This window comes from Microbacterium sp. oral taxon 186 str. F0373 (genome assembly GCF_000411455.1).
GTDB lineage: Bacteria > Actinomycetota > Actinomycetes > Actinomycetales > Microbacteriaceae > Microbacterium.
In genome coordinates, this window is the sequence record NZ_KE150458.1 from 331,384 (window position 1) to 382,255 (window position 50,872).

40 protein-coding genes, 1 tRNA gene and 1 pseudogene (1 of these 42 cut by a window edge) are annotated in these 50,872 nt (G+C 68.9%); 35 read left to right on the plus strand and 7 right to left on the minus strand.

All coding sequences use genetic code 11. From position 1 onward, the window contains the following. The 6 genes in view from HMPREF1529_RS11695 to HMPREF1529_RS11720 are tightly spaced (at most 22 nt apart) and all read left to right on the plus strand, a layout consistent with a single transcriptional unit that may run on beyond the window. Positions 1-770 carry the 3' portion of a branched-chain amino acid ABC transporter permease gene (locus HMPREF1529_RS11695; protein ID WP_005050070.1) on the plus strand. The gene continues 106 nt to the left of window position 1, outside the view, so only the last 770 of its 876 coding nucleotides appear in the window; the start codon falls outside the window, past its left edge; the stop codon is at positions 768-770. Beyond that, on the plus strand, positions 767-1,909 hold the full coding sequence (locus HMPREF1529_RS11700) for a branched-chain amino acid ABC transporter permease (RefSeq protein WP_016464991.1): 1,143 nt from the start codon (positions 767-769) through the stop codon (positions 1,907-1,909). Before HMPREF1529_RS11695 ends, HMPREF1529_RS11700 begins: the two co-directional genes overlap by 4 nt. Positions 1,910-1,931: 22 nt before the next feature. Then, a complete protein-coding gene (locus HMPREF1529_RS11705) occupies positions 1,932-3,494 on the plus strand; it encodes a class I adenylate-forming enzyme family protein (RefSeq protein ID WP_005050074.1) in 1,563 nt (520 codons plus the stop codon). Continuing rightward, the gene (locus tag HMPREF1529_RS11710; RefSeq protein WP_005050076.1) at positions 3,481-4,158 is read left to right on the plus strand and encodes a TetR/AcrR family transcriptional regulator; all 678 of its coding nucleotides are present in this window, start codon (positions 3,481-3,483) and stop codon (positions 4,156-4,158) included. Before HMPREF1529_RS11705 ends, HMPREF1529_RS11710 begins: the two co-directional genes overlap by 14 nt. After that, a complete protein-coding gene (locus tag HMPREF1529_RS11715) occupies positions 4,151-4,903 on the plus strand; it encodes a 3-hydroxybutyrate dehydrogenase (RefSeq protein WP_016464992.1) in 753 nt (250 codons plus the stop codon). Before HMPREF1529_RS11710 ends, HMPREF1529_RS11715 begins: the two co-directional genes overlap by 8 nt. Continuing rightward, the gene (locus HMPREF1529_RS11720) at positions 4,900-5,808 is read left to right on the plus strand and encodes an alpha/beta fold hydrolase (RefSeq protein ID WP_005050080.1); all 909 of its coding nucleotides are present in this window, start codon (positions 4,900-4,902) and stop codon (positions 5,806-5,808) included. The genes HMPREF1529_RS11715 and HMPREF1529_RS11720 overlap by 4 nt, the downstream gene beginning before the upstream one ends. Before the next feature lie 121 nt (positions 5,809-5,929). Here HMPREF1529_RS11720 and HMPREF1529_RS11725 read toward each other — a convergent pair whose 3' ends face one another. Beyond that, the gene (locus tag HMPREF1529_RS11725; RefSeq protein WP_005050082.1) at positions 5,930-6,718 is read right to left on the minus strand and encodes an IclR family transcriptional regulator; all 789 of its coding nucleotides are present in this window, start codon (positions 6,716-6,718) and stop codon (positions 5,930-5,932) included. A 106-nt stretch (positions 6,719-6,824) separates the two neighbouring features. Between HMPREF1529_RS11725 and HMPREF1529_RS11730 the strand changes: the two genes are divergently transcribed. The 4 genes from HMPREF1529_RS11730 to HMPREF1529_RS11745 all read left to right on the plus strand — a co-directional run bounded on the left by HMPREF1529_RS11730 (position 6,825) and on the right by HMPREF1529_RS11745 (position 10,800). Then, entirely contained in the window at positions 6,825-7,625 is an 801-nt protein-coding gene (locus HMPREF1529_RS11730; protein ID WP_016464993.1) for a CoA transferase subunit A, read from the plus strand. Between the two features lies 1 nt (position 7,626). Continuing rightward, a complete protein-coding gene (locus HMPREF1529_RS11735; protein WP_005050087.1) occupies positions 7,627-8,280 on the plus strand; it encodes a 3-oxoacid CoA-transferase subunit B in 654 nt (217 codons plus the stop codon). After that, positions 8,277-9,461: an acetyl-CoA C-acyltransferase gene (locus HMPREF1529_RS11740; RefSeq protein ID WP_016464994.1), complete on the plus strand. Its 1,185-nt coding sequence runs from the start codon at positions 8,277-8,279 to the stop codon at positions 9,459-9,461. The genes HMPREF1529_RS11735 and HMPREF1529_RS11740 overlap by 4 nt, the downstream gene beginning before the upstream one ends. Before the next feature lie 79 nt (positions 9,462-9,540). Beyond that, positions 9,541-10,800, plus strand: coding sequence for an MFS transporter (locus HMPREF1529_RS11745; RefSeq protein ID WP_232212120.1), 1,260 nt, complete (start codon positions 9,541-9,543; stop codon positions 10,798-10,800). Positions 10,801-10,845: 45 nt separating this feature from the next. Here the strand turns inward: HMPREF1529_RS11745 and HMPREF1529_RS11750 are convergent, their stop codons facing one another. Then, positions 10,846-11,472, minus strand: coding sequence for a TetR/AcrR family transcriptional regulator (locus tag HMPREF1529_RS11750; RefSeq protein WP_005050093.1), 627 nt, complete (start codon positions 11,470-11,472; stop codon positions 10,846-10,848). 81 nt (positions 11,473-11,553) lie between these two features. Here HMPREF1529_RS11750 and HMPREF1529_RS11755 point away from each other — a divergent pair, with 81 nt between their 5' ends. Both HMPREF1529_RS11755 and HMPREF1529_RS16190 read left to right on the plus strand, forming a co-directional pair. Next, complete coding sequence (locus tag HMPREF1529_RS11755; RefSeq protein WP_232212121.1) at positions 11,554-13,059, plus strand: MFS transporter; 1,506 nt, start codon at positions 11,554-11,556, stop codon at positions 13,057-13,059. A gap of 85 nt (positions 13,060-13,144) precedes the next feature. Further along, entirely contained in the window at positions 13,145-13,309 is a 165-nt protein-coding gene (locus HMPREF1529_RS16190; RefSeq protein WP_005050097.1) for a hypothetical protein, read from the plus strand. 70 nt (positions 13,310-13,379) lie between these two features. Here the strand turns inward: HMPREF1529_RS16190 and HMPREF1529_RS11760 are convergent, their stop codons facing one another. Further along, on the minus strand, positions 13,380-13,634 hold the full coding sequence (locus tag HMPREF1529_RS11760) for a hypothetical protein (protein ID WP_005050100.1): 255 nt from the start codon (positions 13,632-13,634) through the stop codon (positions 13,380-13,382). A 70-nt stretch (positions 13,635-13,704) separates the two neighbouring features. On the opposite strand from HMPREF1529_RS11760, the gene HMPREF1529_RS11765 reads away from it, so the two are divergent. The 10 genes from HMPREF1529_RS11765 (at position 13,705) to serA (ending at position 24,457) form a co-directional block, all read left to right on the plus strand. Beyond that, entirely contained in the window at positions 13,705-15,099 is a 1,395-nt protein-coding gene (locus HMPREF1529_RS11765) for an alpha,alpha-trehalose-phosphate synthase (UDP-forming) (RefSeq protein ID WP_036283717.1), read from the plus strand. Then, the gene (gene otsB / locus HMPREF1529_RS11770) at positions 15,096-15,872 is read left to right on the plus strand and encodes a trehalose-phosphatase (RefSeq protein WP_005050105.1); all 777 of its coding nucleotides are present in this window, start codon (positions 15,096-15,098) and stop codon (positions 15,870-15,872) included. Before HMPREF1529_RS11765 ends, otsB begins: the two co-directional genes overlap by 4 nt. 9 nt (positions 15,873-15,881) lie before the next feature. After that, a complete protein-coding gene (ilvD, locus tag HMPREF1529_RS11775) occupies positions 15,882-17,588 on the plus strand; it encodes a dihydroxy-acid dehydratase (RefSeq protein WP_005050108.1) in 1,707 nt (568 codons plus the stop codon). 60 nt (positions 17,589-17,648) lie between these two features. Further along, positions 17,649-19,448: an acetolactate synthase large subunit gene (locus HMPREF1529_RS11780; RefSeq protein ID WP_016464997.1), complete on the plus strand. Its 1,800-nt coding sequence runs from the start codon at positions 17,649-17,651 to the stop codon at positions 19,446-19,448. A 1-nt stretch (position 19,449) separates the two neighbouring features. Then, positions 19,450-19,959 (plus strand): acetolactate synthase small subunit, encoded by a 510-nt coding sequence (ilvN, locus tag HMPREF1529_RS11785; protein ID WP_005050112.1) that lies wholly within the window; start codon positions 19,450-19,452, stop codon positions 19,957-19,959. A 71-nt stretch (positions 19,960-20,030) separates the two neighbouring features. Beyond that, on the plus strand, positions 20,031-21,056 hold the full coding sequence (gene ilvC, locus HMPREF1529_RS11790) for a ketol-acid reductoisomerase (RefSeq protein WP_005050115.1): 1,026 nt from the start codon (positions 20,031-20,033) through the stop codon (positions 21,054-21,056). Positions 21,057-21,160: 104 nt separating this feature from the next. After that, positions 21,161-21,886 (plus strand): copper homeostasis protein CutC, encoded by a 726-nt coding sequence (locus tag HMPREF1529_RS11795; RefSeq protein WP_005050117.1) that lies wholly within the window; start codon positions 21,161-21,163, stop codon positions 21,884-21,886. Next, entirely contained in the window at positions 21,883-22,398 is a 516-nt protein-coding gene (locus HMPREF1529_RS11800; protein ID WP_005050120.1) for a hypothetical protein, read from the plus strand. The genes HMPREF1529_RS11795 and HMPREF1529_RS11800 overlap by 4 nt, the downstream gene beginning before the upstream one ends. After that, complete coding sequence (locus tag HMPREF1529_RS11805; protein WP_005050122.1) at positions 22,395-22,748, plus strand: hypothetical protein; 354 nt, start codon at positions 22,395-22,397, stop codon at positions 22,746-22,748. The genes HMPREF1529_RS11800 and HMPREF1529_RS11805 overlap by 4 nt, the downstream gene beginning before the upstream one ends. A gap of 104 nt (positions 22,749-22,852) precedes the next feature. Then, positions 22,853-24,457, plus strand: coding sequence for a phosphoglycerate dehydrogenase (gene serA / locus HMPREF1529_RS11810; protein WP_016464998.1), 1,605 nt, complete (start codon positions 22,853-22,855; stop codon positions 24,455-24,457). Between the two features lie 134 nt (positions 24,458-24,591). On the opposite strand, the gene HMPREF1529_RS11815 is transcribed toward serA, so the two are convergent. Then, entirely contained in the window at positions 24,592-25,134 is a 543-nt protein-coding gene (locus HMPREF1529_RS11815) for a TetR/AcrR family transcriptional regulator (protein ID WP_005050126.1), read from the minus strand. Between the two features lie 64 nt (positions 25,135-25,198). Here HMPREF1529_RS11815 and HMPREF1529_RS11820 point away from each other — a divergent pair, with 64 nt between their 5' ends. The 5 genes from HMPREF1529_RS11820 to HMPREF1529_RS11840 all read left to right on the plus strand — a co-directional run bounded on the left by HMPREF1529_RS11820 (position 25,199) and on the right by HMPREF1529_RS11840 (position 31,046). Beyond that, on the plus strand, positions 25,199-26,749 hold the full coding sequence (locus HMPREF1529_RS11820) for an MFS transporter (RefSeq protein WP_016464999.1): 1,551 nt from the start codon (positions 25,199-25,201) through the stop codon (positions 26,747-26,749). 68 nt (positions 26,750-26,817) lie between these two features. Further along, positions 26,818-27,870 carry a 3-isopropylmalate dehydrogenase gene (locus HMPREF1529_RS11825; protein ID WP_016465000.1) on the plus strand — a complete coding sequence of 351 codons (1,053 nt, stop codon included), beginning with the start codon at positions 26,818-26,820 and terminating at the stop codon, positions 27,868-27,870. 49 nt (positions 27,871-27,919) lie between these two features. After that, complete coding sequence (locus tag HMPREF1529_RS11830) at positions 27,920-29,050, plus strand: branched-chain amino acid aminotransferase (RefSeq protein WP_016465001.1); 1,131 nt, start codon at positions 27,920-27,922, stop codon at positions 29,048-29,050. Then, positions 29,047-29,814, plus strand: a complete 768-nt coding sequence (locus tag HMPREF1529_RS11835; RefSeq protein WP_005050135.1) for a fumarylacetoacetate hydrolase family protein — start codon at positions 29,047-29,049, stop codon at positions 29,812-29,814. The genes HMPREF1529_RS11830 and HMPREF1529_RS11835 overlap by 4 nt, the downstream gene beginning before the upstream one ends. A gap of 17 nt (positions 29,815-29,831) precedes the next feature. After that, on the plus strand, positions 29,832-31,046 hold the full coding sequence (locus tag HMPREF1529_RS11840; protein ID WP_016465002.1) for an MFS transporter: 1,215 nt from the start codon (positions 29,832-29,834) through the stop codon (positions 31,044-31,046). Positions 31,047-31,425: 379 nt separating this feature from the next. On the opposite strand, the gene HMPREF1529_RS11845 is transcribed toward HMPREF1529_RS11840, so the two are convergent. Next, positions 31,426-32,487 (minus strand): aminotransferase class V-fold PLP-dependent enzyme, encoded by a 1,062-nt coding sequence (locus tag HMPREF1529_RS11845; RefSeq protein WP_016465003.1) that lies wholly within the window; start codon positions 32,485-32,487, stop codon positions 31,426-31,428. Positions 32,488-32,535: 48 nt separating this feature from the next. Here HMPREF1529_RS11845 and HMPREF1529_RS11850 point away from each other — a divergent pair, with 48 nt between their 5' ends. After that, entirely contained in the window at positions 32,536-33,498 is a 963-nt protein-coding gene (locus HMPREF1529_RS11850; protein ID WP_016465004.1) for a LysR family transcriptional regulator, read from the plus strand. A 96-nt stretch (positions 33,499-33,594) separates the two neighbouring features. Further along, entirely contained in the window at positions 33,595-35,109 is a 1,515-nt protein-coding gene (gene gltX, locus HMPREF1529_RS11855; protein ID WP_016465005.1) for a glutamate--tRNA ligase, read from the plus strand. Positions 35,110-35,127: 18 nt separating this feature from the next. Here gltX and HMPREF1529_RS16425 read toward each other — a convergent pair whose 3' ends face one another. Continuing rightward, a complete protein-coding gene (locus HMPREF1529_RS16425; protein WP_269634124.1) occupies positions 35,128-37,221 on the minus strand; it encodes an ArnT family glycosyltransferase in 2,094 nt (697 codons plus the stop codon). 134 nt (positions 37,222-37,355) lie between these two features. On the opposite strand from HMPREF1529_RS16425, the gene HMPREF1529_RS11865 reads away from it, so the two are divergent. From HMPREF1529_RS11865 to HMPREF1529_RS11890, 6 genes are all read left to right on the plus strand, one after another. Next, positions 37,356-37,427: transfer RNA gene (locus HMPREF1529_RS11865), tRNA-Gln, on the plus strand. Between the two features lie 192 nt (positions 37,428-37,619). Next, positions 37,620-37,820, plus strand: coding sequence for a helix-turn-helix domain-containing protein (locus HMPREF1529_RS11870; RefSeq protein ID WP_016465007.1), 201 nt, complete (start codon positions 37,620-37,622; stop codon positions 37,818-37,820). After that, entirely contained in the window at positions 37,813-39,018 is a 1,206-nt protein-coding gene (locus HMPREF1529_RS11875) for a tyrosine-type recombinase/integrase (protein ID WP_016465008.1), read from the plus strand. Before HMPREF1529_RS11870 ends, HMPREF1529_RS11875 begins: the two co-directional genes overlap by 8 nt. Before the next feature lie 524 nt (positions 39,019-39,542). After that, the gene (mobF, locus tag HMPREF1529_RS11880) at positions 39,543-42,980 is read left to right on the plus strand and encodes a MobF family relaxase (protein WP_016465009.1); all 3,438 of its coding nucleotides are present in this window, start codon (positions 39,543-39,545) and stop codon (positions 42,978-42,980) included. Between the two features lie 96 nt (positions 42,981-43,076). Continuing rightward, the gene (gene drmD / locus HMPREF1529_RS11885) at positions 43,077-46,226 is read left to right on the plus strand and encodes a DISARM system SNF2-like helicase DrmD (RefSeq protein WP_232212122.1); all 3,150 of its coding nucleotides are present in this window, start codon (positions 43,077-43,079) and stop codon (positions 46,224-46,226) included. Continuing rightward, the gene (locus HMPREF1529_RS11890; protein WP_016465011.1) at positions 46,226-50,311 is read left to right on the plus strand and encodes a DNA methyltransferase; all 4,086 of its coding nucleotides are present in this window, start codon (positions 46,226-46,228) and stop codon (positions 50,309-50,311) included. Before drmD ends, HMPREF1529_RS11890 begins: the two co-directional genes overlap by 1 nt. Before the next feature lie 9 nt (positions 50,312-50,320). On the opposite strand, the pseudogene HMPREF1529_RS16345 reads toward HMPREF1529_RS11890, so the two are convergent. Then, positions 50,321-50,872: pseudogene (locus HMPREF1529_RS16345) on the minus strand (SAM-dependent DNA methyltransferase); the annotation flags it as partial.

The following is a 50,872-nucleotide window of genomic DNA, read 5'->3' on the forward strand; positions in this document are numbered from 1 at the left end:
ACTTCGCGCACGGTGCCTTCCTCACCCTCAGCGCCTTCATCGGATGGCAGGTGGCGCAGGCTCTGGGCACGGCCTCGTGGGGCTCGTTCGTCGTCTCGATCCTCGTCGGTGCCGCCGTCGGCGCGCTGTTCGCGACGCTCACCGAGCTGGTGCTCATCCGCCCGCTCTACGAGCGTCATATCGAGCAGGTGCTCGTGACGGTCGGACTCTCCTTCGCCGCGGTCGCGCTGTTCGAGGGCATCTGGGGGACGGATGCCGTGAACATCGCCGGTCCCGCGTGGTTGAAGGAGACCACCGAGATCCTCGGGGCGCGCATCCCGAACACCTACTGGGTTCTGATGCTGGCCGCAGCCCTCGTGCTCGTCGCCCTCGTGCTGTTCCTGAAGAAGACGCGATACGGGATGATCATCCGGGCCGGCGTCGAGAACCGCGCGATGGTGACCGCCCTCGGCATCGACGTGCGCCGCAGCTTCACCCTCGTGTTCGCGATCGGGGGCGCGGCCGCCGGCATCGGCGGAGTCCTCGCCATGCACTACACGACGTTCGTGTCGGCACACCTGGGCGCGACGCTGCTCATCTTCGCGTTCATCGTGACCGTCATCGGCGGCCTCGGCTCGCTCACGGGCGCCGCGATCGCGTCGGTGCTTGTCGCGGTGCTGCAACAGTTCGCGAACGTCTACCTGAGCGGCACGGGCGACTTCATCGTGGTGGTGCTGCTCGCTGTCGTGCTCCTCGTGCGACCCACCGGACTCATGGGGAGGAAAGCATGACCGTCACCACCGGGGTTCCCACCCTCGTGCCCGGCCGCAAGGGGGCCTACCTGCCGTTCGTCGTCGGTGCCACGCTCGTGGTCGTGATGGCCGTGCTGCCGCTGCTGAACATCTCGATCCCCGGCATCCTGCCGGGAGCGACCTACACGCCGGGCTCGCTCGCCCTCCTCTCGCTGTGCATGGTGTTCGCGGCTCTCGCCCTCTCCTACAACCTGCTTCTGGGGACGTCCGGGATGCTGTCGTTCGGCCATGCGCTGTACTTCGGCGTCGGGGCGTACGGTCTCGGACTCGCGCTGAAGTTCTTCGGCGTCCCGCTGTGGCCTGGGGCGCTCATCGCGCTCGTCGGCGGTCTCGCCATCGCCGCGTTCACCGGCGCGATCTCGATGCGGGTGTCCGGCATCCCGTTCGCGATGGTCACCCTCGCGTTCGCCCAGGCGGGATCGGTGCTCGTCCGCCGCAACCAGGACGTCACGGGTGGCGAGGAGGGTCTGCGTCTCCCCGTCGACCAGGTGCCCTCCTGGCTCGTGGGCGTGTCGAACACGCGCAACCTGTACTGGGTGACGCTCTGCGTGCTGGTGGTCGTCTACCTCGTCGTGCTCTGGGTGGACCGCTCGCGGCTCGGACATCTCGCGCAGGCGGTGCGTGAGACCGAGCTGCGCGTGCAGGTGCTCGGACTGCGCCCCTACACCGCGAAGCTGCTCGTCTTCATCCTCGCCGCCCTCTGCGCCTCGCTCGCCGGCATCGCGTACATGCTGCTGCAGTCGGGCACGCAGCCCAGCACCGTCGGCGCCGATCTCACGATCACCGTGCTCGTGATGGTGGTTCTCGGCGGCGTCGGGTTCCGGTGGGGTGCCATCGTGGGCGGTGTGCTGTACACGATCCTCGACCAGCGGCTCACGGTGCTGGCGCGCGCGGAGTGGATCCGCGACCTTCCCGACGTGCTGCGCATCCCGTTGTCGGAGCCGCTGTTCCTGCTGGGCGTACTGTTCATCCTCGTGGTGATGTTCCTGCCCGGCGGCATCGCCGGCACGATCGATGCGGCGGTGCGTCGTCGTCGGGGCGAGCGCACACGCTCGCAGCTGCGCCAGATCGACGACGCGGACGAGACCGTCGCGGAGCCCGCGGGGGTGCGCGCGTGAGCGTCCGAACGAGGTGGAGATCGTGAACGGCGACCTCGACGGCGCGCACACGATCGGCCGCTGGCTCACCGATCGCGCCGGCGGCACACCCGACCGCACCGCCATCGACGACCGCGGTGTGCGCATCGGCTACGGCGACCTCGAAGCCCGGGCCCGCGAGCTCGCGGCATCCCTCCGGCGCGCCGGATACGGTCCCGGCGACCGGCTCGCGACGATCACCGGCAACTCGATCGACCACGTGGTGGTGTTCTTCGCCTGCGCGAAGGCCGGCATCGCGATGGTGCCGCTGTCGTGGCGGCTGTCGTCACGCGAACTGAGCGAGGCGCTCGTGCACGCGGCCCCCGCGCTCGTGGCGATCGAGGACGAGTACCTCGGGGTGGCCAACGACGCGCTCGCGCGGCTGGACGCACCCCCGCCCACGACCCTGCTCGGAACGACCGGTATCGAGGCCGCGGTTCCGCGACGCGGGGACGGGAGGGATGCCGCGCCCGCCCGGGCCGTCCGTGACGACGATCCGCTTCTCGTCATCTACACCTCCGGCAGCGAGGCCGCGCCTAAGGGCGTCGTCCTCACCCACGCGAACTGCTTCTGGAACAACCTCGCGCTGGCCGGTGTCGCCCAGCTGACCACCGAGGACATCGTGCTCGCGGTGCTGCCGCAGTTCCATGTCGCCGCGTGGAACTGTCAGCCGTTGCTGGCATGGTGGGCCGGCGCGACGGTCGTCCTCGAACGCTCCTTCCAGCCTCGGCGGGTGCTGCAGCTGCTCGCCGAGCGGGGTGTGACGGCGATGATGGGGGTGCCCACCCAGTACCGGCTGCTGATCGACGACCCCGGCTTCGCCGCGCTCGCGCGCGGACGGCTGCGCCAGGCGCTCGTCGGCGGCGCGACGATCCCACCGGCGCTCGCGGCGCGGTGGGCGGATGCCGGTGTGCCGCTCACCCAGGGTTACGGCCTGACCGAGGCCGCTCCCAACGTGCTGTGCCTGCCGGCATCCGAGAGCCGCGCGCACCCCGGCGCCGCTGGGCGGCCCTACCCGCACGTGGACGTGCGGGTCGTCGATCCCGACTCCGGTCTCGAACTCGGCGGTGAGGCGACCGGCGAGCTGTGGGTACGCGGTCCGAGCGTCTTCGCCGGGTACCTCCACGATGCGGAGGCGACGGCGCGGGCGATGGCCGGGCCGTGGCTTCGCACCGGCGACATCGTGCACCGCGACCGCGACGGCGTGTTCCGCATCGTCGACCGGCGCAAGGACATCTTCATCTCCGGCGGTGAGAACGTCGCCCCCGCGGAGGTCGAGCGCGCACTTCTGCTGCACCCTGCGATCGCGGACGCCGCCGTCGTCGGCGTGCCGGACGATGTGTGGGGCGAGCGCGGCGTCGCGTTCGTCGTGCGTGCTGAGGGGGCCGCTCTCGGCACCGACGAGGTGCTCGCGCACGCCCGCGCCGAGCTCGCGAGTTTCAAAGTCCCCGTGCGCGTCGCCTTCGTGGACGAGCTTCCACGGTCCACGATCGAGAAGTTGGCCCGTTCGCGACTGCGCGCACGGGCCGCCGACATGGTGAGAGGAAGTGCTCGTGAGCACAGTTGAGCAGTTCGAGCCCGAAGCGGCTTTCTCCGCGGCCGGCAAACCGCTGACCAAGCGCGGAGAGGCGACCCGCCGCAAACTCCTCGAAGCCGCCGAGGACGTCTTCGCGCGGCTCGGCTACCACGAGGCCTCGATCGTCAAGATCACCGAGAGCGCCGGCATCGGCCTCGGCACCTTCTACCTCTACTTCGACAGCAAGCAGCAGATCTTCGAGGAGCTCGTCGTCGATCTCAACCGGCGTGTGCGACACGCGATGGCCGAGGCCATGGCGGGCACCGACAACCGCATCGACGCCGAACGTGCGGGCTTCGAGGGGTTCTTCCGCTTCACGGCCGCGCACCCGGCCCTGTACCGCGTGGTGCGTGAGGCGGAGTTCGTCTCGCCCGAGATGCTGCGCCTGCACTACACCCGCATCGTGGAGGGGTACGAAGCCGGGCTGCGCGCCGCCCAGGCATCCGGCGACGTCGATGCCGGTCTCGACCCGGAGGTGACCGCCTGGGCCCTCATGGGCGCCGGTGAGCTGATCGGCATGCGCTTCCTGCTGTGGGAGCGCGACGATGAGGGGCAGCCCCCGGCGGCGATCCCCGACGCCGTCATCGACGGCATGATGCGCTTCATCCGCAACGCGCTCGCGGCACGCGGCGAGAGAGGACAGGACCATGACTGAACAGGACCTCGCCGGGCGTCGCGCCGTCGTGACCGGCGGCGCGAGCGGCATCGGCCTCGCGTGCGCCGAGGAGTTCGCCGCGCGCGGCGCGCACCTGGTCATCGCCGACTTCAACGGCGACGCCGCGCACGAGGTGGCGCAGCGCCTCGGCGGTGAGGCGTGGGTCGTGGACCTCTCCGCGACGGAGGCGCTGGACGACCTGTCGCTGGATGCCGACATCCTCGTCAACAACGCGGGCGTGCAGACCGTCGCGCCGATCACGGAGTTCTCGCCGGACCGCTTCCGGTTCATGCAGCGGCTCATGGTCGAATCGCCCTTCCTTCTCATCCGGGCCGTGCTGCCCGGGATGTACGAGCGCGGCTGGGGTCGCATCATCAACATCTCCAGTGCGCATGGCCTCCGCGCAAGCGCGTACAAGTCGGCCTACGTGACGGCCAAACACGCCCTGGAGGGGCTGTCGAAGGGGACGGCGCTGGAGGGCGGGCCGCACGGGGTGACCAGCAACTGCATCAACCCCGCGTATGTGCGCACGCCCCTGGTCGAGAAGCAGATCGCCGACCAGGCGAGCGTCCACGGCATCGCCGAGGACGACGTCGTCGAGAAGATCATGCTCACCGAGTCGGTGATCAAGCGCCTGATCGAGCCGACGGAGGTCGCCTCACTCGCCGGATGGCTCGCGAGCGACCACGCCGGCATGGTGACCGGCGCCAGCTACACGATGGACGGCGGGTGGACGGCGCGATGAGCACCCGCGTGGTGCGTGGGGTCGATGTCGCCGTCCCCGGCGGTTCGCTGCGGGTCGGTGTGTGGGAGGCCGACCCCGGCGCCCCGACGATCCTCGCCGTCCATGGGGTCACCTCGTCGCACCTCGCGTGGGAGCTGCTCGCCGAGGCGCTTCCGCACGTGAGGATCATCGCGCCGGATCTGCGCGGACGCGGTCGCAGCAACGGCGTGCAGGGAGCAGCGGGTATGGCGGCCCACGCCGACGATCTGGCCACCGTATGCGCGGCGTTGCACGCCGTGCCCGACCTCGTGGTGGCGCACTCCATGGGCGCGTTCGTGTCGGTCGTGTTCGCGCACCGGCATCCGGACCTGGTTGCGCGTCTGCTCCTCGTCGACGGGGGACTGCCGCTGGCGGCTCCGGCCGACCTGACGCCGGACGAGCTCGTCGCGGCGATCCTCGGGCCGACGGCTGCGCGACTCTCGCGCCGCTTCGCCGACGTGGACGACTATCTGGCGTTCTGGCGCGCGCACCCCGCGTTCGCGGACGACTGGTCGCCGGCGCTCGAGCATTACCTCGCGTACGACCTCGAACGCGAGCCCGACGGCTCGTACCGACCGGCGACGAGCTACGCCACCACCGTCGAGGACACGGTCGACATGAACACGCGTGACACGGTGCGCGACGCTCTCGACGCGATCACCACGCCGACCACCCTCGTCACCGTGCCGCGGGGACTGCAGGACGAGACGCCTGGGCTGTATCCGCCGGTCCACCTCGCCGCCCAGCTGGCGGCCTATCCGTCGGTGGCGCATGTTGCCTGGCCGGAGTTCAACCACTACACGGTGGTGCTCTCCCACGCAGGTGCCGACCGCCTGGCCGCGCTGGTGGAGGAGCAGCTCGCCGCCTCCGTCCCCCACGCGCCGTAGCTCCGGCGCGTCCCGCGGCATCCCGAGAAACCATCGGCGTCTCGACACATCACCGCTGCGGTGGTTTCTCGTCGTCGAGGTGGTTTCTCGGCGGGGGATGCCGGGGCGGAGGCGGAGGCGGCTAGCGCGCGCCGGCGGCGATGCGCGTGGTCAGCTGGTGCGCGTGGGCGAGGAGCGTACGTCCGAGGTCGGGAACGCGCTCGGGGGAGAAGCGGAAGTCGACCCCGGTGAGGCTCAGCGCCCACTGCGGGTGACCCGCGCGCGTGAACACGGCCGCCCCGATGCCGTAGCTGCCCTCGACGATGAGCCCTGGGTTGAGGGCGTAGCCGCGGGCCTGCGTCTCTCGCAGACGCGCGCGCAGACGCGGCTCGGCGTGCGCCGCGCCGTGGCGCTCGGCGAGCTCGGGATGCCGGTCGAAGTACGCGTCCACATCGTGAGGCGGCAGGAACGCAAGGATGGCCAGCCCTGCCGAGGCGACGCCCAGGGGGAAGCGCACGCCCTCCGACAGGACGAACGACCGGATCGGGAACGCGCCGTCCTCGCGGATGAGGCACACCGTCTCGTCGCCACGGCGCACCGACAGGAACGCGCTCTCCTCGGTGCGCACCGCGAGCGAGCGGACGATGTCGCGCGCGATGGCGGTGATGTCGTAGCGGGATGCCGCGACCGTGCCCATCAGATAGAGCTCGGGTCCCGGCATCCAGGCGCCGGAGTGCTCGTCCTGGTCGACGAGGCCCTCGTGACGCAGCGCGCTCAGCAGGCGATGCGCGGTCGGGCGGGTCAGCTCGGCGCGGCGTGCGATCTCCGCGACCGACAGGCCCTGCTCGCCCGCCGACGTGACGAGTCGGAGGAGTGCCGCCGCGCGTGCCACTGACTGTGCGCCGGGGATGGTTCGTCGCGAGGCGTCCATGATGTGGACAGTACGCGCCGCGGCATCCACATGGCAAGCGCCGACGTGCGCGGCCGTGTGCGACGGCGGAGTATGGAGGTGATACGCGGTGACAAAGGAGTGATTCGTGATCGACAAGACCTACCCGTCGGCTGCCGATGCGGTGGCCGACATCCCGGACGGCGCGTCGCTGGCCGTCGGCGGATTCGGCCTCTCGGGAAATCCCATCGCGCTCATCGAGGCGCTGCTGGCTCAGGGCACGCGCGATCTGTCGATCGTCTCGAACAACTGCGGCGTCGACGACTGGGGCCTCGGCGTGCTGCTGAACGCGAAACGCATCCGCAAGATGACCTCCTCCTACGTCGGCGAGAACAAGGAGTTCGAGCGGCAGTTCCTCTCCGGCGAGCTCGAGCTGGAGCTGACACCGCAGGGCACGCTCGCCGAGAAGCTCCGGGCCGGCGGCGCGGGCATCGCGGCCTTCTTCACCCAGACCGGCGTCGGCACCCAGGTCGCGGAGGGCGGGCTGCCGCGCAAGTACGACGGCGCCGGGGGCATCGAGGTGGCGTCGCCGCCGAAGGACGTCCGCGCCTTCGCCGTCACCGGAGTGGAACGGGACTACGTGCTCGAGGAGGCGATCGTCACGGACTTCGCGCTCGTGCACGCCGCGAAGGGCGACACCCACGGCAACCTCGTCTTCCACAAGGCCGCCCGCAATTTCAATCCGCTCGCCGCCATGGCCGGGAGGGTCTGCATCGCGCAGGTCGAGGAGCTCGTCGCCCCCGGCGAACTCGACCCCGACGGCATCCACCTGCCCGGCATCTACGTGCACCGCATCGTGGAGGTTGGCACCGACATCGAGAAGCGCATCGAGCGCCGCACCGTCACGGTCGACGACAGCGCCGATCGCGACATCCCGGAAGGAGCCTGAGATGGCGCTCACCCGCAACGAGATGGCCGCACGTGCGGCCGCGGAGCTGGCCGACGGGTCGTACGTGAACCTCGGCATCGGGTTGCCGACGCTCGTGCCGAACTTCGTGCCCGACGACGTGACCGTCGTGCTGCAGTCGGAGAACGGCATCCTCGGCGTCGGTCCGTACCCGACCGAAGCGCACGTCGACCCCGACCTCATCAACGCCGGCAAGGAGACCGTCACCGTCCTTCCGGGCGCCGCGTTCTTCGACTCGGCGCTGAGTTTCGGCATGATCCGCGGCGGCAAGATCGACGCGGCCATCCTCGGCGCGATGCAGGTGTCGGCCTCCGGAGACCTGGCGAACTGGATGATCCCCGGGAAGATGGTCAAGGGTCCGGGCGGCGCTATGGACCTCGTCCACGGTGCGGAGCGGGTGATCGTGCTGATGGAGCATGTCGCCCGCGACGGCTCGGCCAAGATCGTGAACGCCTGCTCGCTGCCGCTGACCGGACGCGGCGTGGTCGACCGCATCATCACCGACCTGGCCGTCATCGACGTCACGGACGGCGGCCTCGTCCTCATCGAGACGGCCCCCGGCGTGAGCGTCGACGAGGTCATCGCCGCCACCGAACCCGATCTGATCATCGCCGACGCACTCAAGGAGATCGCATGAGCACCGACGACATCGTCATCGTGGCCGCCGCCCGCACGCCGCAGGGGCGGCTCAAGGGGCAGCTCGCCTCGTTCACCGCGGCGCAGCTCGGCGGGTTCGCCATCGCCGGCGCGCTCGCGCAGGGCGCCATTGCCGCCGAGGCCGTGGATGCCGCGATCATGGGACAGGTGCTGCCGGCCGGTGCCGGACAGAACCCGGCGCGGCAGGCGGCCCTCGCCGGCGGACTCGGCTGGGACGTCCCGGCATCCGCTGTCAACAAGGTGTGCCTGTCGGGCCTCACCGCGATCATCGACGCCAAGCGGATGATCGCGTCCGGCGACGCGAGGGTCGTCGTCGCGGGCGGCATGGAGTCGATGACGCGTGCGCCGCACCTGCTCATGGGCTCGCGCGAGGGCTGGAGCTACGGATCCGTCGAGGTGCTCGACCACATGGCCCACGACGGTCTGACCGACGCGTACGACCGCGAGAGCATGGGCGCCTCCACGGAGCGGCTGAACCCGCACTTCGAGGTCACGCGCGAGCAGCAAGACCGCGTCGCCGCCCTGTCGCACCAGCGCGCCGCGGCGGCTCGGGATGCCGGGATCTTCGACGCCGAGATCGTCGCCGTCGAGGTGGCGCAACGCCGCGGTCCCGCGGTGACGATCACCACCGATGAGGGCATCCGTGACGAGACCACCGAGGAGACGCTTGCGGGTCTTCGCCCCGCATTCTCGGCCGACGGGTCGATCACGGCCGGCAACGCGTCGCAGATCTCCGACGGCGCCGCCGCCGTGGTGCTGACCACACGCGCGCACGCCGACGCGAGCGGATGGCCGGTGCTTGCCGTGGTCGGCGCTGCCGGGCAGGTCGCCGGCCCCGACAACTCGTTGCACGCGCAGCCCGCGCGCGCGATCGCGCAGGCCCTGCAGCGTCAGCAGCTCGCGGCATCCGATCTGGATCTCGTCGAGATCAACGAGGCGTTCGGCGCCGTCGTCGCCCGCTCGCAGCGCGAGCTCGGGGTGGGGGAGGACGTCGTGAACATCCACGGCGGCGGCATCGCCCTCGGGCACCCGATCGGCGCCTCCGGCGCGCGGCTCGTGGTGCACGCCGTGCACGAGCTCGTCCGCCGCGGTTCGGGCACGGCCGCGGTCGGCCTCTGCGGCGGGGGAGGCCAGGGCGAGGCGTTGATCCTCACGCGCTGACGTGCGCTGACGCGCGTGGGCCGGTCGTCGCAACCGGCGCGGTGGTCCGGCAGTGGCGGCCCTCCCGGCTATCGTCGGGGTGACGCACGGGGGAGGTGACCGCGTGGGCGGAGCGCGCGACGAACGGCCTGCGGCGTTCGTCCGGTACTGGACGGCGGCCGCGCTGAGCTCGTTCGGCACCGCCATCACGACGGTCGCGATGCCCGTTCTCGTGGTCCAGCTGCTCGGTGCGACATCGCTCGAGGTCGGTGTCGTCAACGCGGCGCAGTTCGTTCCCTACGCCGTGCTCGGCGTCATCGCCGGTGTGTACACGGATCGCTGGCGTCGCCGCCCCATCCTCGTCTGGGCCAGCATCGGGCGGGCGCTGTCGCTCGGGGCGGTGCCCGTGCTCTGGGCCTGCGGCATCCTCCAGGTGTGGATGCTGGTCGTCGCGCTCCTGCTGTTCGGATCGTTCTCGGTGTTCGGCTTCGCCGCGGCACAGTCCCTCCTGCCTCGTCTCGTGCCGCGTGACCGGTTGCTTCGCGCCAACATGCGACTGGACCAGACGGATGCCGCGGCCCAGACGCTCGGCCCGACCATCGGCGGCGGCCTCGTGGGGCTGGTCGGCGCTCCCCTCGCCATCGTCATCGACGCGGTGAGCTACCTCGCTGACGCCGTGCTGAACGCCACCCTGAGGGTCGAGGAGCCGCGGGCGCCGCGTCGCCCAGCCCGACTGCGCACCGAGATCGGCGAGGGGATGCGGTGGACGTACCGGCATCCGATGCTGGGCCCTCTCACCGTATCGACCCACGTCTGGTTCGTCGCCAACGGCGCGGCGATGACGGTGCTGTCGCTGCTGGCGCTTCGCGAGCTGGGATTCTCCGCGCTCACGTACGGGTTGCTGCTGACGGTCTTCGGAGTCTCGAGCCTGATCGGAGCGTCGAGCGCCGCCGTGATCACGGGACGCATCGGCGCGGGACGCGCGATCGTGGGCGCACGCTCGCTCTACCCGCTGGCGTGGATCCTGGTCGCCGTGGCGCCGCCGTCGGAGCTCGGCGCGGCTCTTCTGTTCGTCGCGATCGGCGTGCAGGGCGTCGCGATGGGCATCGAGAACACGCCGGAGCAGCTCCTCTGGCAGACGCTCACTCCCGATCGGCTCCTGGGGCGTACCAACGCGACCCGACGTGCGGGCAACCGGACGCTCGCCGCTGTCGGGGCGTTGTCGGCCGGCGCCGCCGTCGGCCTCGTCGGGGATCGGGGCGCTCTGGCCGCGACCGTCGTGGTGTTCGCCGTCGCCGCGGCGATCGCGTGGCTCTCTCCGCTGCGCCGCCGCGGGGACGAACCTCCGGCGTTCGATTGACGTTTCTCGCCAGCGCACGGTCCGTCGAGACCCCCGCGCGCCCCGTCAGCCGGCGCGGAGTCCGAGCGAGGGCAGCAGGACCTCGTCGACGAGGGCGATGATGTAGTCGCGGTCGACGGCGGTGCCGAGCATGAGGGTCTTGTAGGCCGTCATGGCCGGGATGACCTGGGCGACGAGGGCGACATCGACATCGGCGGAGACTTCCCCGCGGTCGATGGCGCGCTGGATGAGCACGCGCAGGGCCGCGGCCCGGGGCTCGACGATGACTGCGCGCGCGGCGTCGGCGAACTCCGGCGATTCCGACATGAGCGACACCATCCCCGCCATGATGCGGAGCTTGCGCTCACCGTCCTTCATGACGGGAGCCTTGATGTTGGCGATGAGGTCGCCGCGCAGCGATCCCGTGTCGGGGAGCTCTGCGGGGGAGCCGCTCTTCATGCAGGCCACGGCCTCGATGACGAGCTCGGCCTTCGAAGGCCACCGCCGATAGAGGGTCGCCTTCCCCGCTCGTGCGCGGGTCGCGACCATGTCGACGGTCATCCGCTCGTAACCCTTCTCGGCGAGGATGTCGAGGGCGGCCGACAGGATCTCGGGGTCGCGCGAGTGGTCGCGCTTGCGCCCGAGTCGGGGGGTGGGGTCGACGTCCTCCGCGTTGAGGGTGGTCTCTGTCATGAGAACAGTGTAGTTCAGGAACTCCTAGGTTCAGGAACTATTTGGTTTCGGAACTGGCGGGTGTCGTATATAGTCTCCCGCATGACCTCACCCTCACCCGCCGCCGCTGTCGCGGCACACTCCGGCCAGCGCTGGCTGACGCTCGCCGTCGTCGCGCTGGCTCAGCTGATGGTCGTGCTCGACGCGACCGTCGTGAACATCGCCCTGCCGGCCGCCCAGGCCGATCTGCAGTTCTCCGACGGAGACCGGCAGTGGATCATCACGGCCTACTCTCTGGCCTTCGGCTCGCTCCTGCTGCTCGGCGGGCGACTGTCGGACCTCATCGGGCGCAAGCGCGCTTTCATCATCGGACTGCTCGGCTTCGCCCTCGCCTCCGCCCTGGGCGGGATGGCCGACACCTTCGGCCTGCTCGTGTTCGCACGCGCCCTGCAGGGCGCGTTCGGCGCGCTGCTGGCACCGACGGCGCTCGCGGTGCTCACGACGACCTTCACCGACCCGAAGGAACGCGGCCGCGCGTTCGGTGTCTTCGGTGCGATCGCCGGGGCCGGTGGCGCCATCGGGCTGCTCTTCGGCGGCATCCTGACGGAGGATCTGAGCTGGCGCTGGAACCTGTACATCAACGATGTGATCGCCGTCTTCGCCATCGTCGGCGCGATCTTCTTCGTGCACACCGTCGCGCGCACCGGGCCGCGGCCCAAGCTCGACGTGCCCGGCACGATCCTCGTCTCCGGTGCTCTGTTCGCGCTCGTCTACGGGTTCGCCCACGCCGAGACCGACGGCTGGGATGCTCCGCTCACCTGGGGCATGCTCACGGCATCCGCCGTCCTGATGCTCACATTCGTGCTGTGGCAGCGTCGCGCGACGCACCCGCTGCTGCCGCTGCGCATCGTGATGGACCGCAACCGCGCCGCCGCGTACAGCTCGATCCTGATCGCCGGCGCCGGGATGTTCGGCATCTTCCTGTTCGTGACCTACTACCTGCAGACCACGCTCGGCTACTCGCCCATCCAGACTGGACTCTCGTTCCTGCCGATGATCGCGATGCTCGTGCTCAGCGCTCAGCTGTCCACCAACATCTTCCTGCCCCGGTTCGGACCGAAGGCGATGGTTCCCATCGGGATGCTGCTCGCGATGAGCGGGATGCTGCTGCTGACACTGCTCGACCGGGACAGCCAGTACGCCGCGAACGTCCTGCCCGCGCTCATGCTGCTCGGGCTCGGGATGGGCTCGATCATGCCGCCGTCGATCCAGACGGCGACCCTCGGCGTGGATCGGGAGTTCGCGGGCGTCGCTTCGGCGATGGTCAACACATCGCAGCAGGTCGGTGGCTCCATCGGCACCGCCCTGCTCAACACGCTCGCCGCCACGGCGGCCGCTGACTTCGTCGCCGCGCGCACGCCGGTCACCCCCGATGTGCTCGCGGATGCGGCCATCCACAGCTACGCCACGGCGTACTGGTGGGGTGCGGGGGCGTTCGCCCTCGGCGCGGTCGTCGCCGCACTGACCTTCCGGCGCAAGGCCGACACGCAGGCGGCGCGCGATGCCGTCGCCGCGGACGCAGCGGGCGAGCCGGTACTCGCCCACTGACGTCGCGGTCGCCGGCAGACAGCGCCGTCCGACACCGTCGACGGTGTCGGACGGCGCTCGCACGGACCGCGGATAGTGTCGGCGTATGCCGATCATCACGTCCGTGACCGCATCCGATCGTGACGCGTGGCTGCGGCTGTGGAACGACTACCTGACCTTCTACGCCTCCGAGCTGACCGACGAGGTGACGGCGCTGGTGTTCGCGCGGCTCGCGGCGCAGGACGGGCTGCACGGGGCGTGCGCCCTATGACCGGGTCGCGACCGACACCGGCTTCGTGCACTACGAGATCGGGCTCTGATCTCGTCGGGGGCATCGGTGCTCAGCGCTGGAGGCGCGTGGCCAGCAGCTTCTGTTCCCTCCCACGGATGGGGGAGTCCGTCGAGACGACGCGCCCGCGTGAGGCGCGGTACGTGTCGACGATCGTGCCGATCGACAGCGCGAGCGTGATGCCCCAGCTCAGCCAGGCGAGCGCCTGACGCCAGGTGAACGGCACGTCGCCGCGCAGTCCCCGCAGCAGCGCGAGGCCGCTGGTCACGGCGGAGATGATCCCGGTCCCGAACAGGTACTTGCGCATGAGACCACGTTAGCCTGGAAGAACGCCTGCCGAGAGGAGCCGCGTGAGCGACCCGAAGTCAAAGGCCGACATGATCGTCGTGTCCAACCGTTTGCCCGTCGACCACGACCCCAGCGTCGAGGGCGGGTGGCGTCGCTCACCCGGAGGTCTCGTCGCCGCGCTCGAGCCGGTGCTCCAGCAGACCGGGGGCGCGTGGGTCGGCTGGCCCGGGACCGCGGGGCTGGAGCTCGAGCCGTTCGAGCTCGACGGCATGGAGCTCGTTCCGGTGACGCTCACCGACGAGGACGTCGAGCTCTACTACGAGGGCTTCTCCAACGACACCATCTGGCCGCTGTATCACGACGTCATCTCGCCGCCCGCCTACCACCGCGAGTGGTGGGAAGCCTATGTCCGCGTCAACGAGCGGTTCGCCGCCGCCGCGGCATCCGTTGCCGCTCACGGAGCGGTGGTGTGGGTTCAGGACTACCAGCTCCAGCTCGTCCCGCGGCTGCTGCGGGTGCTGCGACCGGATGTGGTGATCGGCTACTTCCACCACATTCCCTTCCCCGCATACGGTCTGTTCGCGCAGCTTCCGTGGCGCAAGCACGTGCTGGCCGGTCTGGTCGGAGCCGACGTCATCGGCTTCCAGCGGGTGCAGGATGCCGGCAACTTCACGAACGCCGTGCGGCGCCAGTTGGGGTTCGAGACGAAGTCGGGCGCGATCCGCGTGGTCGCGGATGATGGTTCCGTGCGCACGGCCGTGGCGAAGGCGTACCCGATCTCGATCGACACGCAGCTCTACGACGAGATCGCCCGGCGCCCCGAGGTCCAGGCGCGAGCGAAGGAGATCCGTGCGAGCCTCGGCGACCCGCAGACCGTGATCTTCGGTGTCGATCGCCTCGACTACACGAAGGGCATCGGCCATCGGCTCAAGGCCTACGGCGAGCTCCTCGAGGAGGGCCGCCTGGACGTCGAGGACGTCACGCTCGTCCAGGTCGCGAGCCCCAGTCGCGAGCGCGTCGCCGCATACATGCAGCTGCGCGACGAGATCGAGCTCACCGTGGGACGCATCAACGGCGACCACGACACCGTCGGCCACACCGCGATCAGGTATCTGCATCACTCGTACCCGCGCGAGGAGATGGTCGCCCTGTATCTCGCGGCCGACGTGATGCTCGTCACGGCGCTTCGCGACGGCATGAACCTCGTCGCGAAGGAGTATGTCGCCAGTCGCATCGACAGTCGCGGGGTGCTCGTGCTCAGCGAGTTCACCGGCGCCGCCGACGAGCTCTCGCAAGCCGTGAAGGTCAACCCCCACGACATCGACGGACTCAAGGACGCGATCATGGCGGCGGTCGAGATGCAGCCCGCCGAGCAGGCCCGCCGGATGCGGGGCCTGCGCCGGCGTGTGCGCGACCACGACGTCGCCGACTGGTCACGACGCTTCCTGGCCGACCTCGACGCCGTCCGGAAGCAGGACGCGTGAGCGGCTGGGAGCCCATCGCCGGCCTGGCGCGTGTGCCGCGGTTGCTCGTCGCACTCGATTTCGACGGCACGCTCGCGCCCCTGGTCGACGAGCCGATGGCGGCGCGCATGAGCCAGGATGCGCGGGCAGCGGTCGAGGCCCTCGCACAGGCGCCGGGGACGACGGTCGCCTTGGTCTCGGGACGGACGCTGCGCGATCTGCGGGTGATCGCCGAGTACGACGACGACTCGCCGCTGCTTCTGGCCGGCTCGCACGGCGCGGAGCAGTGGCCGCCTCCGGGGGAGGCACCGGCTCCCGTGGACCCTCTGCTGCTCGCGCAGCGCGACGACCTGCGCGCGCGTGCCGAGGCCATCGCCGCCGACGCCGACCGTGCCTGGGTCGAGCCGAAGGAGTTCGGCTTCGCGCTGCACACGCGCCTCGTGTCGGATGCCGCCGCCGCGCGCGGCGCGCAGGAGAGGATCGCTGCGCTCATGGCCGCGGAGGCTTCCGACTGGCGTCGTCGTGACGGCCACGACATCCTCGAGTACGCCTTCCGTGCGGAGGGCAAGGACGGCGCGGTCGCACGGCTGCGCGCGCAGACCGGTGCGAGCGCGGTGCTGTTCGCCGGCGACGACGTGACCGATGAGGACGCCTTGCGCAGTCTCCAGCCGGGTGACGTGGGTGTGCGGGTCGGCCCGGGTGAGACCGCGGCGACTGTTCGTGTCGCCGGCATCCCCGAATTGGCGGCGCTGTTGACACGTCTGGCGCGCGAACGGGACACCCTGCGGGAATAGACTTCGAGGATGCCGGACAGCGATCCCTCCATCGACATCAAGCCCCGCAGTCGTGTCGTCACGGACGGCATCGAGGCGACCACCTCCCGCGGCATGCTGCGCGCCGTCGGCATGGGCGACGAGGACTGGGACAAGCCCCAGATCGGCATCGCGTCCAGCTGGAACGAGATCACGCCGTGCAACCTGAGCCTGGACAGGCTCGCGCAGGGCGCGAAGGAGGGCGTGCACGCCGGCGGCGGGTACCCCCTGCAGTTCGGGACCATCTCCGTCTCCGACGGCATTTCGATGGGTCACGAGGGCATGCACTTCTCGCTCGTGTCCCGCGAGGTCATTGCCGACTCCGTGGAGACCGTGGTCATGGCCGAGCGGCTCGACGGCACGGTGCTGCTCGCCGGCTGCGACAAGTCGATTCCGGGCATGCTCATGGCCTCTGCCCGCCTCGATCTGTCGAGCGTTTTCCTTTACGCAGGATCCATCGCGCCGGGCTGGGTGAAGCTGTCGGACGGCACCGAGAAGGACGTCACGATCATCGACTCGTTCGAAGCGGTCGGCGCGTGCCTTGCGGGGAAGATGAGCGAGGCCGACCTCAAGCGCATCGAGTGCGCGATCGCCCCCGGAGAGGGGGCGTGCGGTGGCATGTACACCGCGAACACGATGGCGTCCGTCGCCGAAGCCCTGGGGTTGAGCCTTCCGGGCTCGGCCGCGCCGCCTTCTGCGGACCGTCGGCGCGACTACTACGCGCACCGGTCGGGGGAGGCGGTGGTGAACCTGCTGCGCCAGGGCATCACGACGCGCGACATCCTCACGAAAGAGGCATTCGAGAACGCCATCGCCCTGGCCATGGCGCTCGGCGGCTCGACCAACGTCGTGCTGCACCTGCTCGCCATCGCCCGCGAAGCTGATGTCGAGCTGAGCCTGCACGACTTCAACCGCATCGGTGACAAGGTGCCGCACGTGGCGGATATGAAGCCGTTCGGTAAGTACGTGATGAACGACGTCGACCGTCACGGCGGCATCCCCGTGATCATGAAGGCCATGCTCGACGAGGGACTGCTGCACGGCGACGCCCTCACGGTGACGGGGAAGACCCTCGCCGAGAACCTCGCCGAGCTCGATCCCGACCCGATCGACGGCACCGTCATCCACACCTTCGATGACCCGATCCACGCGACGGGCGGCATCACGATCCTCCACGGCTCACTGGCTCCCGAGGGCGCCGTCGTCAAGACAGCGGGCTTCGATGCGTCGGTGTTCGAGGGGCCCGCGCGGGTGTTCGAGCGGGAGCGCGCGGCGATGGACGCCCTGGAGGCGGGCGAGATCGCCGCGGGCAGCGTGATCATCATCCGCTACGAGGGCCCGAAGGGCGGCCCCGGCATGCGCGAGATGCTCGCCATCACGGCGGCCATCAAGGGCGCGGGGCTCGGAAAAGATGTACTACTCTTGACGGACGGCAGATTCTCAGGCGGCACAACCGGCCTGTGCATCGGCCACATAGCACCCGAAGCGGTGGACGCAGGTCCCATCGCCTTCGTGCGCGATGGTGATCTGATACGGGTCGATATCGCGGCTCGCACTCTCGACCTACTCGTCGACGACGCAGAGCTGAACTCCCGCCGTGACGGCTGGGAGCCGCTTCCCCCGCGCTACACCCGTGGCGTTCTGGCCAAGTACTCGAAACTCGTGCGCTCCGCAGCGGAGGGCGCGACGACCGGCTGAGGCCGTGACTCCCAGGGCGGGAAGCCGCCCTCACACGCATCTGACACCCGAGGTACCACTATGTCTCTCGACACCGCGGCCGTGCCGCGACCACCCGCCCGCGGAGCTGCTGCTCCGGTGATGACCGGAGCCCAGGCCGTCGTCCGATCCCTCGACATGCTCGGGGTCACAGACGTCTTCGGTCTGCCCGGCGGCGCCATCATGCCGGTCTACGACCCCCTGATGGACGATGAGGCGGTGCGCCACATCCTCGTCCGCCACGAGCAGGGCGCCGGTCACGCGGCCGAAGGGTACGCCGCGGCATCCGGCCGCACCGGCGTCGCGATCGCGACGTCAGGTCCCGGCGCGACCAACCTCGTCACCGCCATCGCCGATGCCTACATGGACTCGGTGCCCCTCGTCTGCATCACGGGCCAGGTGTTCAGCCACCTCATGGGCACCGACGCCTTCCAGGAGGCGGACATCGTCGGCATCACGATGCCGATCACCAAGCACTCGTTCCTCGTCAAGAGCGCCGAGGAGATCCCCGGCGCGATCGCTGCGGCGTTCGAGATCGCCTCCACGGGGCGCCCCGGTCCCGTCCTGGTCGACATCACGAAGGATGCGCAGCAGGCCTCGGCGCCGTTCGTGTGGCCCCCGAAGATCGAGCTGCCCGGCTACCGCCCGGTCACGAAGGCACACGGCAAGCAGATCCAGGCGGCGGCGCAGCTGATCGCGCACGCCAAGAAGCCCGTGCTGTACGTCGGCGGCGGCGTCATCCGCGCGCGTGCGGCGGCGGAGCTGCGCGTGTTCGCCGAAGCGACCGGTGCCCCCGTCGTGACCACGCTCATGGCGCGCGGGGCGTTCCCCGACTCGCACCCGCAGAACCTCGGCATGCCCGGTATGCACGGCACGGTCCCGGCGGTGCTCGCGCTGCAGGAGTCCGATCTCATCGTCGCGCTGGGTGCCCGCTTCGACGACCGCGTGACCGGAAAGGCCGACGAGTTCGCTCCGAACGCGCAGGTCGTGCACGTCGACATCGATCCGGCGGAGATCTCGAAGATCCGCACGGCCGACGTGCCGATCGTGGGGGATCTGAAGGAAGTGCTCGTCGACCTGGATGCCGCGTTCCAGAGCGCCCGCGTCGACCACACGCCCGACATCGCGGAGTGGTGGGCCTACCTCGACGGTCTGGTCACCGAGTTCCCGCTGGGTTACGCCGAGCCCGAGGACGGCCTGCTCGCGCCGCAGTACGTCATCAAGCGCATCGGCGAGCTCACCGGACCCGAGGCCGTCTACGCGGCGGGCGTCGGCCAGCACCAGATGTGGGCCGCGCAGTTCATCAGCTACGAGCGGCCCAACGCATGGCTCAACTCCGGTGGAGCCGGAACGATGGGCTACTCGGTGCCGGCCGCCATGGGCGCGAAGGTCGCCGAGCCCGACCGTGTCGTGTGGGCCATCGACGGCGACGGCTGCTTCCAGATGACGAATCAGGAACTGGCCACCTGTGTCCTGAACGACATCCCGATCAAGGTCGCGATCATCAACAACTCGAGCCTCGGCATGGTGCGCCAGTGGCAGACGCTGTTCTTCGCGGGCCGCCACTCCAACACCGATCTCAACACGGGTCACGGGACGGTGCGGGTGCCCGATTTCGTCAAGCTCGCGGAGGCCTACGGCTGCCTCGGCATCCGCGTCGAGAAGATCGAAGAGGTGGATGCCGCCATCACGCTGGCACTGGAGACGAACGACCGGCCCGTCGTCATCGACTTCGTCGTGTCGGCCGACGCGATGGTGTGGCCGATGGTGCCGCAGGGCGTGAGCAACAGCTTCGTGCAATATGCCCGCGACCATGCGCCCAGCTTCGACGGGGAGGACTGAGATGAGCCGTCATGTCCTGAGTCTTCTGGTCGAGAACAAGCCGGGTCTGCTGACGCGCGTGGCCGGCCTGTTCGCGCGCCGCGGCTTCAACATCGAGTCGCTCGCGGTGGGTGTCACCGAGGTGCCCGGCCTGTCGCGCATCACGGTCGTCGTCGACGTCGAGGAGCTGCCGCTCGAGCAGGTGACCAAGCAGCTGAACAAGCTGATCAACGTCATCAAGATCGTCGAGCTGGAGCCGGCGGCATCCGTGCAGCGCGAGCACATGCTCATCAAGGTGCGCGCCGACAACCAGACGCGCTCCAACGTGATCGAGGTCGTGAACCTGTTCCGCGCCTCGGTCGTGGACTACGCGACCGACGCCCTCGTCGTCGAGGTCACCGGCGACCGCGGCAAGATCGAGGCGATCCTGCGTGCGCTCGAGCCGTTCGGCATCAAGGAGCTCGCTCAGTCGGGTCTGCTCGCGATCGGCCGCGGCGGCAAGTCCATCACCGAGCGCGTCCTGCGCGGCTGACACCTTCGCGGGCGTTTCGACTCGCTGCGCTCGCTCAACGACCGGAAAGAAACCAAGGAGAAACACACACCATGGCTGAGATCTTCTACGACTCCGACGCCGACCTGTCCGTCATCCAGAACAAGAAGGTCGCGATCGTCGGCTACGGTTCGCAGGGTCACGCGCACGCGCAGAACCTCCGCGACTCGGGCGTCGAGGTCGTCATCGCGCTGAAGGACGGCTCGAAGTCGATCGCGAAGGCCCAGGAGGACGGCTTCGAGGTGAAGAACGTCGCCGACGCCACCGCGTGGGCCGACCTGATCATGATCCTCGCGCCCGACCAGCACCAGCGCGGCATCTACAGCGAGAGCATCCTGCCGAACCTGTCGGCCGGCAAGACCCTCGCCTTCGCCCACGGCTTCAACATCCGCTTCGGCTACATCGACGCGCCCGAGGGGGTCGACGTGATCCTCGTCGCCCCGAAGGCGCCGGGTCACACCGTGCGCCGCGAGTTCGTCGCCGGTCGCGGCATCCCCGACATCATCGCCGTCGAGCGCGACGCCTCTGGCCATGCCTGGGCGACGGCGCTCTCGTACGCGAAGGCGATCGGCGGCACGCGCGCCGGCGTCATCAAGACCACGTTCACCGAAGAGACCGAGACTGACCTGTTCGGTGAGCAGGCCGTGCTCTGCGGTGGCGTGTCGCAGCTCGTCCAGTACGGTTTCGAGACGCTGACCGAGGCCGGTTATCAGCCGCAGATCGCCTACTTCGAGGTGCTGCACGAGCTCAAGCTCATCGTCGACCTCATGTGGGAGGGCGGCATCGCCAAGCAGCGCTGGTCGGTCTCCGACACCGCCGAGTACGGCGACTACGTCTCGGGCCCGCGCGTCATCGACCCGCGCGTCAAGGAGAACATGCAGGGCGTTCTCGCCGACATCCAGTCCGGCGCGTTCGCGGAGCGCTTCATCGGCGACCAGGATGCCGGAGCTCCCGAGTTCCAGGAGCTGCGTGCGAAGGCCGCCGCCCACCCGATCGAGGCCGTCGGCAAGGACCTGCGCGCCCTGTTCGCGTGGAAGCAGCAGGACGCCGACTACACCGAGGGCTCCGCCGCGCGCTGACCTCGTCCAGACCCTCGGCACACCCGCCGAGCAGGCTTGCGAAAGCCGTACCGGCCCGGCCCCCACACAAGGGGGCCGGGCCTTTCGCTTGCTAGCGTGACGGCATGACCGTCGCGTTGGAGATCGCCGTTCAGGATGCCGCGGGCGCCCGCGCCGCCATCGCCGCCGGAGCGGACCGCCTGGAGCTGTGTCAGGCCCTCGCCGTCGGCGGACTCACGCCCTCGATCGCGTTGGTGGAGACGGCGGTCGCCGCCGTGGGCGGGGGACGCGTCAACGTGCTCGTGCGCCCTCGCGCAGGTGGCTTCGTCTACGACGGCGACGAGATCACCCTCGTCGCGGCGGACGTCCGAGCAGCGATCGCCGCGGGCGCAGCCGGTGTCGTCGTCGGTGCGCTGACCGACGACGGGCAGGTCGACGCGCAGGCGCTGCGCAGGTGGAGGGCCGCCGCAGGCGACAGCACGCTCGTGTTTCACCGCGCGATCGACGCGGCCCCTTCACCGCTCGCCGTCCTCGACGAGCTCGCGGCGATCGGCGTCGATCGCGTGCTGACCTCGGGCGGCGCCGCCCGCTCCGTCGACGGCACGGATATGCTGCGACGCCTGGTTGCGGCGGACACCGGTATCGAGATCATGGCCGGCGGCGGCATCCGCGTCGGCGACATCGCGCGCATCGTTGCCGTGGGCGTCGACGCCGTGCATCTGTCCGCCCGCGCCGTCGCCGGTCTCGACGTGCCGTCGGGGCCCGGGGGAGGAGCGGGCGGCCACGACGTCACCGACCCGGTCGTGGTGGCGGCGGCCGAGGCCGCCGTCCGCAGTACGCTTTCGGGGTGAGCACGCCACGTGATGACGACGCCCTGAGCTGGGACGGCGACGATGACCCCACTCTCGAGGTGGGCCACCGACCCACCGCCGAGCCGGTGACCGCCCCGACGGTCGCGCCCGAGCCGGCCGTGCTTCCCGACGGATTCACGGCCGTCGGCAAGGGCAGCACCACCGTCGGCCACATCGATGCGGACGGCACCGTCACGATGCCCGACGCGCCGACGCAGATGTCGAATGCGATGCTCGTGACCCTCGGCATCCTCGCCGGCGCTTACCTGCTGTTCACCATCGGCTGGATCATCGGCGGGTTGCGTCTGCGGGGCACGGCAGAGTTCCTCGTCAGCCCGGTCGGGTACGCGGCCGCCCTGTGGCTCGCCGTCGCGGCGGCGCCGGTGTGGTTCCTCACGGTGTTCGTCCTCACCCGCGCCGCGAAGGCCTGGGTGCGCGTCCTGCTGCTGGTCGGCGGTCTCGCCCTGCTCGTACCGTGGCCGTTCATCCTCGTCGGGGCGGTGGGACGATGACCACGAACGCCCCCACGCCCTCCCGCACGCGTGCCCTGCCCACCTGGCTGATCGTCGCCATCTCCGTCGTGTTCGTTCTGTTCTACGCGTACTTCGTGTGGAACGCCGTCGGCTTCCTCTCGCAGGCCGCATCGGGCGCTCAGCCGCTGAACGCCTACGGCTGGTTCGTGCTGCTGCTGTCGGTCGTCTTCCCGCTGATCGCGTTCGGCGTCGCCTTCGCCGTCGGCTGGCGGCGGACGTGGTGGGAGTTCGCCCTCGTCCTCATCACCGGTCTGTGTGTCGTGGCGGTGTTCTGGCTGAACATCCTGACCTACACCGTGGGGCCGTCCGGCTCGTCGATGCTCGGCTGATCCCACGCTTTTGCCCGGCCGTCATACGGTCGGGGGCAGGGGGGTCTGACCGGTAGGCTGGCATCCTTCCACCCGCTCCGATCCTGCGCAAAGGTCCTGCCGCTGTGTCCAAGCCTGTCGTCCTCATCGCCGAAGAACTCTCACCCGCCACGATCGATGCCCTGGGGCCGGACTTCGATGTCCGTCAGGTCGACGGCACCGACCGTCCCGCGCTCCTGTCGGCTCTGGCCGACGCCCACGCCATCCTGATCCGATCGGCGACGAAGGTGGATGCCGAGGCGATCGCAGCGGCTCCAATACTCAAGGTCGTCGCGCGTGCCGGCGTCGGACTCGACAACGTCGACATCAAGGCCGCCACGGCCGCGGGGGTCATGGTCGTCAACGCGCCGACCTCCAACATCATCTCGGCGGCCGAGCTGACGATCGGGCACATCCTGAGCCTTGCCCGTCACATCCCCGCCGCTCACGCGTCGCTGGCCGCCGGCGCCTGGAAGCGCAGCTCGTTCACGGGCACGGAGGTCTTCGAGAAGACCGTGGGCATCATCGGTCTCGGCCGCATCGGCGCCCTCATCGCCGCTCGTCTGCAGGCATTCGGCGTGAGCGTCGTGGCGTACGACCCGTATGTCACGCCGACGCGCGCCCAGCAGCTCGGCGTCACGCTCCTGAGCCTCGATGACCTGCTCGCGCAGAGTGACTTCATCACGATCCACATGCCGAAGACGCCCGAGACGACCGGCATGATCGGCGCGGCGCAGTTCGCGCGCATGAAGCCGACCGCGTACGTCGTCAACGTCGCGCGCGGTGGACTCATCGACGAGGAGGCGCTCTACACGGCGTTGACCACGGGGGAGATCGCCGGCGCCGGACTCGACGTGTTCACGAGCGAGCCCCCGAAGCCCGACGGCACCGCGTTCCCGCTGCTGTCGCTTCCGAACGTCGTGGTGACCCCGCACCTGGGCGCGTCGACCGACGAGGCGCAGGAGAAGGCCGGCATCTCCGTCGCCCGATCGGTCAAACTCGCCCTCGAAGGCGACCTCGTGCCCGATGCGGTTAACGTCGCCGGTGGAGTCATCGACCCGTTCGTGCGTCCCGGCATCGCTCTCGTCGAGCAGCTCGGTCAGGTATTCTCCGGCCTTGCGACCAGCGCCCTCACGAGCCTGGACATCGAGGTGCGCGGCGAGCTCGCCGCCTACGACGTCAGCGTCTACCGCCTCGCGGCGCTGAAGGGCATCTTCACGAAGATCGTCAGCGAGAACGTGTCCTACGTGAACGCGCCGTTGTTCGCCGAGCAGCGCGGCATCGAGACCCGTCTGATCGTCGAGGCCGACAGCCCGCTCTATCGCAACATCACGATTCTGCGCGGCACGCTGTCGGACGGAACGGTGCTCGAGGTTGCGGGAACCCTGGCCGGAACCCGCATGGTCCCCAAGATCGTCGGCATCAACGGCTACGAGATCGAGGTTCCGATCGAGAAGCACCACATCCTCATGCGCTACGCAGACCGCCCCGGCATCGTCGCGATCTACGGCCAGAAGCTGGGGGAGGCGGGCATCAACATCGCCGGTCTGTTCGTCGCTCAGCCCGACGCCTCGGGCCGTGCGCTCTCGGTTCTCACGGTCGACCAGCCCGTGCCGGACGCGATCCTCGACGACACGCGACAGGCGATCGGCGCCGACCTCTTCCGCCAGCTGGAGATCGTCGAAGCCTGACGTCGCGGCGCGGGGTTTCGGGGCGCCGCGGCATCCCGTCGTCGAGCCGCCATGATTCCTCCGAACCGCTATGGTTTAGCGCGCAAAACCATAGCGGTTCGACGAGAACGTGGCGGCTCGGCGGGATGCGGGGGTCAGCGGACGGCGCGCTCGACCAGGGCGACCAGCGCCTTCAGCGCGTCGCCGCGGGGGACCGGTCCGGGGATCGATCCGCCCGACAGGGCGTTGTTGAAGTACAGGCCGTCGCCGACGAGCATCACGAGATCGAGCGCCGCGCCCTCGGGGGCGTAGGGACGCAGCGCGTCAGCCCACTTCTCCCGCACCTCCCGCAATGCCTCGGCGGCGTGGCCGTTGCCGCCCTGCGCGAGGCGCGAGGTGGCGAGGATGACGCGGTCGATCGGGTCGTTCGACATGACGGATGAATGCAGATAGTGGGCGATGGGGCCGCCCGGGTAGCTCGACATCGCCGCGACGTCCTCGTCGACGAGGGTCTGGAGGCGTTCGATCAGGCCCGCCTCGAGCATCTCCTTCGAGGCGAAGTGGTAGAGCAGGCCACCTTTGGAGACCCCGGCTGCGCGCGCCGTGGCATCCATCGTCGCCGCGCGTTCACCCTCGTCCACGAGGATCGCCTCGAAGGCGTCGAGCACCTTCTCGCGGGCCAGGGGAGGGCGACTCATGGTGTCGATCGTATCGAGTGCTCGGTGTCCATGTCTGTTACTATACCGGCTGGACGGTTTATAAATGATGACACTGACTGAAGAGATCACCCTGGCCGAGTCGAACGGCAAGCGGGTCGGATGGCGCGGCTGGCTCGCACTGATCGTGCTGATGCTGCCGGTTCTGCTCGTTTCCGTGGACAACACGGTGCTGAGCTTCGCCCTGCCCGATATCGCTCTGAGCCTGAACCCCTCCAGCGCCCAGCAGCTGTGGATCATCGACGCCTACCCGCTTGTGCTGGCGGGGCTGCTGGTGACGATGGGCACGCTCGGCGACCGGTTCGGACGTCGACGGATGCTGCTGATCGGTGCGACGGGCTTCGCCGCCGTGTCCGTGCTGGCCGCCTTCGCTCCCAGCGCAGCCTGGCTGATCGTGGCTCGCGCGGGAATGGGCGTGTTCGGCGCGATGCTCATGCCGTCCACGCTGTCTCTGCTGCGCAGCATCTTCACCGACCGCGACCAACGCCGCATGGCGATCGCGGTGTGGGCGTCGATGTTCTCCGCCGGAGCGGCCCTCGGTCCGATCGTCGGCGGCATCCTGCTCGAGCACTTCGCCTGGGGCTCGGTGTTCCTCATGTCGGTTCCGGTGCTCGTCCCGCTGCTGATCCTTGCGCCGCTGCTGGTTCCCGAGAGTCGCGATCCGCGCCCGGGCCGCATCGACCCGGTCAGCATCGCCCTGTCGATGCTGACGATGGTGCCGATCGTCTACGCGATCAAGGAGGTCGCGGTGCACGGCTTCGGGGTGCTGCCGGTGGTGCTGACGGCAGCCGGACTCGGCTTCGGGGTCGCGTTCGTACGCCGCCAGCTCGCCTCGGAGCAGCCCATGCTCGACATGCGGCTGTTCGCGCGCGGCACCTTCAGCGGCGCGCTGCTGGTGAACCTCCTCAGCGTTGTGTCCCTCGTCGGCTTCCTGTACTTCGTCGCGCAGCATCTGCAGCTAATCGTCGGCCTGTCGCCGATGGAGGCAGGATTCGCTTTGGTGCCCGGCATGGCTGCGATGATCGTCGCCGGCCTCCTCGTCGTCCCGATCGCGCGGCGCGTCTCGGCGCGCGTGGTCGTGCCGGTCGCGCTGACGTTCTCGGTCGTGGCCTACCTGCTCGTCCCCGGCGCGGTCGGCGACGGCGCCCTGGCCCTGCTGATCGCCGCCTTCGTCCTGCTCGGCATCGGCATCGGTGCCGCCGAGACAGTGTCGAACGAGCTCATTCTCGCCAGTGCACCTCCCGCCAAGGCCGGAGCGGCCAGCGCCGTGTCGGAGACGGCCTACGAGCTGGGCGCCGTCCTGGGCACGGCGGTGCTCGGCGGCATCCTGACGGCGGCCTATCGAACCGGCATCGTGCTTCCGGCGGGGGTCGAAGGGGCGGCGGCGGATGCCGCGCGCGAGACCTTGGCAGGGGCGATGACGGTCGCGGGCTCACTCGACGGCGCCACCGCCGATGCGCTGCGCGCGGCGGCCGCACACGCCTTCGACGCGGGCGTCGGCATCACCGCGGTGATCGGAGCCGTGCTCGTCGCCATCGCCGCGGTCATCGCGGCCACTACGCTGAAAGGGTCCCGCAGCGCCCACGTCGATCACTGATCGTCCCGACGGACATCGACACCGACGGCGCCGCGCATGCCCGAGTACGAGCAGTGTCGAGGAGTTCCATGTCGCGTGTCATCAAGCTGGCCGTCATTCCGGGTGACGGCATCGGTCCCGAGGTCGTCGCAGAGGCGGAAAAGGTGCTCGATGCCGTGACCGCGGCATCCGAGGTCACCTTCGACAAGACACGCTTCTCGCTCGGCGCCGCGCGCTACCTCGACACGGGCGACACGCTCACCGACGATGATCTCGCCGCCGTCGCGGCGCACGACGCGATCCTCCTCGGTGCCGTCGGAGGTGTGCCGGGCGATCCACGTCTGAAGGACGCGAACATCGAGCGCGGACTGCTCCTGAAGCTGCGCTTCTCGCTCGACCACTACGTCAACCTCCGCCCGTCCAAGCTGTATCCGGGTGCGCCCGGGCCGCTCGCCGATCCCGGGCAGATCGACTTCGTGGTCGTTCGGGAAGGTACGGAGGGCCCCTACGTCGGCAACGGCGGATCGATCCGCACCGGTACGCCGCACGAGGTGGCCAACGAGACCTCGGTCAACACGGCGTTCGGCATCGAGCGCGTCGTGCGCTACGCCTTCGCCCAGGCGGGGCGCCGACGCAAGAAGGTGACGCTCGTGCACAAGACGAACGTCCTCGTTCACGCCGGCGGCATGTGGAAACGGATCGTGGATGCCGTGGCCTCGGAGCACCCCGAGGTGACCGTAGACTATGTGCACATCGACGCGGCCACCATCTATCTGGTCACGAACCCGGGCCGCTTCGACGTGATCGTCACCGACAACCTCTTCGGAGACATCCTCACCGACTTGGCCGGCGCCGTCACCGGAGGCATCGGCCTCGCCGCTTCGGGGAACATCAACCCCGACGGCGCGTTCCCTTCGATGTTCGAGCCCGTGCACGGCTCGGCGCCGGACATCGCAGGACAGCAGAAGGCCGATCCCACGGCCGCGATCCTCTCCGTCGCCCTCATGCTCGACCATCTCGGGCTCGCCGACGAAGCCGCACGCGTCACCCGCGCCGTCGAGGAGGACATCGCCCACAGGGGCTCCGCACCCCGCACCACCACTCAGGTCGGCGACGCCATCGTCGCTGCAGTCCAGGCGTAGCCTGGAACCGCCGCACGCACGCCGACCGCTCACACCCTCAGGACACGACATGAGCCTCACCTACGAACCCGACGCCGGACTTGCCCCTCTGGAGTTCGCGGTCACCCGCAACCTCGCCGCGAAGTCGGCGGCGGAACGCGAGCAGCTGCTCGCCGACCCCGCCTTCGGCACGACCTTCACCGACCACATGGTCGACATCTGCTGGTCGGTGCGCGGCGGATGGCACCGCCCGCGCGTGCAGCCCTACGGCCCGCTCTCGCTCGACCCTGCCGCGGCGGTGCTGCATTACGGGCAGGAGATCTTCGAGGGCATCAAGGCGTATCGTCACGCCGACGGCTCGGTCTGGACCTTCCGACCCGATCAGAACGGCCGTCGCCTGCAGCGCAGCGCACGGCGTCTGGCGCTTCCCGAGCTGCCGGTGGAGTACTTCGTCGAGTCGCTCAAGGCTCTCATCGCCGTCGACGGCGCGTGGGTACCCGCCGGCGCCGACCAGAGCCTGTACCTGCGCCCGTTCATGTTCGCCAAGGAGGCGTTCCTGGGCGTGCGTCCGGCGAACAAGGTCGGCTACTACGTGATCGCCTCGCCGGTGGGCGCGTACTTCAAGGGCGGCGCGAAGCCGGTGTCGATCTGGCTCAGCGAGGACTACGCACGCGCGGGCAAGGGGGGCACGGGCGCGGCGAAGACGGGTGGGAACTACGCCGCGAGTCTGCTGCCGCAGGCGGAGGCCTACGAGCAGGGCTGCGACCAGGTCGTCTTCCTCGACCAGGACCGCAACGTGGAAGAGCTCGGCGGCATGAACGTCGTGTTCGTCTACAAGGACGGCACGATCGTCACGCCGCAGTCGGACTCGATCCTCGAGGGCATCACCCGTGACTCGATCCTGCAGCTGGCCGCCGACCGCGGTCACAAGATCGAGGGTCGTGCGGTGTCGATCGACGAGTGGCGTTCGGGCGTGGCCTCCGGCGACATCGTCGAGGTGTTCGCGTGCGGCACCGCCGCTGTGGTCGCTCCGATCGGTGTGCTGAAGGGGCGCGAGTTCGTCGACGAGCAGCCTCTCGGCCCGCTCGCACAGTCGCTGCGCGACGAGCTCACCGACATCCAGTACGGGCGCCGCGAAGACACGCACGGCTGGCTCGTGCGCCTCGACGCGCCGGAGAGCGACGCGGAGCCGGCGGCGTGAGGGTCGTCCGCTTCAGCCACAACGACGCGATCCGCTTCGGCATCGTCGACGAGACCGAGCTGGTCGTCTTGGCCGGAGACCCGCTGTTCGCGGGTTTCGAGACGACGGGGGAGCGTGTGCCTCTCGGCGAGGTCGCGCTGCTCGCACCGGTCATCCCGCGCTCGAAGATCGTGTGCGTCGGCAAGAACTACCGCGACCACGCCGCCGAGATGGGCGGCGAGGCGCCCGAGGCGCCCCTGCTGTTCCTCAAGCCCAACACCGCCGTCATCGGCCCCGGCGACGCGATCGTGCGGCCCCCGCAGTCCGAGCGCACGGACTTCGAGGGCGAGCTTGCGGTCGTCATCGGTCGTGTGGCCAAGAACGTCCCGGCATCCGCGGCGCTGGACTACGTGTTCGGCTACACCATCGGCAACGACGTGACGGCACGCGACCTGCAGAAGTCGGACGGCCAGTGGGCGCGGGCCAAGGGATTCGACACGTTCTGCCCGCTCGGACCGGCGATCGAGACCGACTTCGATCTGGACGCCGGTGCGCGCATCGTGACGCGGGTCGACGGGGAGGTGCGCCAGGACGGCCCGATCTCCGACATGGTGCATTCCGTCCCGGACATCATCGCGTACGCGTCGGCGGCCTTCACCCTGCTGCCGGGGGATGTGATCCTCACCGGGACACCTGCCGGCATCGGCCCGTTCGAAGCGGGCCAGACCGTCGAGGTCGAGATCACGGGGCTCGGAACGCTCCGCAACACCGCGCGAAACGCGTGACCGACACGGAGCCGGCGATGGATGCTGCCGCGGTCGCGAGGATCCAGCGGCGCACCGTCACCGTCCTCGCCGCCGGGCAGGTGCTGGGCGGCATCGCGTTCGGCGCGACGGTTTCGCTCGGCGCGCTGCTGGCGGCGGATCTGTCGGGCAATGAGGCGCTGTCGGGGCTGGCGACGGCATCCGTGACCTTGGGTGCTGCCCTGTGCGCCATCCCGCTCGCGCGCCTGGCGGGGCGGCGGGGGCGGCGGGTGGCCCTGACGCTCGGCAACCTCTTGGCGCTGATCGGCATCGCGGTCGTGATCAGCGCCGCGGCCGCGCGTAGCTTTCCGCTGCTGATCGTGGGCGTGGTGCTCATCGGCGCCGGCAACGCGGGCAATCTGCAGTCGCGCTTCGCTGCGACGGACCTGGCACCGGCTGCGCGCCGGGGGCGCGACCTCGGCACCGTCGTCTGGGCGACGACCGTCGGCGGTGTACTGGGTCCGCTGCTCCTGACGCCGGGAGAGGCCGTCGGCGCCGCGCTGCGGATGCCGCCGCTCACCGGCTCCTACGCGTTCTCGATCGTGGCGCAGCTGATCGCTTTCGCGCTCTACCTCGCGGCACTGAGGCCCGACCCGCTGCTGCTGGCACAGCGTCTGGCGCGCAGCGGCGATGCGCAGCGTGAGCACATCGACGATCTCGACCGGCCGGTGGCCGCGCGCTACGCGATCTTCGCGGTGGCGGGATCGCACGTGGTGATGGCGTCGGTGATGGCGATGACGCCGATCCATCTGGCGCACCTCGCGCCCGAGCACGTCACCCTCGTGGTCGGCACCACGATCGCGCTGCATGTGTTCGGCATGTACGGCTTGTCACCGTTGTTCGGCGCGCTGGCCGACCGATGGGGACGCATCGCGACGATCCTGTTGGGTCAGGCGGTGCTGGCGGCATCCCTGATCGTGGCGGCGACCGTGCCCGATTCGCAATGGGCGGTGCTGGTCGCGCTGTTCCTCCTCGGCGCGGGGTGGAGCGCCGCGACGGTGTCGGGTGCCGCTCTGCTCACCGAGAGTTCCCCGACCCGTCTCCGGCCGCGGCGACAGGGCCTGAGTGACACGATCATGACCTTCAGCGCCGCCGTCGGCGCCGTGCTCGCCGGCGTCGTCCTGAGCCAGATCGGCTACGGCGGGCTGGCGATGGTCGCCCTGGTGCTGGTGGTGGCAGTCACGGTGCTCTCCCCTTACGCGCGCCGCGGCTGACGCGCCCGGGGTGCCGCGGTTGCGGCGTAGTTGGGGCGGCTTGCGGCGCGGGGCATGCCGAGGAGATGGCGGACGCCGAGGAGATGGCGGATGCCGAGGACGATCTGACACGGAGCGGTCATCTGATCCCGACATCTCCGCGGAATCGGCGTCGTGTGCACGCCCAGCGCAGCGTGCCCGCGCCAGCGCGTCCCAGCCGATGCCGGCGCCGACTCCCGTGCCGGCTGGTCCCGCTTGCGTGCCGTACTCAGTCTGGGCGGTGGCGGCGGGTCTCGGCATCCGCGTGATTCCGCGGGTGCAGGCGGTCGGTCCTCGCGCGCAGACTGAATACGGCCCGTCCACGCCGTGCGGCGGGGGAGAGAACGCCGTCGCTTCGAGGTCAGCGGCCGAGGGCGGCGACGGCTCGCTCGACGTCGTCGTCGTCGTTGAACACGTGGAACGCGACGCGGGCGCGTCCGTTGCGTCCGGATGCCGTGATGCCGGCCTCCTGAAGGCGAGCGAGGTCGGCGCCGTCGGGGTCGACCCAGGTGACGATCGCCGTGGGTGTCTCGGGGTCGTCGAGTCCGGTCTGCGAACGGAACGACGCGGCGAGACCCGTGACATGCGCGTGCACCTGGTGCATGCCGACCCGTGCGAATGCGCGCAGCGCGGGCTCGGCGCCGACGAAGGCCTGCCACGCGGGGGAGACATCGAAGCGGCGAGCGGATGCGGCGAGTTCGGCATCGGCGCCGTAGCACGACGACCACGGGTCCTCCCCGGCGTACCACCCCGCCTGAACGGGCGTGAGGGAACGGGCATAGTCCGCGCTGAGCGCCATGAAGGCCACCCCGCGCGGGCAGCACAGCCACTTATAGGCGTGGCAGAGCAGGGCGTCGACGCGCGCGGCGTCGACCGGCATCCATCCGACGGCCTGCGTCGCATCGCACACGACGCGCGCACCGACCGCGCCGGCGGCGTCACAGATGACATCGAGATCGGCGACGTGGCCGCACGCCGACTGCACGAGCGAGAAGGCGACGAGGTCGATCTCTTCCGAGATCGCGTCGGCCAATCGCGACAGCGGGGCGGTGCGAATCCGGATGCCGCGACCGGCGTGCACGAAGGGGAGGACCAGCGACGAGAACTCGTGCTCGGGCACGAGCACCGTTGCCTCGGCAGGCAATGCTGCGATCAGCAGAGACAGCTGCACCGACGTCTGCGAGCCGATCGCGACGCTCGCGGCATCGACGCCCACCAATGACGCGAATGATGCTCGCGATGCTTCGACCGCGCGGCTGTACCCGGCGATGTCGGGGTGCCCCTCGAGATCGGCGGTGACGGCGCGACGGGTGGCGCGCATCGGCAGACCCGCCGTGCACGCGGCGAGGTAGCCCGCGGCCGTGCCGAACTCGGCACGAAGCGCGGTGAGGGGGTCGGCGGGTGCGGCGAGGGCAGTGACCATGCGTCCAGCCTGCCGTCGAGCCATGCATAGATCTACGGCAGGTATTGGATGAAAAACATGCCGTGGGATGATGAATGGGTGAATGACGCCACCCCGGAGTTCGACGTGCAGAGCCTGCGGACCGTGCGGGCCATCGCCGACACCGGCTCCATCACAGCCGCTGCGGCCTCCCTGGGATACAGCCAGCCCGCGATCAGTCAGCATCTGCGCCGGTTGGAGGCTCGTCTGGGTGTCGCGATCGTCGAGAGGGTCGGGCGGGGCGTGCGGCTGACCGAGGCAGGGCGGGTGCTCGCCCGCCACGCGCCGGCCGTCACGCATGCGTTCGACGCGGTCGCGGAAGAACTCGCCGAGCTGAGGGGATTGCGCACCGGCGTCGTTCGTCTGGTCGCCTTCCCTTCGGCATCGCCCGTGCTGGTGCCGCGGTTGCTCGCTTCGCTTGCGGCATCCCACCCTGGTCTCACGCTCACCTATGTCGAGGCGGAGCCCCCGGAGGCGGTGGAGGCGATTCGCGAGGATCGTGCCGACATCGCGCTGACGTTCAGCTACCCCGGGGACCGCGACGATCCGCATGGGTCGAGCGCGCGCGGACTGATGGTGCGCAGTGCCGGGCGTGACGATCTGCTGCTCGTCCTGCCGGCAGGTCACTCCGGCGTCGAGAGCGTCTCCGAGCTGGCTGAGCAGACGTGGATCGCGGGGTGTCCGCGCTGTCGCGGGCACCTCTTGGAGTTGTGCGATCGAGCGGGGTTCGATCCGCGCATCGGGTTCGAGACCGACAACGCCGTCGCCGTCGAAGGCCTCGTCGCGCAAGGCCTCGGTGTGGCGACGCTTCCGCGTATGGCGGTGGACTCTTTCCCGACCCTGCCCGGTGTGCAGACGTCGCCGCTCCCGTCGGCGGAGGCGCGCGGCCTGCACATCGTCACGGCGCGCGACGCCGAGCGCGTACCGTCGGTCAGCACGGTTCTCGCTGTGCTGGGTCGCGAACTGGCAGCGGTCGCGGGCGCACGCTCGTGATGCGGGCCCGGGACGTGACGTCTTGTGGCACCGCGCGGTCGTCGTCACCCGACGGTGACCACAGGGTCACGTCGCCCGCGGCCTAGACTGGGATGGATGTCTGCCGCGATCCATCCCCGAACCACCACCGCCACCGGAACCGACGTCCGTGTGCGGTTCTGCCCTTCGCCGACGGGTCTGCCGCACGTCGGCATGGTCCGCACCGCGCTCTACAACTGGGCCTACGCGCGGCACACCGGCGGCAAGCTGATCTTCCGTGTCGAAGACACCGACGCCGCCCGTGACAGCGAAGAGAGCTACCGGCAGCTCGTCGACGCGCTCACCTGGTTGAAGATCGACTGGGACGAGGGTGTCGAGAAGGGCGGCCCGCACGAGCCGTACCGCCAGTCGCAGCGCCGCGAGATCTACGCCGGAGTTCTCGAGACGCTGATCGCCTCAGGCGCCGTCTATGAGTCCTACTCGACGGCGGAGGAGATCGACGCCCGCAACGAGGCCGCCGGTCGTGCCAAGCAGCTCGGTTACGACAACTTCGACCGTGAGCTCACCGAGGAGCAGAAGGCCGCCTTCCGCGCCGAGGGGCGCGAGCCCGCGTGGCGTCTGCGTGTGCCCGACGAAGACCTCACCTACGTCGACCTGATCCGCGGCGAGGTCACCTTCCCGGCCGGCTCCTTCCCCGACTTCGTCGTCGTCCGCGCCGGCGGCCAGGCGCTCTATACCTTCACGAACCCGGTCGACGACGCACTCATGGGCATCACCCACGTGATCCGCGGCGAAGACCTCATGCCCTCCACCGCGCGTCAGCTCGCGCTCTACGGGGCGCTCATCGACGCCGGCGTCACCGATTTCATGCCCCGATTCGGTCACATGCCCCTGGTCCTCGGCGAGACGGGCAACAAGAAGCTCTCCAAGCGCGACCCGCAGGCCGACCTGTTCCTGCACCGTGAACGCGGCTTCATCCACGAGGGCCTGCTGAACTACCTCGCGCTGCTCGGCTGGTCGATCGCGGCGGATCGCGATGTGTTCTCCCTCGACGAGTTCGTCGCCGCGTTCGACATCGTCGACGTGAACCCCAATCCCGCCCGCTTCGACCAGAAGAAGGCCGAGTCGATCAACGGCGACCATATCCGCATGCTGGATGCCGAGGACTTCGCCGACCGCCTCGTGCCGTATCTTCACGCCGCCGGCCTGATCGAGAACCCCCCGACGGCGGCCCAGCAGACCACCCTCGACGTCGCTGCACCTCTCGTGCAGGAGCGTATGCAGCTGCTCGGCGAGGCTCCGGGGCTGCTGGGCTTCCTGTTCCGCGATGACATCGCCTACGAGGACGATGCGCTGAAGGGGCTGCCGGCCAATGCGGGGGAGGTGCTCGTGGCATCCGTTGGAGCACTCGAGCTGGTGCCCGAGCACGACTTCACCGCCGCTGCGGTGCAGGACGCGCTGTCGGAGGCACTGATCGACGGTCTCGGGCTGAAGCCGCGGATCGCCTACGGCCCCCTCCGGGTCGCTGTCAGTGGACGACGGGTGTCCCCGCCCCTGTTCGAGTCGATGGAGCTGCTGGGCAAGGCGGAGTCGGTGCGCCGCCTCGGCGCGCTGGTTCAGCACCTCGGCTGAGCCGGGAGCCGCGGCGCATCAGGCGCCGCAGGAGTAGAGGCCCGAAATCGGGGCGTCCATGACTTCGGTGCAGTTCGCCACGACCCACGTGCGGATCTGACCGGCCGCGGTGCTCGCGCTGTCGGTGCCGCCGAGCCCGCCCGACGGCCCTCCGCTGCCTCTGAATCCGCCAAAGCCACCGCCGTTGCCGGCGATCACGTATCGCAGTTGCCCGTCGGCTACGAGCGTCTGGAACGTCGCGAGCGTGGGGGCAGGATCGCGCTCGTCGAAGCCGCCGATGGGGAGGAACGAGCCACCGTCCGAGGCGAGGATCAGCGACGCCGCGCTCTGCGCCCCGAAGGTCGCCGCCAGGTACGCGGTGCCCTGCTGGTGCTCCTTCAACCAGGCGACGGTGCCGACGGCAGGCGTTTGCGCCCCGCTCGGCGAACCCGAGAAGCCGACGGAGCCCCGGGTGAGCGCACCGCCGCCGTTCGCGCGCCCGCGCGTGCCGGCGTCGGAGGGTCCGCTCTCGCCGTTAGATCGAGAGAACCCGTCGCCACGGTGGCCCGCGCCGAACGGCGCCGAGCCGCCGCCGGTGCCGGACACGCCGGGCCCGCCGGTGCCCGCCGATCCCGGGGCGCCGCCATGCGCACCGGCTCCGAAGCCCCCGGCGCCGCCGATACCGGACACGCTGGCCACGCCCGCGGCCGTCGGGTTGGTCGAGTTGGGTGACCACATCGTCACGACGGCCCAGCTCGCCGGCGTCAGCAGCAGGGCGATCACGCCGATCACGGCGGTCAGTCGCCGTGCGTGTGCGCGGCGGTGATCCATGACGACGGCGATGACGGCGGCGACCGCGATGAGAGCCTGTACCACCGCGACCGGCAGCGAGAACGCGGCGCCCGGATTCGATGCGACGCTCAGGCTGATGATCAGCGCCGTCGTCGCCGCCACTGCCGGCAGCGCGATCTGCGCCCACAAGACGCGACGTCGCCGGGCCTTGGCGAACGCGGCGCCGATCAGCAGCGCCATGGGGACGGCCATCGACGCCGTGTAGAACTGGTGCATGCCGGCGACAAGCGAGAACATCGCGGCGAACGTGACGAACCACACGGCTGCGAACACCAGCAGTGGCAGGCGCACGCGCAGTGCGACGAGGATCACGATCGCGAGGACCGCGGTTGGGATCATCCAGCCGATCTGATCGGCGAGTGAGCTGTTCAGCAGTCGGACGGCCGACGGGTTCCCCGAGAACGGGGGAGTGAACGAGCGGTACGCCGTGGTGTCGGCGGTCGTGTCGCCGAACCTGCCGAGTCCGTTGTAGCCGAAGACCATCTCCCACGGGTTGTTCGTCAGCGTGCTGCCGACATAAGGACGGTCGGATGCCGGCACAAGCGAGACGGCGATGATCCAGCTCAGTGAGAGCACCAGACTGAGCGTTCCGGACACGGCGAGGTGCCACACGCGGCGCCACCACTGCTGCCGCGTGCACAGGTAGGCAGCGGCGAGCGCGGGCCAGACGGCCCATGCCTCGAGCATGTAGGTCTGGAATCCGGCCGCGATGAACACGCCCGCAAGCATCAGCCATCCGAAGCTGGCCCGGCGCAGCGCATGCGTCGCCGCCCACGCCGTCAGAGCGAGCGCGAGCACGAAGAACGTCTCCGGCTGGTTGGAGCGCGCCACCGCGACCAGGATGGGAGTCGTGGCGACGACGGCCCCGGCGACCAGACCGGCGGTCACCCCCGCCCAGCGCCGAGCGGTGATCGCAGTGACCACGGCGGCAGTGGCGGCGGCCAGCGCGTTGGGGATGATGACCGCGGCAGGAGAGAAGCCGAAGATGCGGACGATGAGCGCGGGGATCCAGAACGATCCGGGGATCTTGTCGAGAGTGAGGGTGCCGGCGGGGTCGAAAGAGCCGAAGAAGAAGTTCGGCCAGCTCCGGCTCATCGACAGTGCGATGGACGCGTAGTAATCCGACATCGAGCCGCCGACGCCCCAGGTCGTCAGCACGGCCGCGAACACGCCCAGGGTGAGGAGCGACCAGTGCCAGGGCGTGCCGAACCGTCGCCGGGCTGTCGCCTGGGCGCGGACGGACGGGAGCGGAGCGGCGGAAGAAGCGGGGAGCGCGGTCACAACGGTCACGGTAGGACCGCTTCACCTGCGGCGTCGTTGTGCCAGCTATGAGACTGCCCGGACGGCACTCGGTTTGGACTCGGTCGCGGCGTGGGCTAAGCTAGACCCTCGGTACGACTTCGGTCGTCACCCCCTGGGGTATGGTGTAATTGGCAACACGGCTGATTCTGGTTCAGTTGTTCTTGGTTCGAGTCCAGGTACCCCAGCAACGAATCGCTAGAGTTCTCTAGGAAGTCCGGCTCCCTCCTCACTCCGTCGAGTGGCACGATCTGGCGTCTGGTGACCAGATTCGTGACCAGAACCCCCCCCCCGGGGCGCTTTTCGTGGTCCTCTCTGCCGATGAGGTACGCACTCGTCCCCGATGGTTCGCGTGGGTACGCGCTACGCACCTGTCTGGCATGGAAGCTCATGTACGCATCGAGGTCGAGCCCGCGTTCCTGACTCAGGCCGAGGTCGCCGTGCTGCTGGGCGTGCCCGAGCGCACGCTCGAAGGCTGGCGACTCACGAAGTCCGGGCCGCCGTGGCTGAAGCTCGGCCGGCACGTCAAGTACGACCGCGACGACGTGCTCGCCTGGGCGCGTGAGCAGCGTCATGGCTAGGCCGAAGATCGCCGCAGGCGAGCTCGGCCTGGTGCAGGTGAGACAGCTCACGAACGGCAAATGGCGGGCACGCGCCCGGATGCGCAACGACTCCGGCGAGCTGGTGCAACTCCGCGCCGAAGGCGCTACCGAGGATGCAGCCCGCGAAGAACTGCTTTCACGAGCGAAGACGATGACGACGCACACGAAGGCCATCGTCACCGCCGGATCGACCATCGCGGAGGCGGCCGAGGCATGGCTGCCGACGGTGAAGGTGCGCGCCGAGAATGGCACACTGTCGTGGTCGACATACGAGAACTACGAGACCACCGTCCGTCTCACCCTCGTCCCCGTCTGCGGTGGCGTCACGCTGGAGGCACTCACGGTCGGCCGCTGCGACCGGATCATCCAGAACCTCCTCGCCGACCGGGGCGTATCCGCAGCGCGGAAGGCCCGCTCGGTGCTCTCGCTCATCTGTGGGTTCGCCGTGCGCGACGACGCGATCCCGACGAACCCGGTACGCGACGTCACCCGACTGCCGACACCGGAGAAGAAGACCGCGATGCTTACCCCGCAGCAGATCGAGGCGATCCGCGATCTTATGACCCGCTGGCGCGAGACGGAGGGCATGGGGCCACGCCCGAACTGGCGGGCGCTCGTGGACGGCATGGACATCATGCTCGGCACATCCGCGCGTGTTGGCGAGTGCATCGGGCTCCGACGCTGCGACGTCGACATGACGACGGCTCCGCCGACGATACTGATCGACGGCACGATCATCCAAAACAAGGTGCAGGGCATCCAGCGCAAGAACGCCCCAAAGCGCACCCGTCAGCGCCGCCGCGTCGCGCTCCCCGCCCTTGCAGCCGACGCCGTGCGCCGCCGACTTGCGCGCGCGGAGCGCCGGCCAGAGGCGCTGCTGTTCCCGACGAAGACCGGAAAGCCGATGAGCGTGTCCAACTACGAACGGCTGCTCCGCTCGTTCATCGACGACAACCGCGACGACCTGGTGCGCCTCGGGGTGGAGGTCGATGAGTACTCGACGCACATCTATCGCCGCACCACCGCCACCCTCGTAGAGCGTGCCGCGGGGATCACGATCGCGTCTCGCTTGCTCGGGCACGCGAACGAGATGATCACCCGCAACAGCTATATCGTCACCGCGGAGCAAGTCGATGTCGTGACTGCCGACATCCTCGATGCGATCCTGGGGGAGTGATCGAAGTAACGGCATAAAGCACACATCTAGTGCTCAAAGCGAATCGGAGCTACTATATGTGCTGTGCTACCGGGTGGTGCCAGGGTGCCATCTTCCTAGAAGACGCTCCGGTGGTGCCGATTCGGCGCCACCGTGGTTCACTTGTAACCGACCTTTTCCCAGGTCGCACGGTCCCGCCGAATCGGCGGCACCGTCAAGAGCGCGGATTTACCCAAGGCCATGCGGCGGTGCCACGGTCGCACCACCGCTACGGTTCATCCCAGAACACGAAAGCACTCCGGGCACGGTGCTGCCACAGTGGCGAAACCGTAGGCACCTCTATGAGCCGCTCGTCACGATCGCGAGATCCTCGCGATCACTCGACTCATCTTCCTGAGGAGCCATCTCGCAACACGCAATCCCCGCAATGCCGACCTCTGGCCACATGAAGTAGCTCGTCCTGCTCCACATCATTCATGGACGTATGCCACCGCTGGTGGGGCGTGCGCACCTTTCTCATGAGATGACTCGTGAGGAGGCCCGAGATGAAGGGCGGCGTGATCCTGTTCCGCGGTACCGGCACGGCCGCGCGCCGCTACCTGGAGTCGGACCGGTCCACCGCGGACGAGTACTACCTGGAGGGCGGCACCGCTCTGGCGGAGTTCAGCGTCACCGACGCCGCGGGCGAGGTTATCCAGGTGCGGACGCTCGACCCGGAGCAGTACGCCGCATGGGTGGACTGGACGGACCCGATCAGCGGCACGTCGATGGGAACCCCGCGAAACGCAGGGGAGGGGAAGCGCGGTTCGCCGAGGTTCGCGGAGATGCTGATCAACGCCCCGAAATCCCTCTCCATCGCCGCAGCACTCCACCCGGAGGTCTCCGACGCGCTCGAGGCCGCGCAGCGGGACGCGGCTGCGGAGATCCGCCGGTGGCTGGCCCAGCACTCGGTCACCCGCGTCGGTCCTCGGCACGCGCGGGAGATTGTGCTCGTGCAGCACTTGCAGACCGTCGTCGTCGCGCACAAGACCAGCCGTGCCGGTGACCCGCATCGGCATATCCACTTTCAGATCGGCACCCGCGTCTACGCGGCAGGAAAGTGGCGCGGCCTGGACACCGCGGCTCTCTTCAAGCAGCAGGGCGCCATCCGCGCCCTCGGCACCGCCGTCATTGCTGCGCACCCCCAACTCGCCGCAGTGCTTGACGCGCATGGCCTCACGCTCGATCCGGTGACCGGTGAGGTCGCGGAACTGGAGCCGTACAACGCGGTGATGTCGAAGCGGGGCGCGCAGGTCGAACGCAACCTTGCCCGGTTCGAAGCGGGGTGGGATGCTGCGCATCCCGGCGAGGAGCCTGGCCCGGTCGTGCGGGCGAGGCTGAAGGCGAAGGCGTGGGAGTACGAACGCCCGGGGAAGAAGCCCGCGGTGCTCGGCAGCGAAGCCGGCTGGCGCGCCGAGCTCAAAGACGCCGGGTACAGGCCGGACGCGCCACGCGTGGGGCGGCCTGTACCCGTCGCGCTGGACGAGCTGCGCATCGAGGAAGTCGCGTCGCGCGCATTGGACCGGTGTGCGGCAGGCAGCTCGGCATGGACGGTGCACACACTGCGCGAGCACGTCATCCGCGTCACGACCGAGCACGGCGTCCAAGCCACACCCAAAGAGCTGCGGGACTTCGTGCAACTCGCAACGCACCTCGCGGCGGAGGATTGCTTGTCCGTGCTCCCGCCCGGTGCGCCGATCCCGGAGCACGTTACGCATCTCACGTCGCTGCGCGTCGTCGCTGCCGAGACGGAACTGCGCGACCTGCTCACCGCACGCGCGGAGAAGTCCAACCAGCGCGTGCCGGGCGTATACGGCCTTGCGATGCGGGCGGGCCTGGACGATGAACAGGAGCGGGCGGCCGCCGTCGTCGCATCCGCCAACCCGCTCGTTGTGGTCGAAGGCGCCGCAGGGGCGGGTAAGACCACGATGCTCAAGACGGCCATCGCCGCCGCAGCCGCGGAGGGCCGTGAGATGCGGGTCGTCACGCCGACGAAGAAGGCCGCGGACGTCGCCGCCCAGGACCTCGGCATCCCGACCGACTCCGTCGCCGCGCTTGTGTACGCGCACGGGTTCCGGTGGAACAGCCACGGTGTGTGGACGCGCCTCAGGCCCGGTGACGCCGATCCCGAAACCGGAAGCACCTACCGGGGGCCGGTGCAGGAGGCGCGTCTTGCGCGAGGTGAGCGGATCGTCGTCGACGAGGCAGGGATGCTCGACCAGGACTCCGCCGTCGCCCTGTTGCAAGTCGCGGACGAGGCCGGGGCGACTGTCGCGCTCGTTGGCGATCGTGCGCAACTCCCCGCGGTCGGACGCGGCGGCGTGCTCGACATCGCCGCCCGCCTCACCCCGGTGGTCGTGGACATAACGAGCCTGCACCGCTTCACCGACGGCGTGTACGCGACGCTCACGCTCGAGCTGCGGCAAGGCCGCAACCCCGCTGCGATCTTCGATCGTCTCAATGACCTCGGCTTCATCGCTCTGTACGACACCGACGACGATGTGCGGGGGACCATCGCCACGACGACGAGCACGGCGGACGCGATCACCACCGCGACGAACGACGAGGCGCGGGTGCTGAACGAACGCATCCGCGCCGAGCGTATAGGCCGCGGTGAGGTCGATGACGCACTGACGGCGTCCGGCAGCGACGGGCTCCCCATCGGTGCCGGGGACGTGATCCAGACCCGCCGCAACGAGAGCACGGTCGGTGTCGCCAACCGGCAGACCTGGACCGTCCAGCACGTCGCCCAGGACGGCGCCCTCAGCGTGGTCGAGACGGTGAGCGGGCGCAAGCAGCACCGCACCGTGACGCTGCCCGCAGAGTACGTGACTGAGGACGCGCACCTGGCCTACGCGGTCACCACCTACGGTGTCCAGGGTGCGACCGTCGATGCCTCGCACACGATGCTCACCGATGCGCTCGACGCGGCAGGTGTCTACGTCGCCATGACCCGCGGCCGCAACACGAATACCCTCCACATCGTCGCCACCGACCTCAACGATGCAAAGCAGCAGTTCGTCGACGCCCTGGCCCGCGACCGTGCCGACCGCGGCCTGACCGACGCGACAGAGCGCGCCCGCGAAGCCGTCGCGGGCCTCGTTACGAACGGTCCGTTATCCATCGTGAACGCCGAACGTGAGCGGATTACTGAGCGCCTCACGAAAGCAGATACGGAGCGAGAGCATTGGGAGGCGGCAGTCGCGCAATTGCATGAACAGTCCGAGCGATACAAAGCCGAGTACGAGCCGCAGCGGGAACTTGCGGAAGCCGCGGATGCGAAGATTGCCGCCGTGCTCGTGGGCGTTGTCGAGTCGATGCTCCACGAAGCAACCACCGACGGTGCTGAGCTCCTGGCCGCGCAGCAGGACGTGTACGTGGCACATCGCGCTAAGGAGAACGCGTCCCAGTTCCGCAAGCGATCTGCCACCCGCGCCGCGAACAGCGCAGACGCCCGCCTCACTGCGGCGGAGCGGGTCGTGCATGACCGGTGGCAGAGCATTCCGCAAAGCGAGAGTAGCCTGTCCGCGTGGGCGGACGCAGCCTCCCAGCACCAGGCCGACGTCGCGCCCGAGATCGTCGAAGCACGCGCGGAAGCAGCGCAGGCCCACCAGATCGCCAACGAGACCGCCGTGCGCCAGTCGAGGGACCACATGGCCCTGTACGAGCGCATGCTCGGGTACCGCCGTCCGAGCGCGCTCGCCGCGCGTGTGAAGGCCTTGCGCGAACAGGCGGCGCAGGATCGCCGCTACCTCGCCCAGCTCGATGCGCTCCCACCAGACGAAGCAGTGCAACTCATCCACGAGCATACTGCCCAGGCCGAGGCGCAACGCCTGGCCACGGAAGAGGCGCAGAAGGCAGCAGAAGCCCGTGCAGCTCGATTCCGTCACGACCACCAGCGGCGGGATCAAGGGCCGAGCCGTGACGTTGGGCGACGCGTTTAGAGCAACCTGAATTGTGCGGTCAGGGGGCGCAGGCGGCGCTTCCTCGTCGGAACGTCGTATGTCTACGCCAGAATGTAGAGCGTGGCTGGGATGACGATGAGTGGGAATCAGGGGGCACCGACGTTGCCCGAACCGGGCCAGGTCGTCGAAGTTCGCGGCTCCACTTGGGCGGTTTCGAACGTCCAGGCGCAGGGGCTCCCGCGCAGCCCTGCCGACGAGGCAGTGGCGCAGCTCAGCCATGTCGTCGACCTTCAGTCGCTTGACGAGGGCAGCCTCGGCGTGCAGCTCAGCGTCGTGTGGGAGCTCGAAGTCGGCCACACCGTCACGCCCGCGCAGGGTCTCCCGGATGTGATCCACGCCGACGGGTTCGATCAGCCGGAGACGCTGGCCGGGTTTATCGACGCGATGCGGTGGGGTGCGGTAACGAGCGCTGACCCGAACCGCTACCAGGCACCGTTCTGGTCGGGCGTGAACGTCGAGGCGTATCAGCTTGAGCCACTGCGCCGTGCGCTCGGCGCGCCGCGGGCGAACCTGTTGCTGGCCGACGACGTCGGTCTGGGCAAGACGATCGAGGCAGGCCTGGTCATCCAGGAGCTGTTCCTGCGCCACCGCGCCCGCACCGCGGTGATCGTGTGCCCGCCGAGCCTGTCTCTGAAGTGGCAGGACGAGATGCGGGAGAAGTTCGGTCTGGAGTTCACGATCGTGAACTCCCAGCTAATGGCCGAGGTACGGCGCACACACGGTCTCCAGGCCAACCCCTTTCAGATCTTCCCGCGTGTGATCGTCAGCATGGCGTGGCTGTCGCAGATGCGCGCGCAGCGGCTGCTGCGCGACGTGTACTCACGGGCAAGCAACCCGAAAACCGGCAGCCGGTATGCGTTCGACATCCTCGTGGTCGACGAGGCGCACCATGTCGCGCCGTCGAGTCCGTCGACCGTCGCGGGTGGCCGTGGCTACGCCGTCGACACGCAGCGCACGGTCGCGGTGCGCCAGCTCGCCGAGAAGTGCGAGCACCGCCTGTTCCTCAGCGCGACTCCGCACAACGGCCACCCTGAGTCGTTCACGGCGCTGATGGAGATGATCGACCCGCGCCGGTTCGCCCGTGGCGCGCACCTCGACTCGAACGCGTTGAAGGATGTGACGGTCCGTCGTCTCAAGATCGACCTGTCGGGCAAGGGCTTCAAGAAGCGCAAGGTCAATGCGCTGCTGTTCGATCCCTCTGATGACGAGCAGAAGATGTTCGCGCTGCTCGACGAGATCGTCGCAAAGAGCGCCAAGCTCAACGGTACGAAGCCGACCGGCGATATTGTAACGATGCTGCTTAAGAAGCGTTTTCTTTCGAGCCCGTACGCGTTCGGCACCACTCTGGGCAACTACCTCGCCTCGAACACCAGCCGTGGGTTGTCGGATGACGAGTACGACGACATCTTCGGCGAGGGCCAGTCCGACGAGGAAGAGGGGCTGTGGGAGCAGGACGAGTCTGAGCGGCTGCGCGACTCGAAGGGCTCCGATCCGTTGGTCGGCGCAGAGTCGGGCCAGCTCGAAACGCTCGCGAACTGGGGCCTGGGCTATGAGAGCCGTGCCGATGCGCGCCTCAACGAGCTGATCACGTTTCTCGACTCGGTGTGCCGTCCCGACGGCAAGTTGTGGTCGAACGAGCGCGTCGTGGTCTTCACCGAGTACGCGGACACCGTCGAGTGGCTCACCCGGGTGCTGCGGCAGAATGGCTACACCGATGATCGACTTGCGGTGATCCAAGGGTCGACGTCGCCGGAAGACCGTGAGTACATCCGGTCGCAGTTCACCGCCGATCCGTCGAAGGAGCCGGTGCGGGTACTGCTGGCCACCGACGCGGCGGGCGAGGGCATCGATCTTCAGACCTACTGCCACCGGCTGGTGAACTTCGACATCCCGTTCAATCCGTCGCGCCTGGAGCAGCGCATCGGCCGCATCGACCGGTATGGGCAGGCGGAGGAGCCACAGGTCTACCACTTCGTGCCTGAGCGCGACTCCTCGACGTACGGCTCGGACCTCAAGTTCATGGAGATCATCGCCCGGAAGATCGCCCAGGTGGAGTATGACCTCGGCTCGGCCAACCAGGTCGTCGGTGCGGAGATTCAGGGTCACTTCGGCAAGCGCACAGCTCCGAAGGCCAAATCGAAGGGCGTCGACACCAACGGCGTCATCAACCAGGCGCTGGCTGGCGGCATGGAGCTGAACGCCCGGCTGACTCAGTTGGAGCAGGGCTACGACGCAACCCGTAGCGAGATGCACCTCGACCCGGCGAACCTGCGACGTGTCGTCGACACCGCGCTGCGGATCAACCACCAGTCGCCACTCGTGCCGAACTACGACTTCGCGCAGGACACCGACGCCGAGGTGTTCACGATGCCGACGCTGACGGCGGGCTGGCGCGACACGCTCCGCGGCCTCGACACCCGGCTGAACCCGGGCGAGTTGCGTCCAATCACCTTCGACCCGGATGCGGTCGACGGGCGTGCTGACCTTGTGTATGTGCACCTCGGGCACCCGATTGTGCAGAAGGCTCAGCGGCTCCTGCGCCGGTCGCTGTGGAGCCTCGATTCGACGCTGCGCCGAGTGACCGCGGTCGTCGTGGATGACTTGGAGGAGTCGTTCGTCGCCGCCGTCACGCGGATGGTGCTCGTCGGTCGCGGCGGCATCCGGCTGCACGAGGAGGTGTTCCTCGCGGGGGTGCGCCTGCGTGGCCGCCGTGTCATGGCCGAGGAGCGCGCCGAGGCCGCACTCGACACCGCGCTCGACGGCGAGAACCTCGTGCTCGCCGACACGCGGGTGCGTGATCAGCTCGCCGACATCTGGAACGTGCCGGATGCGCCACTGCGCCAGAGCCTCGAAACGGCGATGCGTGACCGGGCAGCACGCAAGCAGGCCCAGGTCACTGACCAGCTGCAGCGGCGTGAGGCCGCCGACGTGCAACAGGCGCGAGAGATCTTCGCCGCCTTCCGCACGAACCTGCGCGACTCGCTCGCCGGCCTCCGAGCACAGGAGGCCGAGGCCCAGGGGCAGCTCTTCACCGACCCCGACCAGGAACGCCAGTGGCGGCGCGACCGCGAGGCCATGCAGCGCCGCCTCGATGAACTCGATGACGAAGAGGCGCGCGAGATCGCCGCCATCAAGGACAGGTACGCCGACGTGAAACCCCACACCACAGCCGCCGCCGTGGTCTTCGCGCTCACCCGCGCCGACGCTGACGGGTGGCGCGACTGATGGCACGCCAACTCGCCCGAAATCGCCCTGTGAAGAGCGGCGCCGAGCTGCACCGCGCCTGGCTCGAACTTGTCGACACCGAGGGCCCGTTCCTGGCCATCTCGCCGCTCAAGCGGGTCTGGCCCGAGGGGATGCCGCAGCTCGCCGACGCACGGAAGGCGCACCTGGCCGACGCGCGCAAGGACTTTGAGTCCGCTTGGGAACGCTATGATCGTAGCTCCGACTCCGAAGTCGCGCTCGACACCTACCGCGCAGCCCGCGACAAGTGGATCGAGACCGTGCTACGTGACGTCGCGGGCTGGGCCGAGTCGCTCACCTGGGGCGAAGTGTCCGGAGTCGCCGCCCAGTCGCCGAACCGTGCGGTCACCGTCCACGCCCAAGCATCCCTCCGCGGAGACGACGCCATCGGCGCAATCGTGCACGTCATCGACCCGGTCGACTCGCTCCGCGAAGTGCCGGGCGACCTCTGGGCAGCGAATCCGGTCGACCGCGTCGAGGCGATGCTGCGCGAGAGCAAAGTGCCGATCGGCATCGTCACCGACGGCCGCTGGTGGGGCCTGGTGTGCGCACGCGATGGCGCGATGGCCGCGTCCGGCATCGTCGATGCCCTCACCTGGACCGAGGAGCCCCGCGCCCGCGACGCCTTCCTCGCAGTGATCGGACGCCAGTACCTCATCGGCGGCGACCCGGCCGAGCGCCTCCCGGTGCTGTTCGAGGAATCCGTGGCCGCGGCCGAAGAGATCACCGAGGCGCTCGGCGCGCAGGTGCGCCGTGCCGTCGAACTGCTCATCCAGTCGTTCTCCGAGTCTTCGGCCGACGCGAAGCGTCGCAGCCTGCCCGACCCGCTTCCGGGCCGCCCGCACGACAGCTACGAAGCCGCCGTCACGGTGATGATGCGCGTGGTCTTCCTGCTCTTCGCCGAGGAGCGCGGACTGCTGCCGCAAGGCGAGCTGTTCGACCAGGGCTACGGCATCGCCGGCGAACTCGACCAGCTAATCGCCCGCGAATCCGCCGAGAGTGAGGAAGCCCTCGACGCCACATCGCTCGCCTGGCACCGCCTGTTGGCCACCAGCAACGCCTTGTACAAGGGCGCGACGTTCGAGAACCTCCGCATGCCTGCCTACGGCGGCTCGCTCTTCGACGCGGCGCGATTCCCGTTTCTGACCGCGACGAACGAACTCGGCACCCTCGGCGTCACGGTCTCCGACCGGGTCATGCTGCACGTCCTGCGCGCGGTGCAGATCGCAGAGATCAAGGGCGAAGCCCGCCGCATCTCCTTCCGCGACATCGATGTCGAGCAGATCGGCTACATGTACGAGGGTCTGCTCGGCTATACCGCTACCGTCGCGCCTGAGCTCGTCGTCGGGGTCCTCGGCACGCGGGGCGAGGAGCCCGAGATCCCGCTCGCCAAACTGGAAGAACTCGCCGCGGCGCACAGCGACCGCAAGAAGCTCGCCAAGGCGATCCGTGCCTTCGTCGAGACCGACCAGCCCTCGGCCAAGCCCTCCTCCGAGGCCGCAATCGCCAAGGCCATCGATGCCACCGTCGACCCAAGCGTCGTCAGCGCCCTCACCCAGGCGGTCGGAGACGACCTTGACCTGCGCGAGCGCGTCAAACCCTGGCTCGGCCTGATTCGGCTCGACCTGCGCAACCGTCCCTTCGTCGTGCCCAAAGGCGCGTTGCTCGTCAAGGAAACACCATCACGAAAGAACGCCGGAGCGCACTACACGCCGAAGTCGCTCGCCGAAGACGTCGTGAAGTACGCCCTCGAACCCCTCGTCTACGCGCCCGGCGCGCACCAAACGGCCAACCGCGACGAGTGGAAGCTGAAGTCGCCCACCGACATCCTCAACCTCAAAGTCGCCGATATCGCTTGTGGCTCCGGCGCATTCCTCGTCGCTGCCGCCCGCTTCCTGGCCGACCGGCTCGTCGAAGCCTGGGTCAGCGACAACCCCGCTTTCGCGGGGCGCAAAGACCTGCACACCCTCGCGATCCGCGAGGTCGTCGCCCAGTGCCTCTACGGCGCGGATATCAACGATATGGCCATCGAGATGTGCAAGCTCTCCCTCTGGCTCGTCTCCCTCGACCGCGATCTGCCGTTCTCGTTCGTCGACGACAAGGTGTTCCTCGGCAACTCCCTGCTCGGACTCACCGACCTTCGGCAGCTCCGAGCCATGCACATTGACCCGGCCAGAGCCAACCGGGAACAGGGGATGCTCGACATCTTCGAAGTCGACATCGACTCGATCATCAAGCGCGCAGTCGAACTGCGCGAATCTCTTGCGTCACCCGTCGAATCGGACGAGAGTCCTGCCCGGTCCGGCGCCGCCAAGCGACGCCAGCTTGCCCAGCTTCGCGACGTCACGGCCGATCTGCGGAAGCTCGCTGACGGCATTATCGCTGCCGGGCTTCCGCTTGGCGGTAAGCCGGGAAGGCTGCTCGACGCTGCTTACGAGGACCTCCGCGAAGCGGCTCGAGAGGCGTATCCGCGCCGGAGCACGGACACAGCGGACGGCAGCTGGATTGATTCGATCATCGACCGAGGCCTCACCCCGACCGTCGAAACCGACTATGTCCGGTGGCAACCTCTGCACTGGGTCATCGAGGCCGCCGACGTCATGGCCGACCACGGCGGATTCGATGCGATCGTTGGGAACCCTCCCTTCCTTGGTGGGAAGAAGGTGAGTGGTGCTATGAGTAGCGAGGTTCGCGAGTGGCTCGTGAATCAGGTTGCCGGTGGTTCTAAGGGCAACGCTGATCTGGTTTCCTACTTCTTCTTGCGTGCGACGTCACTTTTGCAGGCGAATGGCACGCTCGGCCTCGTCGCGACAAACACCGTCGCACAAGGCGACTCACGAGAGGTGGGCTTGGACTCGATGGTCGCCAATGGCTTCGAGATCACACGCTCGATCCAGAGCCGGTCGTGGCCAGCGGCGAGTGCCAACCTGGAGTACGCAGCGGTGTGGGGAACGATCGGCGTCGTCGCCGATGCCGTGCCCCGCATTGCCGACGACATAGCCGTACGGCGCATCACTACCCTCCTCGAACCCGTCGGCCGGATCGAGGGCAAACCAGCGCGCTTGGCCGAAAACGCTGGCATCGCTTTCCAGGGTTGTGTCGTACTGGGGATGGGCTTCATCTTGCCACCCGCCCGGGCGCAAGAGTGGATTGCCGCCGATTCAAGGAACGCCGAGGTCCTCTTTCCCTATCTCAACGGAGAGGATCTGAACTCCCGCCCGGACGCCTCCGCATCCAGGTGGGTCATCGACTTCAACGACTGGCCAGAAGCGTTGGCTCACGAGTATGCGATCCCGCATGCGCGCGTTCTGGAGAGGGTTCGCCCCGAGCGTCAAAGACGAAAGCCGAACGGTGATTTCGTACTCCGGCGGCCGCTACCTGAGCGATGGTGGCAGTACGGCGATAAGCGTCCAGCCCTGCGCAAGGCGATCGCCGGGTTGTCGGAAGCGCTGGTCATCGCTCTTGTTAGCAAAAGCGTGATGCCCGTGCGAGTACCGACGGGCCAAGTCTTCAGCCACGCGCTCGGAGTCTTTGCCTCCGACAGCTACAGTGTGCAGGCAGTCTTGTCATCGAGCCTCCACCAACTCTGGGCGATCACCTATGGATCAGGGATGCGGAATGACCCTCGGTACACCCCTTCCGACGTCTTCGAAACTTTTCCACGTCCTGCGGGCACCGGCGGACTCGATATCGCTGGCCGTGCGCTTGATGCAGAAAGGCGCGAAATCATGTTGCGTCGGGACTTGGGTCTCACGAAGCTATACAACTTGGCGAATGACGCCGACCTCAGCAGCTCTGCGGACCCGGACGTTGCCCGTATCCGGCAACTACATGTCGACCTCGATCGAGCGGTGCTGCATGCCTATGGTTGGTCGGATATCGACCTGGGTCATGGCTTCCATACCTTTAGACAGATGACCCGGTGGACGGTGAGTTCAGCGGCGCGGGTTGAACTTCTTGATCGCCTCCTTGAAGAGAACCACAAGAGAGTTGCATCCGAAGGCTCAGGCAGGCGGGGCACATCGAAGACCGGCGCTGTGTCGGCGGGTAGGACGCTGTTCGAGTGACTGGGGTAATCAGTCGAACAGGCTTGTCTCGGCGTCAGCGACCTGCAGTTGGCGGCGCCCTTCGCGAGAAGTCCAGTCCGTCACCGCCGCGTGGAGGTGATTCGACTCCAGAAGTCGATCGAGTGCCTCGACGCGGCCGACTGGGTCAATCGTCCATCGTTCCATGTGCCGATAAGTGTGGAATCCGTGCGACAGCTCCACGTCATCCCATCCGTAAGCGGCCATGGTTGCCCGGTCGATTTCAATGTGGATCTCTCGCAGCCGGTCGACATCCAGGTCTCCGTGCACGGTGGAGTCGTTCACAAGGTTGTAGAGCTTCGTGAGACCCAAGTCCCGACGAAGCATGATCTCGCGTCGCTCATCGTGAAGCGAGCGACCCGCGTCGGAGAGTCGAGCGGTTGACGTCGGAAGTGGAAACGTCTCAAAGACATCTGACGGTGTGTAGCGGACCCGAGTCTCAAGCGTCGATCCATAGGTGATCGCCCAGAGTTGGTGGAGGCTCGATGACAAGACTGCCTGCACACTGTAGCTGTCGGAGGCAAAGACTCCGAGCGCGTGGCT

Excerpts from the sequence above, each read along its gene's own strand:
- HMPREF1529_RS11700 (WP_016464991.1), top strand. The coding sequence starts at position 767 with ATGACCGTCACCACCGGGGTTCCCACCCTCGTGCCCGGCCGCAAGGGG.
- HMPREF1529_RS11715 (WP_016464992.1), top strand. The coding sequence starts at position 4,151 with ATGACTGAACAGGACCTCGCCGGGCGTCGCGCCGTCGTGACCGGCGGC.
- HMPREF1529_RS11720 (WP_005050080.1), top strand. The coding sequence starts at position 4,900 with ATGAGCACCCGCGTGGTGCGTGGGGTCGATGTCGCCGTCCCCGGCGGT.
- HMPREF1529_RS11725 (WP_005050082.1), bottom strand. The coding sequence starts at position 6,718 with ATGGACGCCTCGCGACGAACCATCCCCGGCGCACAGTCAGTGGCACGC.
- HMPREF1529_RS11735 (WP_005050087.1), top strand. The coding sequence starts at position 7,627 with ATGGCGCTCACCCGCAACGAGATGGCCGCACGTGCGGCCGCGGAGCTG.
- HMPREF1529_RS11740 (WP_016464994.1), top strand. The coding sequence starts at position 8,277 with ATGAGCACCGACGACATCGTCATCGTGGCCGCCGCCCGCACGCCGCAG.
- HMPREF1529_RS11750 (WP_005050093.1), bottom strand. The coding sequence starts at position 11,472 with ATGACAGAGACCACCCTCAACGCGGAGGACGTCGACCCCACCCCCCGA.
- HMPREF1529_RS11755 (WP_232212121.1), top strand. The coding sequence starts at position 11,554 with ATGACCTCACCCTCACCCGCCGCCGCTGTCGCGGCACACTCCGGCCAG.
- HMPREF1529_RS16190 (WP_005050097.1), top strand. The coding sequence starts at position 13,145 with ATGCCGATCATCACGTCCGTGACCGCATCCGATCGTGACGCGTGGCTG.
- HMPREF1529_RS11760 (WP_005050100.1), bottom strand. The coding sequence starts at position 13,634 with ATGCGCAAGTACCTGTTCGGGACCGGGATCATCTCCGCCGTGACCAGC.
- HMPREF1529_RS11765 (WP_036283717.1), top strand. The coding sequence starts at position 13,705 with ATGATCGTCGTGTCCAACCGTTTGCCCGTCGACCACGACCCCAGCGTC.
- ilvD (WP_005050108.1), top strand. The coding sequence starts at position 15,882 with ATGCCGGACAGCGATCCCTCCATCGACATCAAGCCCCGCAGTCGTGTC.
- HMPREF1529_RS11780 (WP_016464997.1), top strand. The coding sequence starts at position 17,649 with ATGTCTCTCGACACCGCGGCCGTGCCGCGACCACCCGCCCGCGGAGCT.
- ilvN (WP_005050112.1), top strand. The coding sequence starts at position 19,450 with ATGAGCCGTCATGTCCTGAGTCTTCTGGTCGAGAACAAGCCGGGTCTG.
- ilvC (WP_005050115.1), top strand. The coding sequence starts at position 20,031 with ATGGCTGAGATCTTCTACGACTCCGACGCCGACCTGTCCGTCATCCAG.
- HMPREF1529_RS11795 (WP_005050117.1), top strand. The coding sequence starts at position 21,161 with ATGACCGTCGCGTTGGAGATCGCCGTTCAGGATGCCGCGGGCGCCCGC.
- HMPREF1529_RS11805 (WP_005050122.1), top strand. The coding sequence starts at position 22,395 with ATGACCACGAACGCCCCCACGCCCTCCCGCACGCGTGCCCTGCCCACC.
- HMPREF1529_RS11815 (WP_005050126.1), bottom strand. The coding sequence starts at position 25,134 with ATGAGTCGCCCTCCCCTGGCCCGCGAGAAGGTGCTCGACGCCTTCGAG.
- HMPREF1529_RS11820 (WP_016464999.1), top strand. The coding sequence starts at position 25,199 with ATGATGACACTGACTGAAGAGATCACCCTGGCCGAGTCGAACGGCAAG.
- HMPREF1529_RS11825 (WP_016465000.1), top strand. The coding sequence starts at position 26,818 with ATGTCGCGTGTCATCAAGCTGGCCGTCATTCCGGGTGACGGCATCGGT.
- HMPREF1529_RS11830 (WP_016465001.1), top strand. The coding sequence starts at position 27,920 with ATGAGCCTCACCTACGAACCCGACGCCGGACTTGCCCCTCTGGAGTTC.
- HMPREF1529_RS11840 (WP_016465002.1), top strand. The coding sequence starts at position 29,832 with ATGGATGCTGCCGCGGTCGCGAGGATCCAGCGGCGCACCGTCACCGTC.
- HMPREF1529_RS11845 (WP_016465003.1), bottom strand. The coding sequence starts at position 32,487 with ATGGTCACTGCCCTCGCCGCACCCGCCGACCCCCTCACCGCGCTTCGT.
- HMPREF1529_RS11850 (WP_016465004.1), top strand. The coding sequence starts at position 32,536 with ATGAAAAACATGCCGTGGGATGATGAATGGGTGAATGACGCCACCCCG.
- gltX (WP_016465005.1), top strand. The coding sequence starts at position 33,595 with ATGTCTGCCGCGATCCATCCCCGAACCACCACCGCCACCGGAACCGAC.
- HMPREF1529_RS11870 (WP_016465007.1), top strand. The coding sequence starts at position 37,620 with ATGGAAGCTCATGTACGCATCGAGGTCGAGCCCGCGTTCCTGACTCAG.
- HMPREF1529_RS11875 (WP_016465008.1), top strand. The coding sequence starts at position 37,813 with ATGGCTAGGCCGAAGATCGCCGCAGGCGAGCTCGGCCTGGTGCAGGTG.
- mobF (WP_016465009.1), top strand. The coding sequence starts at position 39,543 with ATGAAGGGCGGCGTGATCCTGTTCCGCGGTACCGGCACGGCCGCGCGC.
- drmD (WP_232212122.1), top strand. The coding sequence starts at position 43,077 with ATGAGTGGGAATCAGGGGGCACCGACGTTGCCCGAACCGGGCCAGGTC.
- HMPREF1529_RS11890 (WP_016465011.1), top strand. The coding sequence starts at position 46,226 with ATGGCACGCCAACTCGCCCGAAATCGCCCTGTGAAGAGCGGCGCCGAG.